Annotated in this window: 41 protein-coding genes and 5 pseudogenes; 24 read left to right on the forward strand and 22 right to left on the reverse strand. The window is 62.2% G+C overall.

Annotation, left to right across the window (positions count from 1 at the left end; genetic code table 11):
• Window positions 1-157 precede the first annotated feature (157 nt).
• On the reverse strand, window positions 158-1,294 hold the full coding sequence (locus IVA98_RS30800) for a PDDEXK nuclease domain-containing protein (RefSeq protein WP_346657750.1): 1,137 nt from the start codon (window positions 1,292-1,294) through the stop codon (window positions 158-160).
• Between the two features lie 30 nt (window positions 1,295-1,324).
• Between IVA98_RS30800 and IVA98_RS37845 the strand changes: the two are divergent.
• The 4 genes and pseudogenes from IVA98_RS37845 to IVA98_RS30815 form a co-directional block, all read left to right on the forward strand.
• Window positions 1,325-1,453: pseudogene (locus tag IVA98_RS37845) on the forward strand (MbtH family NRPS accessory protein); the annotation flags it as partial.
• A 168-nt stretch (window positions 1,454-1,621) separates the two neighbouring features.
• A complete protein-coding gene (locus IVA98_RS30805; protein ID WP_247356152.1) occupies window positions 1,622-2,410 on the forward strand; it encodes a hypothetical protein in 789 nt (262 codons plus the stop codon).
• A 386-nt stretch (window positions 2,411-2,796) separates the two neighbouring features.
• Complete coding sequence (locus IVA98_RS30810) at window positions 2,797-3,576, forward strand: 4'-phosphopantetheinyl transferase family protein (RefSeq protein ID WP_247356153.1); 780 nt, start codon at window positions 2,797-2,799, stop codon at window positions 3,574-3,576.
• Window positions 3,577-3,835: 259 nt separating this feature from the next.
• Complete coding sequence (locus tag IVA98_RS30815; RefSeq protein ID WP_247356168.1) at window positions 3,836-5,344, forward strand: ISL3 family transposase; 1,509 nt, start codon at window positions 3,836-3,838, stop codon at window positions 5,342-5,344.
• Here IVA98_RS30815 and IVA98_RS30820 read toward each other — a convergent pair.
• The 4 genes and pseudogenes from IVA98_RS30820 to IVA98_RS30835 all read right to left on the reverse strand — a co-directional run.
• Window positions 5,312-6,151, reverse strand: a complete 840-nt coding sequence (locus tag IVA98_RS30820; protein ID WP_247356154.1) for a hypothetical protein — start codon at window positions 6,149-6,151, stop codon at window positions 5,312-5,314. The two genes, IVA98_RS30815 and IVA98_RS30820, sit on opposite strands and share 33 nt — an antisense overlap.
• A gap of 558 nt (window positions 6,152-6,709) precedes the next feature.
• A complete protein-coding gene (locus IVA98_RS30825) occupies window positions 6,710-7,102 on the reverse strand; it encodes a hypothetical protein (protein WP_247356155.1) in 393 nt (130 codons plus the stop codon).
• 290 nt (window positions 7,103-7,392) lie between these two features.
• Complete coding sequence (locus IVA98_RS30830; RefSeq protein ID WP_247356156.1) at window positions 7,393-7,626, reverse strand: hypothetical protein; 234 nt, start codon at window positions 7,624-7,626, stop codon at window positions 7,393-7,395.
• Between the two features lie 738 nt (window positions 7,627-8,364).
• Window positions 8,365-9,045: pseudogene (locus tag IVA98_RS30835) on the reverse strand (transposase); the annotation flags it as partial.
• Window positions 9,046-9,259: 214 nt separating this feature from the next.
• Between IVA98_RS30835 and IVA98_RS30840 the strand changes: the two are divergent.
• Complete coding sequence (locus tag IVA98_RS30840) at window positions 9,260-10,972, forward strand: outer membrane beta-barrel protein (RefSeq protein WP_247356158.1); 1,713 nt, start codon at window positions 9,260-9,262, stop codon at window positions 10,970-10,972.
• A gap of 111 nt (window positions 10,973-11,083) precedes the next feature.
• Here the strand turns inward: IVA98_RS30840 and IVA98_RS30845 are convergent.
• The 4 genes and pseudogenes from IVA98_RS30845 to IVA98_RS30865 form a co-directional block, all read right to left on the reverse strand.
• Window positions 11,084-11,447 (reverse strand): annotated as a pseudogene (locus IVA98_RS30845) (integrase core domain-containing protein); the annotation flags it as partial.
• A 272-nt stretch (window positions 11,448-11,719) separates the two neighbouring features.
• Window positions 11,720-14,438 (reverse strand): annotated as a pseudogene (locus tag IVA98_RS30855) (strawberry notch-like NTP hydrolase domain-containing protein); the annotation flags it as partial.
• Between the two features lie 172 nt (window positions 14,439-14,610).
• Entirely contained in the window at window positions 14,611-15,804 is a 1,194-nt protein-coding gene (locus IVA98_RS30860; RefSeq protein ID WP_247356159.1) for a DUF932 domain-containing protein, read from the reverse strand.
• A gap of 638 nt (window positions 15,805-16,442) precedes the next feature.
• Window positions 16,443-16,751 (reverse strand): hypothetical protein, encoded by a 309-nt coding sequence (locus IVA98_RS30865; RefSeq protein WP_247356160.1) that lies wholly within the window; start codon window positions 16,749-16,751, stop codon window positions 16,443-16,445.
• A gap of 182 nt (window positions 16,752-16,933) precedes the next feature.
• Here IVA98_RS30865 and IVA98_RS30870 point away from each other — a divergent pair, with 182 nt between their 5' ends.
• From IVA98_RS30870 to IVA98_RS30905, 8 genes are all read left to right on the forward strand, one after another.
• Window positions 16,934-17,143, forward strand: a complete 210-nt coding sequence (locus IVA98_RS30870; RefSeq protein WP_247356161.1) for a hypothetical protein — start codon at window positions 16,934-16,936, stop codon at window positions 17,141-17,143.
• Window positions 17,144-17,979: 836 nt separating this feature from the next.
• The gene (locus IVA98_RS30875; protein ID WP_247356162.1) at window positions 17,980-18,282 is read left to right on the forward strand and encodes a hypothetical protein; all 303 of its coding nucleotides are present in this window, start codon (window positions 17,980-17,982) and stop codon (window positions 18,280-18,282) included.
• An 897-nt stretch (window positions 18,283-19,179) separates the two neighbouring features.
• Window positions 19,180-19,413, forward strand: coding sequence for a hypothetical protein (locus IVA98_RS30880; protein WP_247299001.1), 234 nt, complete (start codon window positions 19,180-19,182; stop codon window positions 19,411-19,413).
• A gap of 693 nt (window positions 19,414-20,106) precedes the next feature.
• A complete protein-coding gene (locus IVA98_RS30885; protein WP_247299000.1) occupies window positions 20,107-21,837 on the forward strand; it encodes an adenylate/guanylate cyclase domain-containing protein in 1,731 nt (576 codons plus the stop codon).
• A 48-nt stretch (window positions 21,838-21,885) separates the two neighbouring features.
• Entirely contained in the window at window positions 21,886-22,677 is a 792-nt protein-coding gene (locus IVA98_RS37105; RefSeq protein WP_276577995.1) for a phosphatase PAP2 family protein, read from the forward strand.
• A gap of 113 nt (window positions 22,678-22,790) precedes the next feature.
• Window positions 22,791-23,405: a papain-like cysteine protease family protein gene (locus IVA98_RS30895; RefSeq protein WP_247332623.1), complete on the forward strand. Its 615-nt coding sequence runs from the start codon at window positions 22,791-22,793 to the stop codon at window positions 23,403-23,405.
• A 30-nt stretch (window positions 23,406-23,435) separates the two neighbouring features.
• Window positions 23,436-24,065, forward strand: a complete 630-nt coding sequence (locus IVA98_RS30900; RefSeq protein WP_247298996.1) for a hypothetical protein — start codon at window positions 23,436-23,438, stop codon at window positions 24,063-24,065.
• 516 nt (window positions 24,066-24,581) lie between these two features.
• Window positions 24,582-25,172, forward strand: coding sequence for a hypothetical protein (locus tag IVA98_RS30905; protein WP_247356163.1), 591 nt, complete (start codon window positions 24,582-24,584; stop codon window positions 25,170-25,172).
• 1,028 nt (window positions 25,173-26,200) lie between these two features.
• On the opposite strand, the gene IVA98_RS30915 is transcribed toward IVA98_RS30905, so the two are convergent.
• Complete coding sequence (locus tag IVA98_RS30915; protein ID WP_247356164.1) at window positions 26,201-26,644, reverse strand: hypothetical protein; 444 nt, start codon at window positions 26,642-26,644, stop codon at window positions 26,201-26,203.
• Between the two features lie 431 nt (window positions 26,645-27,075).
• Here IVA98_RS30915 and IVA98_RS30920 point away from each other — a divergent pair, with 431 nt between their 5' ends.
• Window positions 27,076-27,747 carry a response regulator gene (locus IVA98_RS30920; protein WP_247298992.1) on the forward strand — a complete coding sequence of 224 codons (672 nt, stop codon included), beginning with the start codon at window positions 27,076-27,078 and terminating at the stop codon, window positions 27,745-27,747.
• Window positions 27,744-29,660 carry a sensor histidine kinase gene (locus IVA98_RS30925; protein WP_247298990.1) on the forward strand — a complete coding sequence of 639 codons (1,917 nt, stop codon included), beginning with the start codon at window positions 27,744-27,746 and terminating at the stop codon, window positions 29,658-29,660. Before IVA98_RS30920 ends, IVA98_RS30925 begins: the two co-directional genes overlap by 4 nt.
• A 135-nt stretch (window positions 29,661-29,795) precedes the next feature.
• Here IVA98_RS30925 and IVA98_RS30930 read toward each other — a convergent pair whose 3' ends face one another.
• A complete protein-coding gene (locus tag IVA98_RS30930) occupies window positions 29,796-30,086 on the reverse strand; it encodes a hypothetical protein (protein ID WP_247298988.1) in 291 nt (96 codons plus the stop codon).
• 234 nt (window positions 30,087-30,320) lie between these two features.
• Between IVA98_RS30930 and IVA98_RS30935 the strand changes: the two genes are divergently transcribed.
• A complete protein-coding gene (locus IVA98_RS30935; RefSeq protein WP_247298986.1) occupies window positions 30,321-30,545 on the forward strand; it encodes a hypothetical protein in 225 nt (74 codons plus the stop codon).
• A gap of 65 nt (window positions 30,546-30,610) precedes the next feature.
• On the opposite strand, the gene IVA98_RS30940 is transcribed toward IVA98_RS30935, so the two are convergent.
• From IVA98_RS30940 to IVA98_RS30955, 4 genes are all read right to left on the reverse strand, one after another.
• Window positions 30,611-31,294 carry a hypothetical protein gene (locus tag IVA98_RS30940; RefSeq protein WP_247298985.1) on the reverse strand — a complete coding sequence of 228 codons (684 nt, stop codon included), beginning with the start codon at window positions 31,292-31,294 and terminating at the stop codon, window positions 30,611-30,613.
• A gap of 84 nt (window positions 31,295-31,378) precedes the next feature.
• Window positions 31,379-32,089: a hypothetical protein gene (locus IVA98_RS30945; protein ID WP_247298983.1), complete on the reverse strand. Its 711-nt coding sequence runs from the start codon at window positions 32,087-32,089 to the stop codon at window positions 31,379-31,381.
• 132 nt (window positions 32,090-32,221) lie between these two features.
• Entirely contained in the window at window positions 32,222-32,470 is a 249-nt protein-coding gene (locus IVA98_RS30950) for a hypothetical protein (RefSeq protein WP_247298982.1), read from the reverse strand.
• Window positions 32,471-32,620: 150 nt separating this feature from the next.
• Window positions 32,621-33,586, reverse strand: coding sequence for an NAD(P)H-dependent flavin oxidoreductase (locus tag IVA98_RS30955; protein ID WP_247356165.1), 966 nt, complete (start codon window positions 33,584-33,586; stop codon window positions 32,621-32,623).
• A 103-nt stretch (window positions 33,587-33,689) separates the two neighbouring features.
• Between IVA98_RS30955 and IVA98_RS30960 the strand changes: the two genes are divergently transcribed.
• The gene (locus tag IVA98_RS30960; RefSeq protein ID WP_247332628.1) at window positions 33,690-35,252 is read left to right on the forward strand and encodes an AMP-binding protein; all 1,563 of its coding nucleotides are present in this window, start codon (window positions 33,690-33,692) and stop codon (window positions 35,250-35,252) included.
• A gap of 65 nt (window positions 35,253-35,317) precedes the next feature.
• Here the strand turns inward: IVA98_RS30960 and IVA98_RS30965 are convergent, their stop codons facing one another.
• The 7 genes from IVA98_RS30965 to IVA98_RS30995 all read right to left on the reverse strand — a co-directional run bounded on the left by IVA98_RS30965 (window position 35,318) and on the right by IVA98_RS30995 (window position 40,853).
• The gene (locus IVA98_RS30965) at window positions 35,318-36,091 is read right to left on the reverse strand and encodes a thioesterase family protein (RefSeq protein ID WP_247298978.1); all 774 of its coding nucleotides are present in this window, start codon (window positions 36,089-36,091) and stop codon (window positions 35,318-35,320) included.
• A 22-nt stretch (window positions 36,092-36,113) separates the two neighbouring features.
• The gene (locus tag IVA98_RS30970; RefSeq protein WP_247298976.1) at window positions 36,114-37,082 is read right to left on the reverse strand and encodes an NAD(P)H-dependent flavin oxidoreductase; all 969 of its coding nucleotides are present in this window, start codon (window positions 37,080-37,082) and stop codon (window positions 36,114-36,116) included.
• A 210-nt stretch (window positions 37,083-37,292) separates the two neighbouring features.
• Entirely contained in the window at window positions 37,293-38,693 is a 1,401-nt protein-coding gene (locus IVA98_RS30975) for an aspartate ammonia-lyase (protein ID WP_247278944.1), read from the reverse strand.
• Between the two features lie 37 nt (window positions 38,694-38,730).
• Window positions 38,731-39,267, reverse strand: a complete 537-nt coding sequence (locus IVA98_RS30980; protein ID WP_247298974.1) for a hypothetical protein — start codon at window positions 39,265-39,267, stop codon at window positions 38,731-38,733.
• A gap of 48 nt (window positions 39,268-39,315) precedes the next feature.
• Window positions 39,316-39,918 (reverse strand): YqaA family protein, encoded by a 603-nt coding sequence (locus IVA98_RS30985; protein WP_247298972.1) that lies wholly within the window; start codon window positions 39,916-39,918, stop codon window positions 39,316-39,318.
• Between the two features lie 46 nt (window positions 39,919-39,964).
• A complete protein-coding gene (hisE, locus tag IVA98_RS30990; protein ID WP_247298970.1) occupies window positions 39,965-40,369 on the reverse strand; it encodes a phosphoribosyl-ATP diphosphatase in 405 nt (134 codons plus the stop codon).
• Window positions 40,370-40,484: 115 nt separating this feature from the next.
• Complete coding sequence (locus IVA98_RS30995; protein WP_247332631.1) at window positions 40,485-40,853, reverse strand: hypothetical protein; 369 nt, start codon at window positions 40,851-40,853, stop codon at window positions 40,485-40,487.
• 227 nt (window positions 40,854-41,080) lie between these two features.
• Between IVA98_RS30995 and IVA98_RS31000 the strand changes: the two are divergent.
• The 7 genes and pseudogenes from IVA98_RS31000 to IVA98_RS31030 all read left to right on the forward strand — a co-directional run bounded on the left by IVA98_RS31000 (window position 41,081) and on the right by IVA98_RS31030 (window position 50,217).
• Window positions 41,081-42,005, forward strand: a pseudogene (locus tag IVA98_RS31000) (ABC transporter substrate-binding protein).
• Window positions 42,006-42,087: 82 nt separating this feature from the next.
• Entirely contained in the window at window positions 42,088-43,884 is a 1,797-nt protein-coding gene (locus IVA98_RS31005) for a glucan ABC transporter ATP-binding protein/ permease (RefSeq protein ID WP_247298965.1), read from the forward strand.
• A 189-nt stretch (window positions 43,885-44,073) separates the two neighbouring features.
• Window positions 44,074-45,567, forward strand: coding sequence for a D-alanyl-D-alanine carboxypeptidase family protein (locus tag IVA98_RS31010; RefSeq protein WP_247356166.1), 1,494 nt, complete (start codon window positions 44,074-44,076; stop codon window positions 45,565-45,567).
• A gap of 190 nt (window positions 45,568-45,757) precedes the next feature.
• Window positions 45,758-47,443, forward strand: coding sequence for a long-chain fatty acid--CoA ligase (locus tag IVA98_RS31015; RefSeq protein ID WP_247298961.1), 1,686 nt, complete (start codon window positions 45,758-45,760; stop codon window positions 47,441-47,443).
• Between the two features lie 14 nt (window positions 47,444-47,457).
• Complete coding sequence (locus tag IVA98_RS31020) at window positions 47,458-48,012, forward strand: DUF924 family protein (RefSeq protein ID WP_247298959.1); 555 nt, start codon at window positions 47,458-47,460, stop codon at window positions 48,010-48,012.
• Between the two features lie 107 nt (window positions 48,013-48,119).
• Window positions 48,120-48,605: a peroxiredoxin gene (locus IVA98_RS31025; RefSeq protein ID WP_247278954.1), complete on the forward strand. Its 486-nt coding sequence runs from the start codon at window positions 48,120-48,122 to the stop codon at window positions 48,603-48,605.
• Window positions 48,606-48,744: 139 nt separating this feature from the next.
• Window positions 48,745-50,217 carry an amidase gene (locus tag IVA98_RS31030; protein ID WP_247356167.1) on the forward strand — a complete coding sequence of 491 codons (1,473 nt, stop codon included), beginning with the start codon at window positions 48,745-48,747 and terminating at the stop codon, window positions 50,215-50,217.
• The last annotated feature ends 130 nt before the right edge of the window (window positions 50,218-50,347 follow it).

Genomic DNA, 50,347 nt, shown 5'->3' on the forward strand with positions numbered 1-50,347 from the left:
CTGAACTGAGTCGCTGCATAAAACCCCCGTTCTGACCGTGTCGCGAGGGGGTCAATTCCTCGTGTCGTCAGGGGGTCAATTTTCCACGTCGCCCGACACCCGCTTCGGCCGGGCGCTTCGCGCGGTCGGTAACGATGACGGAAAAGGTCCTGAATCATCATGTTTCCCCATCACCGGGGTAATTTCCACGCAGGTTTCGAAGTTCCTCCAGAAAAACTGTGCCGACATCGACGGCTTGCTCCGCGGCCGTCGGGTCGACATCCAGACCGTGCGCGGCCTCGTTCATGACTCTCAGTGCGTCCAGAAGCTGCGCGGTGCTGGATGGGGCGAGGCTGCGACGATGCAGTTCGCGCAGCATGTTGCTGAGGCCGGTCGGCGGAGCAAAGCCGTGGTTGCCCATGAAGTCGCGCAGGGCCCTCTCGATCTCCATGCGCATCTTGACGACAGACATGAGCGGAAATTCGCGAGCGAACTCCTCCACAGTCGGCAGGTCTTGCTGAAGCTGGGGCGGCAGAGCCGGCGAAAGCCGGTATTGCGCCACGCCCATCGGCTTGCTCGTGTCGCGTAGGGCATATTCGACAATCACCTTGTTACGGCCCTTGCAGAGGATAATGCCGATCGCCGGCTGATCGTCCTGGTGCCGTAGTTGATCGTCAACCGCCGAGAGGTAAAAGTTCATTTTCCCTGTGAATTCCGGCTTGAAGTCTTCGATCTTCAGTTCAATCACCACGAAGCAGCGCAACCGAAGAGGATAAAAGAGCAGGTCAAGATAGTAGTCTTGGCCGGCGACCTCGAGATGATATTGGCTGCCGACAAAGGCGAAGCCCTTACCGAGTTCGAGGATCAGCGATCGGAGGTGCTCGATCAGTCCACGTTCGAGGTCGCGCTCGAGCATCTCGGGGCCGAGCGACAGAAAGTCGAAAGTGTAGGGGTCTTTCAGGATCTGCTGGGCTAGTTCTGATTGCTCGGCTGGCAGGGTTCGCGAGAAATTTGTGAGCGCGCTGCCCTGGCGGGTGAAGAGGTTGCTATCGATCTGATGGATGAGGACGTTGCGGCTCCATCCGTGTTCGATCGCCTGGCGGGCATACCAAGTGCGTTCCTCAGCCGCCTTGACTGCATCAAGCAGGCGGACGTTATGACCCCAACGCAAAAGTGCAACAACCTGTTGCACAAATTCGCCATCCGGCCACGCCTCCGCAAAGGCGCGCATATATTTCAGGTTTCGGGCCGAGAGCCCGGTCATCTCAGGGAAGGCTCGGCCAAGGTCGTCGGCTAGACGATCGATGAGGTCAATATTCTATTATAAACCCATCCCACTCGGTGGAGGGAGACGGGGAAAATTGCGAGCAAGACCGATTGCCTTCAGCACATTGATTCAGTGTGGACCGATATGCGTCCGCTGAGTCTGCAAAGAGCGATGGCCTCGGCGCACCCTCCTGACGAACGGAGCTGACTGTTCCTGATTGCGGTGTCGCCTGTTCTAGCAACTTGAGGTGCGCGATGATTACCACTCGTGTCTCGCTGGTTTCTGAGCCCCCCGATGCGTCATATTTCCCGCAGAATTGGCAGCGCTTCATAAAGCAATACTGGAATCGTCAGGCGACCGTCATCCACAAACCCCTTGAGCCAGCCTCTTGCTTCGTCGGAAGAAATTTTCATTGCGCTGCAATCGGTAGCGCGGCAGTTTAGGGACGATACAGAAAGGCCGAGCGATCATCCGCCAAACATGCGACCGGTCGAATCGGAGGAACGCCGCAGCGAAGTCAAACTTCTCTTTAACAGCATGCGATTGTTGGGCGCCGAGGCCGATCCCCTGCTTCCAAATCTCAGCGACATTTCTTTGGACCAATATAGCGAGCGTTTATCTCGCGCGGCCGCCCATCGCGACGTGTTGCTTTACGTCACAGGGTTCCAGCGCTACGCGCCCGACGTATGGGAGCGCGCCTGCCGGTTTCTTGCGCCGCTGTATGAAATGGTTGGAATGCCCGCAGGCTATGCCGGCCTCGAACTCTTCATGGGCCGCTATGCGACCACTCCGGGAGGCGTTCACCGCGGCCGCGGTACGAACTTTCATTTTCTGATTTCTGGTCACAAGAAGATGTATGTCTGGCCGCGTTCCCAGTTCTGGATAGCGCCTGTCGCCCATGGCGGTTCATATCGCTCTCCCAGGGGTACTGATTTCCACCCGCTGCAGTGGAGAGAGGATTTGGATGACGCTGTCACTCTGTCGGCGGCACCGGGCGACGTATTCCATTGGGCGATTGATCATTGGCACGTGGGAGAATCGCCGGAATTTAGCGTCTCGCTAAACATCGCTTTGTACCTTCAGGGCAATCCCTGGAAGTTACTTGAAACGGGTTTGTCAGCCGCGGTGGATGCCAGCGAAAGTTGCGTCATATCCCTTTCTTGAAAGTAACGACTCTTGGCGGGGACCAAACTTGGGAATGGCTGCGCAAAACGACGAGCTTTAGTTTCGGCACCGTACCGCCACGTGACGCACCTCGCTCGATCCTCTCCAGCGACGTGCTCGTTCGGGCTGGAGTTCTTCCAGTCCTCCATCAGCTCGCCGGCGATCGGGTCATCTTCAGTACCAACGGACATGTTGCCGATGTACCTCATACACCCGGCATCGTTCGCCTTCTTGAGGTAGTCAATCATCAGCTTCCGGCGCGCACCGATGCAATCCTTTCTTGTTCGTTTGACGGCAATGATGGCAGCCAGGCGCCCTGCGGACTTGCAATCCTACGAGCATGAGAGCTATTAGAAAAGCTGAATAACCGCGCCCAACGAGGTCTTATGACCGCCGTTTGTCCGTTCAATCGTCGCGATGAAATCCAAGTATGGTCGATAACGCTCGCCGTTTCGCCGAGCACCTTGAGCTATTGCGTCTCCCTGCTTTCCGATGACGAGAGAGAAAAAGCCCGAAAATACCGCTATTCCCGCGACTCTCGGCGTTTCATCGCTGGTCGGGCGGCACTTCGCTTTCTGCTCGGCTCGTATTTCAACTGGGCTCCACAGAAGGTTGGATTTTGCCGTTCCGCCGAAGGACGGCTGTCTCTTTCCTTTGGCCCGACCAGCGCGGTGTCGGATTTTAACCTGAGCCATTCCGCAGACGAGATGATCGTCGTGATCAGCAGCTTGCGACGAGTCGGCGTAGATATCGAGCGAGTGGATGCTGGCCGCTGCGCAGAGCAGGAATGGGCTTCGGTTCTTTCGCCAGCTGAGATGTACTGGTGTGCAGATGCTAGCCATGGCGAGCGCGTGCGCAAGTATCTGACGCTTTGGACCCGGAAAGAAGCGCTGCTGAAGGCGGACGGCAGAGGCCTGCAGGTCGATCCCTTATGCCTTGACGTGACCGAGACCGTTCAAACCGCTACGCCTTTTTTTTATTCCTGCCCGTCCCTTTCGCCGTCACAATGGACGCTGTGGGACCTCCCGCTCGGCGGGCGGTTGGTCGGGAGCCTTGCCAGCGAAGGCTGGTCGAGAGTGCCAAAGATTTCCTATTTCTCTCTTCCGGCGGATTTCGTTTTGACGCCGCCAAGTTTCGGCGCACCAATGGGCGTCGGCGCGCATTAGGGATAGTATGTCGCGAGAAAATAATAATCGCCGAGGAGCAACCATTAGTGAGCTATTCGCGCGGCAGGTGGCGCGACATTCCGAGGTTCTTCCGCACATTTGGTGCAGGGTGCAGGATTCACGGATAGTGCGAATAAGGGCATAAGGTCGGAATCGCAGTCCACGCCCGCGATTCGCCTTGCTCCAAGCCTTCCGCTCACTGGTTTCCTCCGAGCTTTCGATTGTCGAGATCCTTCCCCAGACTGACAGGGTGGTGCTCGTGGCTCGGCCGAAGTCAGCGGTCTCGCTCTGTCCCTGTTGCGGCTGCCAGACGGGTCGCGTCCACAGCCATTACGTGCGACGCTTAGCCGATCTGCCCTGGCAGGGTCGGGTCGTCGAAATCCGGCTTCACGCGCGACGGTTTCGATGCGCGAATCTGCAATGCCCGCGTCGGATATTCACCGAGCGGCTACCGGCAACGATGCGGCCGAAAGCAAGACGCACAACCCGCCTCGGCGAGAGCCAACTGGCGATCGGCTTTGCGGTCGGCGGAGAGCCCGGCTCGCGCCTGGCGCGCAAACTGGCCATGCCGGTCAGCGGCGACACCTTGCTCCGAATGATTCACTCGGCCCCGTTGCCGGATTTCGTTGCTCCGACCGTCGTCGGAATCGACGATTGGGCTTGGCGTCGTGGCCAGCGATATGGAACGATCATCTGCGATCTGGAGCGCAATTTCGTGCTTGATCTGCTTCCCGATCGTAACGCTGACAGTGTTGCGCGCTGGCTGAAGCGCTGGCCGGGGATCAAGGTCGTCGCCCGCGATCGTGCGGGACTCTATGCTGATGGCGCACGCTGCGGCGCGCCCGACGCGGTGCAGGTGGCGGACCGATGGCACCTGTTCAACAGCTTGGGTGAGGCCCTGCGCCACGCGGTCGGCCGCCATCGTCACAACGTAGCCGCCGCCGTGCAAATCATGGCGTCCGTGCAACGAGCGAAGACCAGCACTTCCGTGCCGCCGCCCGGCCTTGCACAGTTGCGGGCGGATCGAAAGGCTGCGCGACGCGAATGCTGGGATGAAATCTGCCGCCTGCGCGAGCAGGGTTGCCCGACATCCAGGATCGCCCAACTGCTCGGCGTCGACAGGCGCACTGTTCAGCGCTGGCTGGCCGCTGGCGGCGAACCGGAGCATTCGCGTCCTCACAGACCTTCACATCTTCTCGCGCCCTTCGAGACATGGCTCGAAGCGCGGTGGGCCTCCGGCTGCCACGTGGGCCAGCAGCTTTGGCGGGAGCTTCAGCAACAGGGTTATACTGGAAGTCGTGTGACCGTCGCGCGATGGGCCGCGGACAGGCGTGCACATGCAGACGCGGGAGGAACAGCACAACCACATCTGACCTGGAAAGCTCCCACGCGTCGTCGCTGTGCTTGGTATTTGAGCCAGGATCCGGATCAGATCGACGCTGAAGCCAGGCTGTTCCTCGGCCATCTGTTTGCGCAAGCTCCGGAACTGGCCACGGCGGCTGATCTGGCGAAGCGGTTTGTGTCCCTTCTCAGTGGTAGCGACATCGCCGGGCTCGATGAATGGATCGCACAAGCAGGCAACAGCGAGCTCAAGAGCTTCGCCAACGGCATCGCGCGCGACATCGATGCAGTCCGAGCGGCAATAACTACCTCCTGGACGACCAGTCCGGTCGAAGGCCAGATCAGCAGGATCAAAGCCATCAAACGACAAATGTATGGCCGGGCAAGCTACCCGTTATTGCGTCGACGCGTCCTCCTGGCTGCTTGAGAACGATCGGGCAACCAATCCAACCATCGATCGCTCATACTGCACCAAATGTGCGGAAGAACCCTTGATTTTCGCTGCAGTCTCACCCTGATCGCCGCCGCGCAAGGCAGGCTGGCGCCAGAACCGAGTGCTGTAATTGTTCAGCCCGCGGGTATGCGAATCGACCGTCGCCTGAAATGTTTGTGGGATCTTATCGCCGTCACCACCTTCTCTAAAATAGTCCCTAACCGAATAGAGCGCTCCTCTCATCAAGTGCTGCCATATTTCATACAGCTTGGTCTGCCGATCCTGCTGCTGCTTGGCAGCGCTCGGCTTTCGCTTGGGGATGGGGATCGTATAATCGGGACGTAGATCTACGTCGTGAGCGAACGTTATACTGCCGAACGTCCACTCGTCATCAACGGTCCGGCGCCATCGATAACTCACTCTGACGCTCAGGTGTTTGCCGAAGCGGTGAGGCGGCACGATCTGGTCGTCGACGTAGAAGAGCTCCCCTTCCTTTTGTTCCGTTTCCATTCGGCGCTTCATAGCGTCAACCGCGGAGGATAGGTCACTGCCGGCGCGTCGGAGGGCGTCTGCTGTTTTTGCGCGCTTTCCTGGCGCCTTGGCCTGGCGGTGTTCCGTCAACGCCTGTTCGAAGTAATGGAGCTTTCTTGCAATGTAGGACCCGCAATTCGTGAGAGGGAGACGGTGCAGATGACCCAATTGTTCTCTGCCGACCGCTTGGTCGATCAGCCTGTCCAGTTCGTTGGTGTCAATCGTCGCAAGGGCATCTTGTTGATCGCGGGGGATATTGATCTCTCCCATACCGGCTGTCCTCGTTTTACCTGTTGAGACTCGAATGATCGTGACGACCTCGGTGCCGCAAAGGCAGGCGGGAAGTCCGCTGCTGCAAGATTCGCGATTCCTCGCTAGAAGATATCAGGCCAGGCCATATAAGTCGCAGGGGCTCACGTCTACGGCCGTCGAGTGTCAATAGCCGTGCGTTTCCCTGCGGGCCGCGCTTTCGGCTGCGCCGGAACCACGACGTTGTCGTGTTTCCGCCTTTCGGCTTCAATCGCTAACGCGGCAAGGCGGCGGACTGTCCGACTCAGTCCAGCACGCCGGTAACGGCGATCCGTGCAGCGCGTGCATAGAAGGCCAAGTCGATATCGCTCTTGATCAGCCGTCGAGTCGCGCCTTCGTTCCAGCGACCTCAACAGCACCATCTGTCTTTAGGTGAATATCCAGCGCGATGGCGCGATGATCGCTGAAATGGTCATCCAAAGTTTGAGCATCAGCGCGACGCCGCATCCAAGACCGAGCACCACGTGGCATAGTTTTGGCGAAGCAGCTGCAGGCGACCCGCAGGTACGAATGCTAGCGCTACCGGATGATGACAAATCTCGAATGCTCGGTCATCTTCAGCCGACTGCGCTTGGTGGGGTCTGGTTGTGCCCCCTGCTGCGGCTTGACAGGCGCTAGCGCTTTCGAGAAATGATTTCCCCAAATTCCGTGGACGCCAGTGCCAATGATAAGGTCCGAACTCGTTGAGCGTATCGCCGGCCGCCGGATCGGCGCGTTCGGGACGAGAGCATTCGGCGGCCGGAGACCTTGTTGATCGGCGCCAGCCGCAGCGTTGTTAAAGGAAACTTCGTCGGCTTCGCCGATGAGGAGTTGGGTAAGATGACGCTGGCCCACGCTCGTTTTTGGCATTCTCATCAGCGAGGTCCCACTTGTTGTTGCCGTTCTGACCATCAATGCCTTCGGATGGGACATGGAAGGACGATCTGCTCATGTTTGGCTCTAGCAGGATCGAAGCCCAGTGGCTCGATAGCTCGAGCACGTCGGCGAGCCTCGCCATGTACCCTTCTCCTCAATCAACAATGTCGATTGGGTGTGGTAAAAATGAGCCGCACAGAGGTCCCGCAAGGCCCTCAGTCCGGCCAGTTACGCGGGGATCGAACCCGCGCGAGTGATGCATCGTCGCGTCGAGACAGAAATCTGCCTACAATTGAATACCGTCCGAGTTCAGCGTAAGAACGTCTTTCTACAAAAGAAATTGGCGGTTAGTTGAGAAATGTCACGCCCAGCCGTCGCTCGTCACGCCAGATGACGGAACAATAAATATCACGTCCAACGCTCGGAATGCGCAGACCGAAAGCGGCTGGCATAAAAGGCGCATCCAAGGTCTGAACGATTGCGGAGGAAGCCGTGAGATGGCGCACCTTACAGCGCATCGGAGAACCATCAATAACGATCTCGGCTATGCGAATACCCCTGTTTCGGCGCTCTTTCGTCACGTCTCTCATCTCTCCCGCTCTAGGGCGCGGGAGATGTGATTGGCGATTTCGGTCTCAATTTGGCTGGATCATGATTTCATTGTCAGGCCGCGAGCTTTTTCTCCATCGCCAACCAACGCCTCAAGTGAAAATCCTGCGCTACCACGGCCTTGCGCTCGCTAGACTTGCCGTCGCCCACCCGTTCGCCGCCGCAATCTGGCGCGTGGTCAGGCCGTCCAGGCTCCCCTCCAGTACCGCCAAGTGCTCCCCTGCGCAGCAGCAACGCGAGTCGCGTCCATGTCGGCGATCGTTGTGTCAATCGGCCTTTTAATTGCGGATTGATGCCAATTCTCTTTTTGAAGCCATTCGGCAAGACGATAGCGCTCGACCCGTTGGAGCGGGTTGGGGTTGCGGAGACGGGGCGAGCGCGACTGGTAGATCGATAGCCGGCTCGTAGTCGTGGACCGATTAGCCATTACCTACTCTCCTCAGCTGCGCGCCGCTGGGGTCATGGTCCTTTCCGAAGGTCGCAAGCGCCTCATGATGATGTCCGGATCGGGTGCCTCATCGTTTGCAATGGCGTGCGGGCGAGCCGCCACCAGCCGATTGACCGAGGTCACCACGACCACCATCCCAGCGGGACATCGCCGGGCCCGGCGAACCGGGTCAGGAACTTGCAAAATAATGTCAGGCCGGCGCGTGGCCTCAGTGGAACGGCGTGCCATAGACCCAAATGCCGTGGAGGATCACAGCGATCTAGCGCGCAATGGCGACCTTTGCCTTTTTCATACCGACCCGCTTCGCGATTCCCCAGGCCTTGAGGGAACACCATTTCTTGGTCCGATAGAGAAGGACGGTCGCTGCCTAAAACAGGGTAGATTTGGAGAAGTCAATCGCCCCATCGAGATATCTTGCCACTAATGTCAGTTTCACCAGATTGGTTGCGCAGAGGTGTGAGGCCGAGATAGGCACTGACTGTCGAGGCCGATCGCAGGGGCGGGTCATCGATCGTATGGCGGAAGGTGACGGCAGTCACCAGGCCAACACCAGGAACCGTCATTAGGCGAGGCGTCGTCTCGTCAGACTTCCCAAATCGGCGGACCTCCTCGTCGAATCTTATCTGCTGCTGGCAGATATGCTCATGAATTGACAGGAGTGGCTCGATCATGTTGAGGAGTCGATGATCTTCGCCCGATAGCTCCCCGAGCTGGTTAAGAACTGTTGGCCAATCGCGCGAGGGAATAGCAACCCACATTTCTTCATCAGACTGCGGTCCTGGTTCTCGATATCCGGCGCATGGACACAAGGCGGAATTGCGCGACAAGTATCGCTCGAACATTGTGGCTCTCCTCGCTCTGGATTTTGACTTCTCGATACCACCCAACCCGCACCCAGTTCGGCAAGACCCCGAGCATCATTCCGATCGCTCTTGTTCATGCGACCGACTCGTGTCCGGTCCTGGACACGCCGCGTGTTACAAAACTAACCGATCTTGTTGCGAAGACAACATCGCGATCGAAAACCGCAGCGAATGCGCATTGCGTCCGCTGGCTCAGATCCTGCAAACCACAACCGCCGTGGAAGCGAGCCAACAACGTCAGCCATTGAGTTGCCGTTGCAAGTTTTGGCGCGCGTTTTGTGTTCGTGAGGTGAAATGCGACCCCAACTTCTTTTTTGCTGCGTCACAACAGCTGCGCTCGTTGCAGGCGGTGCCGTCAATTCGGCCAATCTTAAGCCGGCAGTAAAGGCCCCACCCGCCGTCTGGAGGTGGACCGGAGGATATATCGGTGGGCACGTCGGCGGGGGCTACGGGCAAACATCATTCAGCGATTCCTATGGCAAGTCGCTCTATGGGGACGTTGTCCAAACCCCTGTGTTCCTGGCGGGAGGTCAGATCGGCTACAACTGGCAGAGCGAACGCTGGGTTTTCGGCGTTGAACTGGATGCTAGTCGCGCTGCCTCAGACGGTACAAACACCTGTCTTGCCGCCTCCAGCTCTGTCATCAGCGCAAACTGCAGCGCCGGTCCAAGTGTGTTTGCTACGGGAACGGGTCGCCTTGGGTATGCGTTCGGCCCGCATGGCCAAACACTTGTTTATCTCAAGGGGGGCTTGGCCTGGCAGCGCAATAGCGGCGTTGTCGCCAACAACAACGAATTCGCTAGCCGCACTAACCCATCTGGCCTGGCGCCACAGAATTCCACCCGTTTCGACGATGGTCGTGTCGGTGGCACCATCGGCGTAGGCGTCGAGCAAGCACTCACGAATGCATGGTCCTTGAGCCTTGAGTACGATTATCTGAAGTTCAACGGATCAAGTGTTGCGACTCCTCCGACCCTGCAATATCCGCCGCCGGCAACCGTCCCCGCCAACACCACCGGCCTGTCCAGCAGCTATCACATCGGAAAACTTGGACTGAACTACCATTTTGACGCACTCCCACAGACGCCAGGATGGCGAGATACGCCGCCATACGCAACGAAGCCGACCGTCAGCGCCTCGCCCAGTGGCCTTGCTGACGGGTGGTCGCTGGAAGGCGGCACACGGCTGTGGTTGAGCCGGGGGAGGTTTCAATGGGACCTCGGGAGTACTGATCTTATATCAAGGCTCACCTATCATGGGCTGGACGGGATTTCCGGTGAGTTGTTCGAGCGGCTGGACAGCCCTTGGGGAATCTTTCTGAAGGGCAATATCGGAGTTGGGCGCTTCAACAACGGAAAAATGAACGATGAAGATTGGGGCGTGGACCCGCTCCCTTATCGCAACACAATATCGGGCCAGGGCAACGGAAGGTTCACGTACTACACCGCCGATGCCGGTTACGATTTCCTGCATGGCAGCACCTCCAAGGTTGGTGGGTTTATGGGCTGGAGCTATTACGGCCAGAAGTCTGACACGATAGGCTGCGTTCAGATCGCCTCGCCCTACGCTCCATGTCTGGCGCCAGGCGATAAAAGGATTGTGGGCAGCCAAGACACTGATTGGAATGCGCTGCGCATCGGGCTTAGCGCTGAGACCATGTTGCTCGATCGCTGGCGCATGAGTGCCGATGTTGCTTACCTGCCGTGGACGGATTTCCAGGGGCGCGACAACCATCTGCTGCGCCCGTTCACGACCTTCTTCGATCAACGCGGGAGTGGTGGCGGTGGTGTGCAGGTCGAGGCAGTTTTATCCTACTTCATCACCAAGAACTTCAGCGTCGGCGTCGGTGGTCGTTATTGGGCCATGTGGACTCCTAACCAGCGAAAGCAACTCACAACCATAGCCGAGGAAGCCGGCCGCTCTCCTGTTACTCACGGCCCCTTTCCCGGGGACTATCGCATGGAGCGGTGGGGCACGTTCTTCCAGGCCTCCTACAAATTTGACTGAACTGTTCGCTCCAGCTCCGTCCGCTCGACGTTGATCTAGAATCAAACGTCGAGCGTGCGAAGATCTGGTAATTGCTATGGCTGCCTACAACGGCATCCTGGATCATCCCGTTCAGCATGGAATCTGCGCGCGCAACTTACGATTGCGCCATTTTGGTTGGACCGAGGTGTTTAGTCCCGGCATTTGCTGGAGCGGGTCGAGCTTGAATCGTCCTGGCTGGGAAGTCCATTTGCAGATGTATTCGTAGGGTGTGAGGACCTTCAGGGTCTTCAGCCGTCGATCGTGGTTGTCGGCGGTGATGAAGTCGGCAAGATGAGTTTCGAGCTGAACGTGTCGATCGTAATGGTAGCGTTGGACGGCCGCGTCCCTTGATCGTGCGGTTCATGCGCTCGACCTGGGCATTGGTCCAGGGATGCTTGACCTTGGTCAGGCGATCTTCGATCGCGTTTTCCTGGAATCGCATATCGAACTTATGCGTCACATAGCTTGCCGTCTGTGGCATTCGAACTCGTCGGCGGCCTGGTCGCGCATCAGCTCGAAGGCGCCTCGTCGCTCGATCAGCGTCTGCCCTTCTGCCGTCAGTCGCTCCAGCTCGACGGATTTGATCTCGCTGCCGTCCTGCTCGCGCTGCGACCGCTGCTGCGCCAGCTCGTTGTCGTCGAGTTCGCGCTCGATCCGGTCGATGGCACGGTGGAAGACGTTCACCGTCGACCAGAGCAGGTCCTCGAGGTCGGGTTCAAGGCGGGTGACGCTGAATGCGCTGGCGTAGGCATCATAGATCCGCCGCTGCTCGTCGGTGAGCTGGTGCTCGACCAGTTCATACTCGACACCGTCATAGGAGAGAGAGCGGGCGGTGTAGAGGCCGAGCGCGCGCAAGTCGCGGGCCAGAACCTCCATTGCCGCGACGCCGCCCTCCTCGATTGCTTCGACGAACTCGGCGCGGGTGGCGAACGGAAAATCCTCCCCACCCCAGAGCCCGAGCCGTTGCGCATAGGCGAGATTGTGGACAGTGGTGGCGCCGGTCGCCGAAACATAGACGACGCGGGCGTTGGGCAGCGCGTGCTGCAAGCGCAAACCTGCACGGCCCTGCTGCGAGGGCGCGACATCGCCCCGCTCGCCCTTGCCCCCGGCGTTCTGCATGGCATGGCTCTCGTCGAAAATAATGACGCCGTCGAAGTCGGAGCCCAACCATTGAACGATCTGCCGGACGCGCGAAAGCTTCTCGCCGCGGTCGTCGGACCGCAGCGTAGCGTAGGTTAAAAATAGGATACCCTCGGAGAGAACGATCGGACGTCCCTGAGGAAAGCGCGAGAGCGGTGTGACGAGCAGACGCTCCATGCCCAGCGCCGACCAGTCGCGCTGGGCGTCCTCGAGCAGCTTGTCGGACTTGGAGATCCAGACCGCGTCATCGCGCTCGTGCTCCGTGGTGTGGACGGTCGCCGCGTGGTCGGCGTCGGCCATTCTCAGGGGCTCGGGCAGCCAGCCGGTCTCCGCCAGGAGGCGTTCGGCCTCCTTGGCCATGTCGCCCTTCTTCAGATGATCGATGAGCTGGGCGGCCCGCTCGCCGGCGCCTTCCCGCACCGCCTCCAGGATGCGGCGCTTCGGCACCCGGCCGAGATAGTTCTCGACGGTCGGGCGCCACCCGGCTTCCACCATGTCGAGGTCGACGGCTTTGGCGATGCGATCGGCCTCAGTGATGCGCTGCTCGACGGTGTGCGGCGTGACCCCGCCGCCGTAGCGGTCACCCTTCTCGTACAGCGCGTTGACACCGAACGAGGCGCAGTGCGCAAAAAGCGGCGCCTGCTCGTCGCCGGAGAGGCCGGTGAGCCAATCCCATAGGCCCGCCTTGTCCTTCGGCATCCGCTCCTCCCAGCTCTTGTGGCGTGCGTCGATCGCCTTAGCCGCCGGCGTATCCTTCAGCCCCTGCGCCTGCATCGGGAAGCTGGCGCTGCGCACGGAGACCTCCATCGCCGCCCCATGGGAGAAATAGCGGGAGAAGACGTCGAGGCAGAATTTGTGCAGCACCGCCTGGAAGGCCACCGAAGGTGTGGTCGCCAGTTTGTCGCGCAGCGCCAGCGTCCGCTCCGCCGTGGTTCGGTCAGTAGACGGTCCGGGAGCGGCTTGACCGCATCATCGTCCTCATCCTCGGGCTCTGCAGCTTGGCCCGCGACGGTGATGACGGCGCGTTGGGCGACCGGCACCGAGGGCTCCGCGCCATCTGGATCAACCGAGGTGGTGGGTTCGCCGTCGCCACTCTGCCCCGGCTCGGCCACGGGCACTTCGTCCTCCGGCCGCACATAGCCGCGATCGACCGACAGCCTGCCTTCGGCATCGATGCCGACGAACACGCCCGCGCGGGCGATGTCGGCCGACTGATAGGTGACGGGTCGATCCTCGAAGGCGGCGAGAGCCGTCTCGATCTCGCCGAGTCGCTGGTCAACCTCGTCGGGCAGTTCGTCCACACCGTCATGCTCGGCTTCGAGCCTGGCATATTCAGCGTTGAGCGCATCGATGGTCGCCTGCTCTTCAGCCGTGAGATTAGCGGAGACGCCGTCCAGTTGGCGCAGGCCACGGGTATGGCCGTAGGGGAAATCGGTCGCGCCGACCTCGATCCACTTCCAACCTTCGGCGGCGATCGTTTCCGCCTCTGCCTTCAACTTCTCAGCGACAAGTCGGTCGAGCAGAGCGACGTCCTCGAGCCAGCCGCCGTCGTCGGACTGGAAGAGATCGCGCAGCACCGCGCCTCCGGCCGCCTCGTAGACGTCGAGGCCGACAAACACGGCCCGCCGGTCGGAGACGCGCACCGTCTTCTCCGTCAGCATGCGGCGGATCTGATAGGGCTCCTTCTGCCACGACCCGGAGATCGACTGCCAAACCTGCTCCTGGCGCGCATGATCGGCAGTGACGGTGAAGGCCACGAGCTGCTCGAGCGACATCCCGTCATCGGCATAGACGTCGAGCAGCGCGGGCGAGACCGACGCGAGGTGCAGGCGCTGCTTCACGACATTGATCGACGTGAAGAAAGCAGCGGCGATGTCCTCCTCGGTCCTGCCCTTCTCGCGCATAGCCTGAAAGGCGCGGAACTGGTCAAGGGGGTGCAACGGCGCGCGCTGGATGTTCTCGGCGAGTGAGTCGTCCTCGGCGAGAATGTTGCTCGCAGATCGCGCACGACGCAAGGCACCGGCGCGGACTTGGCCAACCGCTTCTGTTTCACCAGCAGCTCCAGTGCCCGATAGCGGCGGCCGCCGGCCGGGATCTCGAACATTCCGGTCTCGGCGCCTTCGGCGTCGAGGACCGGCCGGACGTTGAGGCTTTGGAGCAAGGTACGCCGGGCGATGTCCTCGGCCAGCTCCTCAATGGAGACGCCGGCCTTTACACGGCGGACGTTGGACTGGCTGAGCACCAGCTTATTGAAGGGGATGTCGCGCGAGGACGACAGGGTGATCTTCTGAACGACAGTCGCCATGGGTGATACCCCGCGACGGGCGACCCAAAGACTTTCTCTGGGCCTCCAACCCGTCACAAAGCGCAAGCGCCGCCCTCTTCCTCTGAGGGCAGCGCCGCAAACTGGCGATCGGAAATGAAGGAAAGCCACGGAAACGGAGCCACGCCGTTCCGTACATCCGGCTTTCCAGTTGTCACGCTACGCGGTCGAGCAGCTTCTTTGCGCGCGTTTCCAGATCGAGACGTGCGTCCTGATGGGTCTTGCCCCGCGCAACCGCCGTGATGCCTTGCACGAAATCGAAGACACTCTCGGGCTTGCGCCCTTCCTCGGTCAGCACCGTCTCGACGATCTTCGCTGTCTCGGCCTTCGAGAAACCGCGCTTGCGCAGGAACTGGCTACGGTCCTCGTCGGTTCGGGCGACGATCATTTCTCGCGCCGCCCTGATACCATTGATGAAGGGCATCGCTGAGGAATTGGCAAATCTGGTCAGCGCCGGCACCGCCTCGTGCGCGAAGCGTGAGGCTGCGTACTTGGAGTGGCGGATGGTGATCTCCTCGAAATCCTCGACGCCCCAAAGATTCCGGTTCTGGCAGACGGCGCGGAGATAAAAGCTCGCCATGCCGAGCGTCTTGGCGCCGACCTCGGAATTCCAGCAATAGAAGCCGCGGAAGTAGAGGTCCGGCGAGCCATCACGCAGCCGGCCGGCCTCGATCGGGTTAAGATCGTCCACCAGGAACAGGAAGACGTCGCGGTCGGACGCATAGAGTGTCGTCGTATCCTGGTTGATGTCGACATGCGGGTTATAGACGCCGGTCGACCAGTCGAGCACGCCCGGCACCTTCCAGCGCGTGTCGCCCGTGCCATTGCCGGCGATGCGCTGAACGGCCGCCACGAGTTCGTGATCGAATATGCGGCCGTATTCTGGGCTGGTGACGGCCCGGAGTTCAACGCGGTCATCGTCCGTTTCGAGCGTCTTGATCTGTTCGGCGCGATTAGCGGTCAAGCCATATTGCAGGTTGATGCCTGCGAGGGCTGCAGGGAGTTGCCGCAGGTAAGCGGCCGGAGCGCCAACCTGGCTTGCAAGCTGACCAAAGCTCCAGTGAGTCGGCGCGACCGGCTTGTCCGAACCGGGCAGCATCAGGGCCAAACGTTCGGCGGCGGCGCGGCTTGCTTCCACATGGATGAGCGCGCTGTCGACCACGCGCGTCCTGCTGCGGTCCGTGCGATCGCGCACGGTGCGGGCAAGTTCGTCGAGCGACAGATAATGCTCATCTGCCGGCCGGGAAAACCACTCCGAGGAAACCCGACCGACGCGCTCGCCGCGGGTTACGTCCACCTTGTAGCCACCACTTGTATGGCGGGTGGCATCAAAAATCTGCATGTTCATGGGAGCAACCTCCATGACGGGCGCCGGAAGACTCTCCTCTGGTCCTCAACCCGTCATGGCCAACTCCGCCCTACTCTGCCTCTCCTGCACCCCGAAGCCACCGCATCGGGGAAGGCTCTGCCCGCGTCGCCCCTTCCGTCAGGGATGAAAGCCCGGAGGGTGAAAACCCGGCTTGAGCCGGGGTTTCAGCGCCAGCCGACAGCCCGATCCCGCAGGGAGGCGGCAAACCACTGAGTGGTCGATTAGCAAGATCTGTCGATCAATCGCGCTTGTGAAGCCGCCTGATCCTGTGTGCTGACGCACTTCGACATGCAAACCTCAACGACAAATCATCAGAGCGATTGTCCGTCCCCATGGGCAGCAGCAACAGATTGGAACGCTTCGTGGATGTCGCGAGACCGTCTCGGAAAGAAAGCCCTCATTTCTCCGTCGTCCAGCGGGAATTTTTTCAAATTGAGGTGCCATGTATTTCGTGCATTTCAAAGAAACGGACAGGTCGTCTCCTGTCATCCAGGGATGTGATCACGGCGTATTTCACGGCGTCCTTGCAGCGCATTCCGAAGATTGCCTCTTCGAGTTCCAGAGGAGAGACGCGTAGCCCCGCGCTGCCCGATCAAACGCCATTCCTGGCCGCAACGTCAACTTGCCGCCTCGTCCACCTGACGAGGGGCGTCCTTGTCGCCATCGAGCATCGCCAGAACCTTGCTGGGGTCGACCAGCTGCTTACCGCCGTATTTCACTCTATGGAGATCGTTGTGCACGTCGGATGGCACCGAGTAACCGATGCAGACATCGAGATGCTGGTCGCCATACTGGCTCCAAATCAGCGGGCAGTTTGCAAGTAGCGCTTCCGCGCCTGTCCTATTTTTGCGCTCCAGTGCGCAGGAATTGGCGGCGGCATCAGAGAGCCTTTTGTTTAGCACCGTAGAGATATAAAACCAAAGCATCCGGGCAACTGGGCTAAACGCAGATGGCGTGGAAACCAGTCAGCAGCATCCCGCCGGCTACCACGAAAGCAGCGCCTTCCTGGTAAGCCCGCGTCGAGACCAAGGTCGCAGGTGTGGAAATGCCCATCTCGTCGGGTTTTCTCCGATTGTCGCTGAGATCATTCGAAGCATATGCAGGGACCATGATTGACAATGATCACAACAAGCGGCGCCGGCTTGTAGAGTTCAAGGACGGTTGCCGCTACGGCAAATTCGGAAAAACCAAGGCTTATGAACTGATCGCCCTCGAGATGATCAGGGCCTACAAGATGGGAGGCAAGACCATGATCGACCTCGACAGCGTGGACGAATATCACGCTTCGTTGCCGAGGGTCGAAACGAGAGCAAATTAAGTCGCCGATCTGCGTAGGGACACGCCGGGCGCACGGTCGCGCAGGCGATAGAGGTGATCAGATCAATGCTGGATTGAGCACGGTTGTTCGGGCCAATAGCCCGCGCCCATCCAGAAGCCGGTATCTTGCTCTTGTCGCCCTTGCCAGGTTGGCGCCGTACCACGTCATCGCCAGCCGGCTTTTCCTCGGTCTCGTGGACGAGTCGGATTCCACTACATCGCCGTCGAACGCGCAGGGTCGAACGCGATCGAGCGGAAGCGGCGCGCTGTTGCCGCCGCCGGTGTCAATATCGTAGCCCACGATCCGCAACGTCCTCTTTAATTGTGTTGTCGGATATTGGCGCGCGCGATCGCATATTGGACGTTCAGGGGATCGCGGATCAGCACTTTCGGCGTCGGTCTGACCGCAGCGCAACATAGCTCCCCCCCCCCCCGAAATTGTCCCAGCCCTCGGGTTTCGAAGTCGGAGCCGGGTTCGATTCCGATCGGGACATCGTGGAGAAAGGAAAGGCATGGCCTGGCAGGGCCCCTGGTGAAATATTTTTGGCGGCTAGAGTTTGTCGGTATTTCTGGCGGTATCGACCACGGTCAAAGAAAAATAACTACGTAAAATCATATAGTTGTTTGACTATGCTGTTGTCGGCCAGGGGCACCAGCCTTCGCTGCTTCGCAGCTACGGCTAGGCGAGCCTGGCACCGGTCTATCCATGCGAAGCAGCGAAGGCTGTCCCGCCGAAGCCTTGGCGAAGGCGGACTGGCTCAACGTAGCGCGATCTAGCCCTTCTCCCATCCCCACTGTATAAGCCGGTAGCTTCTTCTGTAACTCGAAGGAGCTCACATGAACGATCTGCACGCGTGGCTTTCCCAGCAGCACCACGGTTTGCGGACCTTCCAAATCTTCCAGCAGAAGCTCGAGACGCTCGGCCGGGACGATCCCGCCCAGCGCGGCCTGTGCAGCCTGCTCAGCGGTGTCGTCGGCAGCTATGTCGAGGCCTTTGACGAGGCCCCGCTGCCGGTCGAAATTGCCGACACCGCTTATCGTCGCCTGCTGACGCTGGTCGACAGCCTCGATCTCCACGGAGATGGCGCAAGGCGGCTCGCCGACATCAACCGCGTCGCGGCCTGCGAATTGTGGCGGTGATCGGCAGGACGAGCGTGCACGCTTCCATTGTCAAACAGGGCGAGGCGCGCCTGTACAGCCTCGCGACGCATGACGCCCGAGTCTTGAGCTTCTCTTGACGCCCCGTCCTTGGAAAGGGCGCAGGGAAGACCGAGTGCCGGCTGGCACCCGCGGTCCGCTGTGCGCAAATTGCGCGAAGACAAATGCACAGCGGCATACAGGGCAGCCTGGACATCCCGGCCTTCCCTGCGCAGTGGTTTGACGGCTTATGGCGCGCTCTCCCCGGGGAGCGATGCACTCTTGCCCCCGTCGCCTTGCGAGATAGCTGATGCGCTCGCCCGGTCGGGCCGCAACATCACCGCAAGCCTTGACGCACAGACCCCGGGCGCCAGGACCACACGCTTTTGCCGTACGCGAACCGCACCTGTCGTGCGCGCGCTGCTCAACCGCTCACGGGCCAAGCCCGCCCTGCGATTGCCTGCGCGCCGATGCGCTCCACGCCCACCGCCACCCCGCCCGCGTATCGTGACGATCGCGAAACGCCCCTTATCCATGGACCGGGATGGCAGATCACATACGGCATTTCCGAATTTCTGTCAATCAGAATTTAAGCGACCGAGCTCCCGATTTCGCTGCACCCGGGCGCGGCGGCGATCGCATGTCCTTCGCGGCGGCCGCAACGCGCGCCTTGTCTTCCAGACGACGCTTCTAATGGTGTCCTCGGGATGCAGCTAAACGGCACCTGCGCTTTGAAGTCGCTGCCGCGCTCTCCGTCCGGGTCCTGAGCGCCAGCCCAGGGCGGGTCGAAGCATGCGCGGCTGGGAAGCCACTCCTCAATCCGCCCTGCATGGCGTTCGACTTCGCTTCGCCATTACCTATATCGTGCGGCAACGATTGCTGAAGCAATGAGCAGCTTCGATGGCAAAGAGACGCATGACGGAAGCGGACACCGACGACCTTCCCCGCTACTTCGTCTGGGTGCGAGGCCTGGAAGGCCCCGAGCCGCAGAAATGGATGACGATGGAGTTCGGCGTCGGCGAATGGAAGCGGACGCTCGTTCTGGCTTATCTGGAACTGCCGGAAGACGAGCGGCCCCTATCCTTGTCGGTGCTGGCCCGGCGCTATCCGCCGCCGCGGGTTGATCCTTCGTGAGCCGGGCTACGGTGTGTCCTCATAAGCGTCGGCTCCGCAAACCAGAGCGGAAGTCACTCCGCTTGAGCGTGATCGGCGGCCTGTGATCATGAACACGCCCGAATGTTATATCGTGATGGTCACTTGCGGCTCGTCTCGGGCGATTGTCGTTTTGATAGTTCGGAGCTTGTTAGGCGGCGCACCGGCGCGTGCTTGCGTGCGGCAGACAGCCGCCGAGGCGAAGCCCCCGCTCGACCTGCCGATCTGGCCGGCATGGAGCCGACGTTTATCCTGAGCGCTGAATTGGACCCCACCAGCTTCGCCTGGCTCGCGCTGCGCCGCCACTTCCTTTCCGTGGCATCACACTCCAGAAGGCAAGCCGTCCATTTTCAACCGCAAACGGTTGTAACGGTGCCACTTTACGCTTCAGCCATCGCGTTTGATTTCGGTAGCGTCCCGACGAAATTGCGTCTAGGCTATTTGTCGATTGGTTCCAAACGACGAGGCTCTGTTCGGCGAAATTGTTGAATCCGCGGACGAGCGCGACATTCCTCGCGAGGATCAATGAAATCAGTGCCTTCGTGCGTTGCTCCATGTTCGCCGAACACTGCCAATGACGGCGGTACGACGACGTTGAGCAGTTGCGCACAGCAGGACTCTGATCCCTCAATAAGCGCTGTCCCCGAGTTCGAAAGACCTTTCCGAGCCGTTCTTGTGGCTGACGTGGTCAGCTACACTCGGCTTATGGAAGCTGCAGAGGTCGAGACGCATAGTCGTTATCGGGCTCTTCGTGTGGGCGTAATAGACCCTGCCTTGGTTGGTCGCAGAGGCGAGATTGTCAAGAACACTGGTGACGGCTTCGTCGCGGTGTTCGAAAGCCCGCTAGATGCCCTCCGCTGCGCCTCTGAGCTGCAGCGGGAAGTCACTGGGTTTGAGGCTCAACAACCTCCCGAGCGCCGCATCGCTTTTCGCATCGGTGTCCATTGGGAGCCGGTTATCTTTGATCTGAACGATGTTTATGGACATGGCGTCAATATCGCAGCACGCCTGCAATCCGTCGCTCCCGCTGGCGGCGTTGTGGTCTCCTCGGTCCTCCTACGGATGGCCCCCGACCTGAGCGAGTTCAAGTTCGACGATTTGGGTGAACTCCATCTCAAGAACCTGTCGCGGCCTGTTCATGCCTTTCTCCTCCTCATGCCGGGAGTAGAGCGCAGCACAGTGCTTGGCGCTTCTAGCAAGCCCTCGGGGCGCGCCAAATTACCTTCCATAGCCGTTCTTCCGTTCACGAATATCTCCTCGGAGGTCGACGACAGCTATTTTGCCGAAGGCTTCGTCGAAGATATTATTGTTAGCCTGAGTAATATTCAGGAGCTCCTGGTCGTATCACGTGGGTCGACAATGCCGTTCCGTCGGCGAGCAATCGATCCCATTGAGGTGAGTGAAAAGCTTGGCGTTCGCTATTTCGTCAGCGGTCGCGTTCGCCGCTCGGGGAAGCGGATCCGGTTCTCGGTCGAATTGGTCGATGTCACCTCCGGATCCGTAGTGTGGGCGGAAAATTATGACACGGATCTTGCTGAGGTCTTCGGTATACAGGACGAAATCGCCACGAGCGTCGTCGAGAGAATCGCCGCTTACGTCCGCCGGGCAGAAGTCAAACGTGCTCTGCGAAAGCCCCCCAAGAGCCTGAACGCATATGACTATCTCCTCCGCGCGCTTGACCTGCTCTACAAATTTGATTTCGCAAGCTTTTCGCGAGCCAGGGAACTACTCGAGAAGGCCATAGAGGAAGACCCTGAGTACGCGGCGCCATACGCGTTCTCTGCGAAATGGCACAATTTCAACATCGCAGAAGGCTGGTCGTCAGATTTTGATGCGGATTCGGCTGCGGTGATCCGGCTGTCCAATTGCGCCATCGAAAGAGACCCGCACAACGCTCTCGCGCTCTCGATCCAGGGGCACGGGAAGAGTATGTTCTTTCGCGACTACGACAGCGGATTGGATCTGTGTGAGCGTGCTCTCGCTATATCGCCCAGCAACTCGTGGGCATGGGTGTTCAGTAGTGGGACACCCGGCTTCATCGGCGATGCTCCAACCGGAATTGCCCGGGCGGAACGCGCTATCCGGCTATCGCCGCTTGGCCAACAGGCCTTTTTCAATTTCTGCCTGCTCGGCCAAAATCATTATCTGAACGCAGCTTTTGATGATGCCATTCGCTGGTCGAAAAAGTCTTTGAATCTCAGTCCACGTTTTGGAAACGCCGCACGAGTCTTGGCCGCCAGCCTGGTCGCTGTTGGTCGCGCGGATGAGGCGCGGCAAGTGTCGCTGCACCACAAGCGGATCCTGCCCGCCTTTAGAGTATCGGACTACGCACGCCGTTGTCCGTTCAAGGAGCCTCAGGCGTCTTTGTATGTAGAGCGTTTAAGAGCAGCTGGGTTGCCGGATTGAAGGGGCAGGAGCCCAGCTCAGGTTGTTAGCCCCTCGATGGAGAGCACCATGACTGATGTCGAAGGCGGCGGAGGTGGAGGCGGCGGAGGCGGCAACGGTTCAGTGAGCGGCGGCTACGTTGGCGGCGGGGTCCCTCCACGTCCCTTCCCGATCTTCGAGGGCCTATGTCCCATCCAGCCTGACCGCTTGAATTACGAAGCGACATTCCCCGAATCCGCTTGGCGGCCTGACTTTTTTGCTCAGATAGCATTGGCCGAGTTCGGCAAAACTAATTGGCAAAGCATAGATGTCAGGGGTCCGCCGACCAATCACGCAGTCATTTTTGCGGAGATCGAGGAGCTTCTTGGGCCGGCGATGGATGATCGCGACGATTTGGCAAATGAAATCATTGACCAGGATGTCAGACTTGTCGGCTATTTTGCGCAGGTCCTCATGCTCTCGCCGTCCGCGCATCCAAATACGATCAAGATCATTGAGATGGCTGACCATGTCGGGCTGATGGTCGCCGTCTACTATAAGCTCAAGTTCAATCGTGGGCGGCCGCAACAGGTGTGTCCAGCGCTTTTTCCAATGATTGCCTCTCCCTGGCACGCCTCCTATCCAAGCGGACATTCGCTTGAGGGCCACCTGATGGCGTTGTCGCTGGGAGAGATTATGCCCGGCGCTAAGAGCGCACTGATGGCACTGGCCGCGCGCATCGGAAGGAATCGCGAGGTCGCCGGCGTCCACTATCCAAGCGACACCGCAGCCGGGAAGGAAATTGCTGAATCCGTGTTTCCGTACCTCAAGGAATGCACCACTTTTAGCGCGGTCCTCGATGCGGCAAAAAGAGAGCACTGAGCGTAGTACAAGGTCGCGCAGCCGAATTTGCATCGTTGACTGTGCGACGAAGCACCACGCGACGAACAGAATTTGAAATTTGACTTATCGATTTCAGCCTCGAGGGGATTGCCATGGGCGAGTTGGAGGAAGTTTCCGTAATTGATAGGACGCGGATTCCGCTGGACCTGGGCTTTGAGGAGCCGGAGCTGGAGACGACAACCGAGGCGCTGCATCCCAATTTTACGATGCAGCAACAGTGTCACAACTACTGGTGCTGGGCAGCCGTCGCTTCCAGCGTCTCGGGTTTTTACGACGAGGCGAGTCCTTTCACGCAGTGCCTCATCGCCAATCTCGTGCTTGACCGGCAAGATTGCTGCGATTTCGCTTGCGGCGTTCCGAACTTGCAATTCGATGTGCCGCACACGCTTGGGTCACCACTCAACCAAGTCTGTTGCCTCGGTAAATTGGCCCTCGACCACCGCGCTACACGAATGGAGGTGCTGCAGGAGATCAACGCAGGCCGGCCACTTTGTGTTCGTACTGTCTGGTCTCGTGGAGCGGGAGGAGGAGGAGGAGGAGCGCATTTCCTCGCGATAGTTGGATATCTGCCGGACACTGACAGTTTGATCCTTGAGGATCCCTTTTACGGCCCGACACCCGAGATCAATTATGACCGATTTTGCACACTGTATCAGGACGCGCGCGGTGTTTGGACGGATTCCTACTTCACGAAGGCTCCCGATTAGCAAATCGCCTCTACGGAAGGAGAGAACGAGATGCCAATTCATCCCAGCGATCCTCCGGCGGCTGCCGTCGAAGCCGTAAGGCGAGCAGTGGCCAACCGCGCCGGCAAATCGAAATTTCCGCGGTCCAACCTTTCCGTTGCAAACCCCAACGCGGTCTCCATTTCCATGCCGCATCGGATCGCCCATCTGCCGCTTGGCAATATCCATCGCGCAGCCAACCTCAGAACGGCCGCGGTACTAGGTAACTGGAGATTTCTTGTTCATGAGACGAAGCGGCGCATCGTCGCCGACAATGATGGACGAGAGGAGCCCGTGCCAATTGCCGCTGCCACAATGGTCACGTCGGCAGCGGGGACGTACGAACTGGGTGAGCTGAACGAAGGGTCGTTCGTGGCAGCGACGGAGGAAGGGATTCGCCGTGCCGAGAAACTCCCCGAGGTTCAGAAGGGACGCTTCGAGGCTCTATTGCTCATCGTGCCGGCGGTTTACGTAGTAGCGCTCTGGCTGCAAGATCGCGATGGCGATGCGGACCTACTGCTGACGATGCCGCCCTCGAACCCGGCGTTGGTGCCGTACCGGCCAATGACGTCGCCCGCATTCCTCGACATCTTGCACAAGCTTGCTCAGAAGGTCCCTTCCGATGACGTTACGAGAGGGTGACCGCGGTCGGTCCCCTCTTTTCGGGTGCCATGATCGAAATACCGAGAGTGCCGGCGCAACGGGCCCGTTGCCTCAAATATGCTAGCCTTCATTGGACGACTCCAGGAGTCGACGCGATGAAGTGGGCAGCTTCCCCCGATATCGTGGAGGAGGTCACGAGAACGAACCAATTGATCCTCTCTCTCTCGCCAGTGTTGAAGAGCCCAGCGTATTCGGGGCTGTATCCGTAAGCTCGCAGGTCCCGATTGCAACCATGGTGAAGGTGTACAAAGGCGATACGTATATCTTTGCCGTCGCGATGCAGAACTCTCCGTCGACAGCGCGGATTGCGGTCAATGACGTTCACCAGACCACCGCTCGCGTCGTCGGCGAGGATCGTAGAAGGCATCGCCTGGGCGAGAGCCGACTACATGCTTCTGCGCTCTGCGGATAATTACTTGTTGCCCGGCGCCCTTTCGAGATCGGTCGATCTAATGGACGATCATCCTTCTGTCGCGTTCATCTTCGGAGGCGCGATTGTTTTTGACCACAACCCGCGTTCTGTCCGGACTTGATTTCATTGCACTTAGCGGCGCAAGAAACATTGTGCTGTCATCAACTGTGGTGGTTCGCACCAGCCTACAGAACAGATTGGGCGGCTATTTGGCCGACTTACCCTACGCCTCTGGTATGGAAATGTGGTTACGGCCCGCCGCACACGGCGACGTCGGGGTCATCGCCGCTGACCAAGCCGTCTATCGTGCGCACGCGGGCAATATGTCAAGTGAGCCTTCGCGGGAGCAAGATCTGCTGCAACGCAAGCCCGCGATTGAACATTTCCTGAATAATAGCGCGGCGAGGCTCACAAACGCTGATCATCTTCGCGCCCGGTTGCACCACGTATTGGCACTTGAGGCGGTCGGCCGCGCCAGCGCTGCCTTCAGCGAAAGAGCGATGGAAAGCTCGGCAGACCTTTCAAGACTTGTGGTGAGTTTTGATCCGAATGTTCAACGAACCCGTCGTTGGTGGTGGCTCGCCTGCAAGCGGGTTCTCGGGTTGCGAGGATGGCAGCGGGTCCGGCCTGCAGTTGAATGGCTCATATCTGTCTCGCGGAACGCGCGCCGCTGAGAGGCTGCCAGAGCGACTGGGGCGTTACCCGCTTCTGGCCAATCAAAGATGTGACGCGCCATCTGGTGAAGGCCCGCTCGTTGGACATAGCGGGCTAGATTGCTCACCCTGAGTTCCCTGCGCCCGTGAAAGGCAGCCCTTCGCCATTGAGACCGGATGACGGGTGCGCTTTATCTTGGAACGAAATTTAATTGATTTAATTGGGTTAATGTGATTTAATTCCGCCATTGGGAGACAACGCCATGCCAGACCAGGACGATGACCGACGCGACTTCCTAAAGACCTGCGGAAAGTTCGCCGCCGTGACGCCTCCGGCCATGACGCTCCTGCTGTCGACGTCCCTCACGTCGGATGCCATTGCAAGGTCTGGCGCCGGACCGGCCGGCCCTCGTGGCAACAATGGCTATGGCAACGGCGCCCGACGGCAGCCCCAACGGCAAGGACGATAGCAATTTTTGAGCCGGCGCACACTCGCCGGAAGGAGACACAATGCAGTCCAGGCGCCGCGACGTTGATTGGCACTTCGCCTCTTTCATCGTTTCGCTAATCTGGCTTGCGATCGTTGCTGCCGGGCTTCTCGCTGTGCTTTTCCGAGGGCACTCCTGAATTCCGGACCTCCGCAGCCTAAACGATCTTGCAGCGGCGAGTTTAGCTGTTGTGTGCGGTTTGGTAATCCCTCATGCTGCGCTAAGGCGGCGGAGGAGTCGCCGTGTAAAACGCTGATCCTCGTTGTCGGGTCGAACCCACCCAGAAGTAGTGAACGAAGCACTTACCGGTGCTGGGACCGCCGCTGCAATCATCTGACTGGCCCACCTGAAACATGCCCACGCATGGTAACGATCTCTGTTTTTAGGGGTAGTGCGGAAATTGGCGGCGCCCAGCCAAACCGACGCGAATGACCCTAAGCTGACTCACGCTGCGCAAGGCTAGGAGCCAGGGATGGCCCTGACGGCAGTGCAGGATGTTTCTGCTTTCCGTGGAGCCATCTGAACTGAAACGTTCGCCCCAACCCGGAGCCGACTTTTGCTTCAGCGCCAACCCGCTGCTATCGCCACGCTGCTGCAATATGCCGAGGTCTCACCCGACCGCCAGCCAACAAGGCGTCCGGCTTCCTTGCATTCCTCGTAGCTCCTGTAGTTGCCGATGTTGCGGCACGTTGCCGAGTACACGCCGCCCGAAACGTTGCAGCCAACCCAGGGCTTGTCGCCCGATTTGAAGCTCGATTGGCAGCCGCCGACGCAGTTGTTGGTGGTAGCGGCGAGCTTAGCAAGCTTGGCGGCATCCGAATTCGGCGCGGCTGTTGCCGAGGCAGGAGAGATGGAGGCGGACCTGCTGCTGCGGGCGACCACACGATGCGCAGGCTTAGACCGCATTATCTGCTTGGGCGCTTCGACGGTGACGATTGGAAGATGAATGTCGGCTCCGGGCGGCGTCGGTTGCGACATGGCCGTGCCGCCAAAGGCGCACAGCATCAGCGTGATTGACGAGACGGCGAAAGCGGGCCGCGCAACCCTGTGCAGCGACAACCTCATCACTACGTCCTCCTCGAAGCGGGACGGTCAATTCCGTCCCCGCGTGACGATACCATCTTCGCATTGAAGCTGAAGCATTATATTTGCACAACCGACCTTCATTCGGATGTCCGGTTGTGGCCCAACTCGGACGTCTGGTGAGCTGCCGGAATGGGCCGGTGCCAGAGGCAGAGCGGACCGCATCCGCGGCCTGAGCGCAGCGCGGATGATGAGCACGCGCTCTGGCTTAGACGCAATCCCAAAACCGCCTATCTGCGCCTGACGCGCGACCGAGTTATTGCCGCCCCCATGATTATGGGTGTCACGCCGTCCGTGCTGCGGTTAGACTTGCCTCGCGCCGCGGGGGACACGCGGGTCGCGGGACGATAAACATGAGCGAACAGGGCGAGACGGGTGAGGCCATCACCATCCTCCTCGTCGAGGACGACGCGCCGACCTGCTGGCGGCTCCACGACGCGCTGGTCAAGGCCGGCTACGAGGTGCGCAGTGCCGGCACGCTCGGAGAAGCTCGCTCCGCGTTCGGGATGGCGGCGCCTCGGGTGCTGCTGACCGACCTCAGGCTTCCCGACGGCCACGGCATCGAGCTGATTCGCGAAACCCGGCAGCGCTTTCCCGACAGCGAGATCATGGTGATCTCCGCGCTCGGCGACGAGGAAAGCGTGATCTCGGCGATCACCGTCGGTGCCACCGGCTATCTGCTTAAGGATGCCTTTCCGACCGACATCGCCACCACCGTGCGCGATCTGGTCGCCGGCCATTCGCCGATCTCGGCCTCGATCGCCCGTTTCATCGTCCGGCGTACGCAGAGTTCGGCGGAGCCCTCGCCCGGCCCCCTGCTCAACACGGCTAAGCTGACCCCGCGGGAGATCGACATCCTCTGGGGCATTGCCAAAGGCTTCAGCTACGCCGAGATCGCGAGCCATCTCGGCCTGTCCAGGCAGACCGTGCCGGGCCACATCAAGAACATCTATCGCAAGCTCGAGGTGCACACCCGCAGCGAGGCGGTGTTCGAAGCCGTGCAGCAGGGCTTGATTAAGCTGTGAGCGAGATCGCGGCGAAGACGCTCACGCGGCCGCGGCGCCGGCTGATTGCGTCGCGCCTCGTGCCCTATCTGCTGCTCCAGGCCCTGATCGTCATCGTCACCATCCTTGGGCTCCGGCTGCTGCAACCCAGCGATCCCGAAGACTTCGCCGTGAACGATTTCTCGGCGCGCGAGGATGGCACGATGCGGGCGGTGACGCTGCCGCATTTCACCGCATCGCGCTATTCGCTGGCCGACCCACCGCTCTACACCGCCACCTTCACATTCCGGCGGAGCGATGTGGGATCAGGATGGTCGGTGTATCTGCCGCGGTTCAGCAACGCGGTGGAGGTCGCCGTCAACGGCGTCGTGGTGCTGGATTCCCGGCGTGACGCCAATGCCAACCGGCCGGACCGCAACACGCCGCAGATCGCGGCGATTCCGTCCGCGCTGCTGCGCGAGGGCGCCAACGACATCACGGTGCGGCTGTTCGTATGGGGGCCGCTGAAGGGCTTTCTCGACACCGTCTATGTCGGACCGGACGCCGCCTTGCGTCCAGCCTACGAGACGCGCGCGTTGCTGTTCGTCACGCTGCCGGTCGTGTTCTCCGCCTGGCAATCGATTCTCGCGGTCATCCTTGCGATCATGTGGTTGATGCGGCGCCACGAGCCGGTTTACGGCGTGCTGGCGGTGGCGATGGTGCTCGGCGTGGTGCAGGCATTCGTGCCCCCACCGGTGCCGCCGGCCACCACGTCGCGGCTCGCCGCCGTGCTATTGGCATCCGCACCGATGGAGAGCGCGCTGATCGTCGTGTTCGGCATGCTGTTCTTCGGCTGGCGCTGGCCGCGCTACGGCACGCTGCTGTTCGTGCCGGGCCTCATCGTGTTCGTGGTCGGGCTGATCGGGGGCCCGCCGCTGCCGCGCATACTCTTTCTGGTGCTCGGCATTCCCACGGTCGGGCTTTGCCTGTTCCTGATGGCGTGCGTGACCGCAGCCGCAGTGGTCCGGCGCCAGGACGCGGCAAGCTTCACGATTGGCTGCGCCGTGACCATCGTGCTGGTCTGCTGGGTCCAGGACATGCTCACGGTGCTCGAGATCGTGAGCAACGATCGCATCTTCGTCTCGCGCCTGTCCTACTCGGCGATGCTGGTTGCGATCGGCGCCGGGCTGACCTGGCGCTTTGCCCGCGCGCTGAACCAGGTCGACAGCTTTGCCGGCCAGCTCGTCGCACGGGTGGGCGAGGCCGAGGAGCGGCTGAAGGCGAGCTTTGCCCGCGAGGAGGCGCGCGCCCGCGCCGCCGCGCTCGCCAACGAGCGCACGCGGCTGATGCGGGACCTGCATGATGGCCTCGGCGGCCAGCTCGTCAGCATCGTCGCGCTCTCCGAGCGCGGCCACGAGGGCGCGACCATCACGGAGGCCGCTCGCGCAGCACTGAAAGATCTGCGTCTCGTCATCGATTCCATGGACGACATCGGCGGCGACCTGATGCTCGCGCTCGGCTCCTGGCGCGAGCGCGCGACGGCGCAATTGCGCCCGCACGACATCGCGCTCGACTGGCGCGTGGCAACGCCGCAGGGGCTGCCGCTGCATCCCGAACTGCGGCCATGGCACGTCATCCAGATCGTGCGCATCCTCGACGAGGCCGTGACCAACGCCGTCAAGCACGCAGAGGCGCGCCACATCGCGGTCAGCATCGAGACGCTCGACGACGGTCACGGGCCGTATGGCGTGATCAGCGTGACGGACGACGGCAAGGGTTTTGCGCGGGCCGACAATTGTGCGAGCGGCGGCCAGACCGCGCGGGGCTTGCGCAACATGCGGAGCCGCGCCGCACGCTGCGGCGCGGTGCTCGATCTGAGCTCGGACGCCTCAGGCACATGCGTGCGGCTGCAATTGCCGCAGCGCTTTCCGGACAGCGACGCGGCTGCGGGCTGAAAGGCCCCCTCACCGAACGTGTGGGGCGCACGGAGAGAGGGGACGGGCCGGGTGATTGGCTCTGCAGAGGACGGGGGTGTTCGTCCGCAGGGCTGTCGGCCCGAAGCAATGCAATCAAATCAACCGAATTGACGATCAGCGCACCCCAACGCGATTGACCGGGCCGCCGCGGTTCATCGGCGTTCCTGCGCGCACGCCGACACCGGGCGCGCCGACGCCGGGTGTCGCGGCCGCGGCCCGCGCAACCGGAGCTCCCGGCGCAACCACCACTGCCGCAGTCGGCCGCACCACGCAGCCCTTGGGCACGCCGACCGTCTTGCAATAGACCACGGCCTGTGCCGGGCTCGTGCCCAGCGACACCATCGCCGCACCCGCCAGCGCCATGATCGTCAGCCCGGCGCTCAGCGCTCCCGCTCTTTTCGACATCTTGCTCTCCCGCTCCCGTTCGGCGTCCCGGCGCAATCACCGGGTTTCGCAACCGACGTGCAGCTCAATGGCAAAAGAGCGCGCGTGGATACATGCCATGAAGATGGGGGTGCGGCGGCCGGAAGGGCGTACCCGGTGCCATGAACATGGCATGGACCTGCGCCCGGCTGTCGCGAGATCGTCCGGCCCGCTTGATCCCAGGCGGGACCAACGACAATCCCAAAGAGGTGCTTTATGAAGATTTCGGTTCTTGCCGCGCTGCTGCTCGCCGCCACCGCCGTGTCCGCCGCTGCGCAATCCGGTCCGACGCCGCAGGAGCAAATGGCCTGCCGCGGCGATGCCAGCAAATTCTGCGCCGAACATATCGGCAAGCCGCCGCAGATGAATGCCTGCCTGCGCCAGAACAAGACCAAGCTCTCCGACTCCTGCCGCAAGGTCGTGGAATCTCACGGCGGCTGAGCCGGCCCTCAAGTCCGGGAGCGCTCCAGCAGAGCGAACCCGGACCCGGTTTCGCGGATCATGTTTTAGTCGTCATCAGGCCCGAACAGCCTGATCTGCGGGAAGCCGCTGCGCGAACGGCCGGCATAGTCGCGCGCATCGGAATCTTCGCGGATATTGCGCGCGACGTCGTCCCAATCGGTGCGGTCGCGCAGGCCGCGCGGCTCGCGGGACTCGTAATAGTGGCGGCGCTCGGCCCAGCGTTCACGCCGCTCCATTCGGCGCCGTTCGGAGGCGGCGCGCTTCACGTCGGAATCCCGGGCCTTGGCATAGGCATTGTCCGGCGAGGCGGCCGGCTCTGTCGACGCCTGCTGCTCCGCAGGCTTGGGCGCGGCTGGTGCCGGCTTGGACTGTTCCTTGGGCGGCTCGACCGCGGCCGCTTGCGAAGGTCGCGGTGCCGGCGGTGCAGCGTTCGCTTGAGTGGTTTGCGTGTCGGGCTTGGCGGGTTCGGGCTTTGCTTCGGCCGGCGCGGCAATGATCGCGCCAAAAGCTTGCGAACCGGTGAGATAATTCACGCGCTCGGACGGTGCGTTGGTTGCTGCCGGCGCGCTGCCAGCTTCGGCGCGCTGCGCCATCTTGCTGGTATCCGGCCCCTGCTTGGGCGCGACCGGATTCATGATGTTGCCGGCGACGATGCCGCCGCCAAGGCCTATGGCGATGGCCGCGACTATGGTTCCGGCACCGACGAAATAGGCTGTCGAGGCGCGCATTGATCCACTCCCTCTTTGGGGCGAGCAACGCACGTTGATTGCCAGATGTTCCTGATCCGGAAGCAGTTCCCAAAGGAACTGACGTCAGATCTGCTGCGCGACCTTCTCCAGCCCGATGATGCGGGCGAGCTTGCGCACTTCCTCTTTCTGATCGTCACGCAGCTGGAACAGCAGCGGCATCGCGGCCGACTTCAACTGCTGGACCTCGTCGCAATTCGGATCGATCGGCACGCCCGGCGCATTCGGATTGGAGAGCTTGTTCGCCGAGATCTTGCGGACGACATTGCGGAGCGCCGTCTCGACCGAGGGCCAATAATATTCCTGCGACGAGGACAATTTCAGGCGATCCCTGATGCCCGCGATCTGTGCGTCGGACAGCAGCGAATAGGATTTCTGCGGCTGCGGCTTGGCCACGACTTTCGGCTTGGCGGGGACTTCGACGGCGGGAATCTCCGCTGCGGCGGGCGCCTGGCGCGCACTTGCCTTCGGCATCGGAAAATCGGAAGGCGTAGCGGCGGCAAAGGCCTGGCGCAGCGGCTCGGTCAGCACCGGAGCCTGGGCGAGCTTATCGGCGGCGACCTGCACCGGCTCGATCGCGGCCGAGGCCAGCGCCAGCGTTGGAACCAGACGGTCGGCCTTGGCGGCGCGGTTGGCCGCGAGCGGCTTGGCCGGAGGCGTCTGCGAGATCATCTCGGCGCTGACGCTAGGCACGCTGTCGCGCCCGAGAATGGCGGTGGTGGCAGCCCCGAGGACCAGGAAACAGGTCAGGACGACGATGGTGATGGCTTTGGACAAACGTCCCTCCGCGCCCGGCTTCAAGTCCACGTGATCAGTGCCCGGAAACTGGGCGATAATTAAGGCTCAACCGTGCCATTGCGGCGGCAATCGCGCGGACTACGGCGACATCGCCAGGGAAGCTCAAGAGAATCAGGCAGCTCGCGCCAGATCGTAGGCGTCCTGGATGTCGGCCACGATCTCGGAGGCCTCCCAGACCGCGCGCGGCTCAACCGATTGCAGCGTCACGGTCCAGTTGCCGCCCCGGCGGGTGCGGGGGACGCTGACGATGTCGAAGCGGACGTTGCGGCACAACGGGTGGCGAGCCAGCGCGTGGGCCACGCGAACGCGGATTTCGTCCAGCGTCGCGGCTGTCTTGCCGTTGAGATAGTTGAAGTCCATCGCCTGTCCCTTTCGGTCCTGATTGGCGGCCGTGAGCGGATTCTTGGCGGGCGATGGTTAATCTGCCGTTAAGTGAGCGGGACGGAAGAGCGCGGGATTAACCGTGATCGGGAGCCGGCGCCTCTCTATTTCTCCGGATTTGTACGGGGACTACCGCCCGCCGGCCTCCCGATATTCCGCGCGCGTCTGCGCAACGAGATCGCCCACCGCCACCACGTCGGTCACGCCCGACGTCGAGTGCCCACCACTCCAGATGTCGCGCCAGCGTTTTGGCCGGTTCTCGCGCGCGGCGACGTCGATGTCCTTGGCGATGTCGATCGCGCCGTGCGCCGGCAGGTCGTCGGGATCGAGACCTGCGGCCACGATCGACGGCCTCAGCATGCTGGTCTGCAGTCCCGTGAATGCGGTGGTGAGCAGGACGTCGTCGGCGCTGCTCTCGACCAGCATCCGCTTGTGGCGGTCATCCGCCATGCTCTCGCGCGTCGCGATGAACTTCGTGCCCATGTAGGCGAGATCGCAGCCGAGCACTTCGGCGGCATGCAGCGCGCGGCCGTCGCTGACGCCGCCCGCAAGCACGATGATGCCGTCGTAGAATGCGCGCACCGCGCGGACAAAGGCGAACGGGTTGAGCCAGCCGGTCTGCCCGCCGGCGCCTGCCGTGAGCAGCACCAGCCCGTCCACACCGGCTTCCGCTGCACGCTCGGCGTGGCGGATCGCGGCGACATCCGCCAACACCAATGCGCCGGCGTCATGCAGCGGCTTTGCGACCTGTGCGGGCGAGCCGACCGAGGTGATCACGATCTCCGGCCTGTGCCGCAGCAGTACGGCGATATCCTGCTCCAGCCGCGCGTTGGAACGGTGCACGATCAGATTCGGGCAAAGCGGCGCCGCCTTGCGCCCGGTTTGCTCTTCGTGCTGCCGTAACCTGGTTTCGATCGCGGTGAGCCATTCGTCGAGCTGTTCCGGGCTACGGCAATTCGCGCTGGGAAAGCTGCCGATCACGCCGTTGCGGCAGGCCGCGACCATCAGCTCGACCCCCGACACCAGGAACATCGGCGCCGCGATCAGCGGCAGAGCGAGACGATCGCGGAAACGTTGCAGTCGATCCGACGGCATGCATGCCTCCCTGCGCGGGCTTTGTCGTTCCATCCCGCATTCGCTGTGCTAGCGTCATCAGCAACATTGGCACGTCACAAAGCAACGAGGAAACAGGAAACATATGTCCGATCCGCTCCACGCATCGTCCCCGGCTTGTGCGCAGACCCTACGGGCACTGTCGCGCTATCCCGACCGCACCGCCTTCGCCTGGCCTGAGGGATCGCTGAGCTATCAGGGCACCATCGACCTGATCGGACGCATGCAGGCCGTGTTCATGCGGCTTGGATTGCAGCCCGGCGCGCGCGTCGCCTTCCTCACCGCCAACCGCGCCGACAGCTGGTGCGCGGGCGTTGCTGCGCAATTGGCGCAGCTCTGCATCACCTGGCTGCATCCTCTGGGATCGCTGGACGACCAGCTGTTTCAGCTCGAGGATTCCGAGGCCGAGATGCTGGTGGTCGATGCGGCCGCCTTCCGCAATCGCGGCGGCGAACTCGCCGCGAAGGCCGGCCGGCTCAAAGCGGTCTTCACCATGGGACCCGCGGACTACGGCGTCGACCTCTTGCAGGCGATCGAGATCGAGGGCCACGCCAGCGCGCTGTGCCTCGCCCGGCCCGACGATCTCGCCACGCTGAACTACACCGGCGGCACGACCGGTAAATCCAAGGGTGCGCTGCGCTATCACCGCGAGAACGCCGGAGCTGCCGGCGCGATCCTCGCCGACTTCGAGATCCCCGACGCCGCGCGCTATCTCACGGTCGCGCCGATCAGCCATGTCGCGGGCACGAAGGTGCTGCCGACCTTGATGCGCGGTGGCACCGTGCACATGCTCAAGAGTTTCGATCCCGAGGCCGTGCTGGCGACGATTGCGCGCGAGCGCATCAACTTCACGCTGCTCGTGCCGACCATGATCTATGTGCTGCTCGATCATCCCGCGCTCGGCAGGACCGATCTGTCTTCGCTCGAGCTGGTGCTTTATGGCGCCTCCGCGATGTCGCCGAGCCGGCTGGTCGAGGGCATCGAGCGCATCGGGCCGGTGTTCTCGCAGCTTTACGGGCAGACCGAATGCTATCCCGTCTCGGTGCTGCGCAAGGCGGATCACGATCCCAAGACACCGGAGCTGTTCCTGTCCTGTGGCTTCCCGATCGCGGCCTGCGAGGTCAAGATCCTCGACGACAACGACCAGGAGGTGAAGACGGGCGAGCCGGGCGAGATCTGCGTGCGCGCGCCGCACGTGATGGCGGAGTACTGGAAGCGGCCGGACATCACCGCCGAGACGCTGAAGAACGGCTGGGTCCACACCGGCGACATCGCGCGCATGGACGAGCGCGGCTACATGTTCATCCTCGACCGCAAGAAGGACATGATCGTCTCCGGCGGCTTCAACATCTTCCCGCGCGAGGTCGAAGACGTGCTGTCGCAGCATGCCGACGTCGCCATGGTTGCGGTCGTCGGCATTCCCGACGAGAAATGGGGCGAGGCCGTCACCGCCATCGTCGTGCCGCGCGAGGGTGCAAGGCCCGATCCGGACGAGCTGATCAACCTGGTGAAGACGCGCAAGGGCTCGGCGCACGCGCCCAAGCAGATCCAGTTCGTCAAGCAGCTGCCGATGACCGGCGTCGGCAAGGTCGACAAGAAGGTGCTGCGCGCCGGCTTCTGGAGCGGGCGCGACCGGTTGGTGGGGTGAGATGCGACGCACCGGCCCCGCCTTCGCGGAGCATGACAGCGGAGCTGAGGCGCGGGCTTGCCCCCTCACCGCTTGTCGATCACCAGGCTCTGCACCGCCCGGCCGAAATAGCCTTGCCGGTCCGCCAGCCGCGACATTGCCAACCCCGCGCCTCCTGGGCCGATCCAGGACTCGCCATCGAGCAGGATCCACTCGCCCACCGGCTGCCGCGACAAGCTCACGGTGAGATCGGCGTTGATGTAGGTCCAGGCGCGGAAGTCGAGCGTCGAGGCGGTGCCGTTGGAGAAGTCGGCGGCGACCACGGCTCGCATCGCCTGTGAGACTTCCTCGCCCGCGATCAGGGGATGATCGACACGAAACCAGATCGCGCCGGCGCCGGCCTGGCCGAACCGGCCGCGTGCCGCACGCATGGAGACCGCTCGCACGAACGGGCTGGTGGCGGCATGACCGTCCTCGACTAGGGAGTCCTCCGGCGATGGCAACGTGACCGGCAGCTCCTTGACGTCATCGGGCAGGCTCAGGGTCTGTCGCCTGATCTTGAGCACGGTGGCGCCGACAACCTGCACGCCGTCGGCGAGCAGCTTGATCCCGCAGAGCTGGATCTTGCGGCCCTCGCGCAAAACTTCGGTCGCAATCGTGAGCGGCGCGACCGGCACCGGACGCATCAGATCGATCGTGACGCGCGCGATGTCCATCGGAACAGGCGTCGGAATGCGCTCGGCCGCCCACGTCACCAGCGATGCCGGCGCCGAGCCGTGCTGCATGCGACGGTCCCAGGGTCCGGCGGCGTCCGGGCTGGTGACGACGCTGTTGCCGTCGACGCGGTAGATGGGAGGCATGCTGCACTCGAGCTCGGCGCGATTACAACGGCGGATCGATCGCTTCGTCGTATTCCTTCTTGAAGCGCGCGATCATTTCGGCGGCGGGCACGATGCCCTCGACGCTGCCGATGCCCTGGCCCGAGCCCCAGATCTCCTTCCAGGCCTTCGGCTTGGCGCGTTCGCCGGAGGCGTCGGTGCCGAAGTTCATCTTGGAGGGATCGGAGGTCGGCAGGCTGTCCGGATCCATTCCGGCGGCGAGGATCGAGGGTTTCAGATAATTGCCGTGCACCCCGGTGAACAGGTTGGAATAGACGATGTCGTCGGCGCTCGAGCCGGCGATCATCTCCTTGTACTTGTCGACGGCGTTGGCTTCCTTGGTCGCAATAAAGGCCGAGCCGATATAGGCGAAATCTGCACCGAGGATGCGCGCGGCGCGGATCGCCTTGCCGTTGCCGATCGCGCCCGACAGCGCGATCGGCCCGTCGAACCACTTTCGCGTCTCGGCGACGAAAGCCAGCGGCGAGATGGTGCCGGCATGGCCGCCGGCGCCGGCCGCGACCAGGATGAGGCCGTCGGCGCCCTTCTCGATCGCCTTGTGCGCGAATTTCTGGTTGATCACGTCGTGGAAGACGATGCCGCCCCAGCCGTGCACGGCCTGGTTCAGCTCCTCGCGCGCGCCGAGCGAGGAGATAATCATCGGCACCTTGTACTTGGCGCAGAGCTGCATGTCGTGATCGAGCCGGTTGTTCGACTTGTGCACGATCTGGTTAACTGCGAACGGCGCCGACGGCTTGTCGGGATGCGCGCGGTCATAGGCCGCGAGTTCCTCGGTGATCCGCGCCAGCCATTCATCGAGCAATTCCGGCGGCCGCGCGTTCAGCGCCGGAAACGAGCCGACCACACCCGCCTTGCACTGCGCGATCACGAGATCGGGCACCGAGATGATGAACAGCGGCGAACCGATCACCGGGATCGACAGGCGCCCCTTGAACAAGGCAGGCATGGACATTGCGGAACGGTCCTCTCTTGGCGGTCACACGGTTGGGATTATACCAACAAGGCAATCTTTCCACTGTCAAGTATTGCGTTTTGGCGCCGTGGCGAATGCCATTACCGCAATTCCAAGGCGCGGAATTCGCGCCTAAGTCAGTGCGAGCGCCGCGGAGCTTCGTCGCAAAGGCTCCTCAAAATGCAGGCGAGAGCTGCGGATGGCCGACAGCTACGAAATCAAATCCGGATTGATCAGCCGCTCGAACGAGAACATCTCGTCCCATTTCTCCTGCGTCAGCAGCCTGCGCTCGATCACCACGATCTGGTGCAGCGACTTGCCGCTCTTGTAGCCCTCGCGTGCGATCTCGGCGCATTGCTTGTAGCCGAGCAGGGGCTTCAGCACCGTGACGATACCGAGCGAGTTCAGCACCATGTTGCGGGTGTGCTCCTCGTTGGCAGTGATGCCGACGACGCAATTTTCGCGCAGGCTGTTGACCGCGCGCTCCATGGTGCGGATCGAGAAGAACAGCGCAAACGAGATCACCGGCTCCATCACGTTGAGCTGGAGCTGGCCGGCGCTTGCGGCCAGCGTCACGGTGGTGTCGAGACCGATGACCAGGAAGCTGGTCTGGTTGACCACCTCGGGGATGACGGGATTGACCTTGCCAGGCATGATCGAAGAGCCCGGCTGAAGCTGCGGCAGGTTGATCTCGTTGAAGCCCGCGCGCGGACCGGAGGCGAGCAGGCGGATGTCGTTGCAGATCTTCGTCAGCTTGCTGGCGGTGCGCTTGAGGACGCCCGAGAGCTGCACATAGGCGCCGGTGTCGGAGGTCGCCTCGACGAGATCGCCGGCGAGAACAAACTCGACGCCGGTCAGCGCGCTCAGGTGCCGGACCGCGAGCTTGGGATAGCCGACGGCGGCGGTGACGGAGGTGCCGATCGCAGTGGCGCCGAGATTGATCTCGCGCAGCAGCGCACGGGCCTCGGAGATGCGATCGACCTCCTCGCCGATCGTGGTGCCCCATCCCCGGAATTCGGCCCCCAGCGACATCGGCACCGCGTCCTGAAGATGCGTGCGGCCCATTTTCAGCACACGGTCGAATTCGCGGCCCTTGGCGAAGAAAGCTTCCTGGAGCTGGCGCAACGCCGTCATGTAGCTCTCGAGCCGCAGGATCAGCGCCAGGCGAAAGGCGGTCGGATAGGTGTCGTTGGTGGACTGGCCGTAATTGACGTGATCGTTGGGGCTGACGTGCTGGTAATCGCCCTTCGCAAAGCCAAGTGATTCCAGCGCGAGGTTGGCGATCACCTCATTGGCGTTCATGTTGGTCGATGTGCCAGCACCGCCCTGGATGAAGTCGGTGACGAACTGGTCCATCATGTCGCCGGCAATCACGCGGTCGCAGCCCAGGATGATCGCGTCCGCAACCTTGGCGTCGATCGCGCCGAGATCGCGATTGGCCATGGCGGCCGCCTTCTTCACGTAACCAAGCGCCTTCACGAAGTAAGGCTCCTGGTTCATCGGAATGCCGGTGATGTGGAAGTTCTCCTTCCCGCGGATGGTCTGGACGCCGTAATAAATGTCGTCGGCGATGTCACGCTGCCCGAGGAAGTCCTGCTCCGTGCGGCTCATAGGCGCTCCTTGTTGCATGCGCGCAACGTCGATCACGTCAGTTCTGGCATAGCGCGCTGGTCACGAAAGTATCGGTGCGGCAATCGTCCGGCTTGCGTTGCCGGCCCGGAATCAGGACCTTGGCCGAGCATTTCTCGGCGGAATCGGCGTTCAGGCTCTTGCCTTTCTTATAGCCCTTGCTCTGGCAGAGCTGGTCGGCAGCCTGCTTGCAGTCGGGCGCGCCGTTCGCGGAGGCCGGACAGGCCACGCGCCCCGAGACCATGGTGGACGGTTTCGTCAGTCGCGACAAATCGTTCATGGTCTCGCCCGGGCTTTTGATCGGCGGCAGGATCGAGGGCAGCTTGTCGAACAGCTTGCCCATTTCGTTGATCAGCCCGGGATTTTCCTCGCGCGCCGGCGGCGCCGAAGGAGCGGGCGTCGACGGCGGCGGCGCGGCCTGCGTCCCCTGCTCCTGGAGGCCGAGCGCGGGCGCAGCTTGCGTCCACGCCGGCGTGGCGGCACCAAGCAGGAGCCAAGGCACGACGAATATCAGCGTCCCCAGCCGCAGGACCGGATTGCCGGATCGACCCATCATGACGGCAACCGTAGCCGAAGCCGGCCCGGTGGCAAAGCCGCCGCACCCTTAGATCAACTTGATAGCGACGACGAAGCCGAGCACCAGCACGATCGCGCCGATCGCGACCCACAATCCGAGATGCTTCTCGATCCTGATCCGGATCCAATCGCCGTAGCGGTTGAGCAGGATCGCGACGACGAAGAAGCGCCCGCCCCGCGCGACGATCGAGCACAAGATGAACAGGACGATGTTGTAGCCGGCAAAGCCCGAGGTGATGGTGACGAGCTTGTAGGGGATCGGCGTCAGCCCCTTGAGCAGGATGATGATCGCACCCCATTCCGCATAGGAGGCGCGGAAGGCATCGACCTTGCCGCCGAGGCCATAGACCTGGATCAGCCATTGGCCGACCGAGTCGAACAGCAGCGCGCCGATGGCGTAGCCGACGATGCCGCCGAGCACCGAGGTCGCGGTGCAGATCGCCGCATAGACCCAGGCGCGCTGCGGGCGCGCCAGCGACATCGGGATCAGCATCACATCGGGCGGGACCGGAAAAAACGAGCTTTCGGCGAAGGACACGGCTCCCATGATCCAGAGCGCGTAGGGCTTGTGGGCGGCGTCGATGCACCAGTCGTAGATACGTTTCAGCATGGCGCCGCGATGAAGCACCATGGGACGGATTTGTCCATCGCGAGTTTTGTGACGTTTTCGCCGCGCTTTAATGGCGCTTGCGTGCGGCACGGCCCTCGAGCGCGACAATTGGCCGCCTTGAGGCAATGCGCGGTGACGCAACTTTGGGCAATTTCACCGCTGATTTCGGCAGCTTCTCGGCAATGCCGAGCATGTCTTCACGCCGCGTCATCTCCCGCCAGACGTCCTCGGGACGCACCCCGGCCGACGCCCACAGCACGGTAAGATTGTAGAGCAGATCGGCGCTCTCCCGGATCACGGCCTCGCTATCGCCATTGACCGCGTCGATCACGACCTCGATGGCCTCTTCGGCCAGTTTCTTCGCCATTTTGGAAGGGCCGCGCTGAAACAGCCGGGCCGTGCGCGATGTTGCCGGATCAAGATCTCTGGCCGCGAGCACAGCCAGATATAGCCGCTCAAGCGAATCACTCATGTACTCAAACTACTCTAAAGCAATGGCGAGCGCGTTAACGCCCGGCAATAAAAGCAACGACAGGCCGGCACAGCAAGCGCGACGGCCTGTCAGGGTTACGCACGGCGTCCGGCGGCTAGTAGCAGTTGGTGTAATAGCCTTGGCCGCAGAACTCGGACGGAGCCGTCCCGCCATAGCGCTGATATTGGTAGTTGGGGCCCGGACCATAATAGGGACCGTAAGCAGGGCGGCCGTAATAGACTGGCCCGCCGTAATAGCCATAACCCGGACCGTAGTCATAGGCATAGGCATCACGGGTGGCGGCAATGGCGAGACCTGTGCCGATGGCGGCCAAAGCTGCAGCTGCGGCCGCGCCGCCTCCGCCGCCATGCCAGTGGCGGCCGCCGGCGTATGAAGCGGTCGGAGCAATCGCGGTCAGCGCCAGCGCCGTCGCGGTGGCAAGAACGGCCTTTCGGCCCGCAAACGTGGAGAATCGCTCAATCATATCTTGGGCCCTCCTTTGGGACCTGGAATGGACGCCTGCGGACAGGCTCATGCCTCTCAAACCCGCATAACCTAAGTTGGGTTCCCCAACCCCAACACAAGCTGAATGGGGTTGCGTACGATGCCGCAATCGCCGCTCATCCGCCGTTCATGTTGGCGCGGAAAGACTGATCGCCAGCCGGCGCTGCGAGCGTCACGAACCATAACAATGCCGGACCAGCGCAACTGATGTCGGAATTCAAGACGATTGCTCTTCGTTGCCTGCTGGCTCTTTCGATTTCGCTTGCGACGCTGATTGCACGCGATGTGAGCGTGGCCGAGACCGCAGTCCCATCCGTTGCAATTCACTTCACCTTCGATCGTCCATTGGACGCGAGCATGGCGCCGTTCTTCCTGGCCGCAAAGGACGGCAGGTTCGGCGCCGAGCATCTCAGCGTGTCCTTCAACACCGCAGCCGGGTCGTCGGAAGCCCTCGCGCGCCTCGCCAAAGGCGACAGCGAGCTCGCGCTCGTCGACATCAACGAGCTGATCCGCTTTCGCGACAAGGACCATGCGGCCCCGATCAAGGCCGTGTTCGTGCTGTTCAACCGCGCGCCCTATGCGATCGTCGCGCGCAAGAGCCGCGGCATCCACCTCCTGTCCGATCTCGACGGCAAGACCGTCGGCGTCGCCGACAGCGACCTGTCGATGCGGCTGTGGCCGGCACTGGCGCAGCAGAACGGCATCAATGCATCGCGGGTCAAATTCCACAAGATCAGCGCGGCGGTGCGCGAGCCGATCCTCTCCGCGGGCCAGGTCGATGCGGTCGCCGGCTTCAGTTACCTGTCGGCCGTGAACCTGCGCGACCGCGGCGTGCCCGCAGCCGATCTCGTCGTGCTGCGCTATGCAGATTACGGCTGCGAAGCCTACGGCTTTGCCGTGGTGGTCAATCCCGCCTTCGCCGCAGCAGCTGGAGCGCCTGCGCACCGCCCTCGCCGACAACATCCTGACCGACGAGGTCAGGCGCAACGGCCTCGGCGGCGTCGACCCGGCGCGCCTCGAGCGCTCGATCGGCCAGGTCGCGCAGGACTTCAAATTCCGCAATCGACCGGCGGCGGCCGAGATCTTCGACGACCAATTCCTGCCGCCGCTGGCCGGCCGGGTGATCAACTGAGCAAAACTGAAAGCTTCCGCTGTATCTCGCGGGCATCCCTGCTTAGAATACGAAGTCCGTCTTCGCCGAGTTCCTCGCCCGCATGTCCATCCTCCGTCTCTACACCCGCGTTCTCGAGTTGCTCGGCAAGGAAGCGCGGCTGGGCTGGCTGCTCGCGATTGCCAATCTGCTGCTGGCGGGCTCGCAATTCGCCGAGCCCGTGCTGTTCGGCCGGATCATCGACGTGCTCTCGGGCAAGTCGGTGGCCGGCTCGAACTCGGCCTGGCCGTTCCTGGCCGCCTGGGTCGTGTTCGGGCTGTTCACCATCGCATGCAGCGCGCTCGTGGCCTTGCAGGCCGATCGGCTCTCGCACCGCCAGCGCCAGGCGGTGCTGACCGATTATTTCGAGCACATCCTGCAACTGCCGCTGACCTTCCACTCCGGCACCCATTCGGGCCGGCTGATGAAGGTGATGCTCAACGGCACTGACGCGCTGTGGCGGCTATGGCTCGGCTTCTTCCGCGAGCATTTTGCTGCGATCCTCTCGGTCGTGGTGCTGCTGCCGCTGTCGCTCTACCTGAACTGGCGGCTCGCGATCCTGCTGTTCGTGCTCTGCATTGTCTTCACCGCGCTGACGACCTTCGTGGTGCGCAAGACCTTCGGGATGCAGATGGAGGTCGAGGAACACTACAGCGAGCTGTCTGCGCGCGCCTCCGATGCGCTCGGCAACGTCGCGCTGGTGCAGAGCTTTGTCCGCGTCGAATCCGAGGTCAAAGGGCTGCGCTCCGTCGCCGACGAGCTGCTGGCCGCGCAGATGCCGGTGCTGTCATGGTGGGCGCTCGTCACCGTCATCACGCGCGCCTCGACCACCATCACGGTGCTCACGATCTTCACCATAGGTATCGCGCTGCACGACCGGGGGCTGACCTCCGTCGGCGAGATCGTGATGTTCGTGAGTTTCGCGACGATGCTGATCCAGAGGCTCGAACAGGTCGTGAGCTTCATCAACAGCGTGTTCATGGAGGCGCCACGACTGCGAGAATTCTTCAATGTGCTCGATGCCGTACCCGCCGTGCACGACCGCCCCGACGCGATCGATGCCGGCAGGCTCTCCGGCCTCGTCGAGTTCAACGACGTCACCTTCTCCTACGACGGCAAGCGCCCGGCGGTCGAGGACCTCTCGTTCACGGCGCTGCCCGGCCAGACCATCGCGCTGGTCGGTCCGACCGGCGCCGGCAAGTCGACCGCGATCGCGCTCTTGCACCGTGCCTTCGACCCGCAATCCGGCTTCATCCGGATCGACGGCATGGATGTACGCGGGATCACGCTGACATCGCTGCGGCGGAACATCGGCGTGGTGTTCCAGGAGGCGCTGCTGTTCAATCGCTCGATTGCGGAGAATCTGCTGGTCGGCAAGCCGGATGCGACCGAAGACGAGATGCGCAAGGCGGCCGAGCGCGCGCAGGCGCTCGACTTCATCGAGCGCAGCGGCGGCTTCGAGACCAATGCCGGCGAACGCGGCCGCATGCTCTCCGGCGGCGAGCGGCAGCGGCTGTCGATCGCCCGCGCGCTGCTGAAAGATCCGCCGATCCTGATCCTGGACGAGGCGACCAGCGCGCTCGACGCCGTTACCGAGGCCAAGGTGAATACCGCTCTCGACGAAGTGATGAAGGGCAGGACCACCTTCGTGATCGCCCACCGCCTCTCAACCATCCGCAACGCCACGCGGATCCTGGTGTTCGAGGCCGGCCGGGTGATCGAAAGCGGAACTTTCGATGAACTCGTGGCCAAAGGCGGCCATTTCGCCGAGCTCGCCAGGGCCCAGTTCATGGTTCAGGAAAACGCACGGGCCAGCGTGACGGCGGCGGAGACTGCCGCGACTGCGGTCAAATCCCCGTAGCAAGTCCCCATAGGACCGTCGAAATTCGGCCTACTTCATTGCGGAATACCGCACCGGTCCCCCTATTCTCGAGGCATCAGCCGGTATAGGTTTGCGACGCCGCAAGCGGCGGCGCTGGATTTCAAAACCGAACATCAGATCACGAGAACCGCCCGGAACCGGCGGGTCTCCAAGGACCGGAATCGGATAGTGCACCCCCTTCGCCCGCTGCTTCGCAAGTCGCTGTTCAACCTGTTCGCTGCGAGCCTCGCATGCGCCGCATTGCTCGCCCCGCGCGCGGCGAGTGCCGAAGCGCTGCTGCTGATCGAGGCCGACAGCGGCAAGGTGCTGCAGGCCGATAATGCGACCATTCCATGGTACCCCGCGTCCGTCACCAAGATCATGACCGCCTATGTGACGCTGAAGGCGGTCAAGGACGGCAGGCTCACGCTCGACACGCTGCTCACGGTGTCGCCGACGGCAGCATCGCAGTCGCCATCGAAGATGGGCTTCCGCCCGGGAACGCAGCTCACCGTCGACAACGCGCTGAAGATGATGATGGTCAAGTCGGCGAATGACATGGCCGTGGTGCTTGCCGAAGGCGTCGGCGGATCGATCGACGGCTTCTCCGCGATGATGAACGACACCGCGAAGAAGCTCGGCATGACGCAGACGAGCTACGTCAATCCGAACGGCCTGCCCGCCGACGGCCAGATCACCTCCGCGCGCGATCTCGGAATCCTGGCGCGCGCGTTCCTGCGCGACCTGCCGGAATACGAGTACTTCGTGCACATCCCGGCGATCCGCTTCGGCAAGCGCATCACCGGCAATTTCAACAAGCTGATCGGCCGCTATCCCGGCGCCGACGGTTTCAAGACCGGCTTCATCTGCGCCTCCGGCTACAATCTCGTGGCATCGGCCACGCGCAACGGTCGCCGGCTGATCGCGGTGGTGCTGGGCGCCAATTCCGGCACCGCGCGCGCGGTGAAGGCGGCGCAGTTGCTCGAGCGCGGCTTCGCTCAAGACAATCTCACCTGGCTGCGACCCTCGCTCGGCACCGTCGACAATCTCGTGCCGGTCGACGCCTCGCCGCCGAACCTGCGCGACGAGATGTGCGGGCCCAACCGCAAGCGGCCGGCCAGCGACGACGACGATGCGTTGATCGCGGCCAATGGCGGGGCGACCGGATCGGCATCGGCCACCGGCGGCGAAGCCCAGGTCACCTTCTTCACGGCCGGCCTTCAGCCGCCCCTGATCAAGGCCTCCGAGTTGATAGCCTCTGCTCCGGCGGCCACGGAGCCCGTGCTGGTCTATACCGGCCCGACTCGCACCGGCACGGCGCTGATCGCCGCCGTCGCGGCCGATGCCGACCAACAGACGGTGGCGAAGCCGCGTGGCAAGAAGTCGCGCGTCGCCAAGAAGCCTGACGCCGCCGACAAGCCGAAGGACGGGAATAAGGACGCGGGCAAGGAATCCAAGACGGCGGCGGCGAAGCCGGCTGCCAAGCCTGACGCCAAGAGCGATACCAAAAGCGACACCAAGGCCGCAGCCAAGCCGGCCGGGACCAAGCATGCCGCGGCCAAGCACGATGCGGCGGCGAAACCCGCCGAGAAACCGGCGCCAAGCGGCGATCAGGCTCCGAAGCCCGCCAAGCCCAAGGCCGCCACCAAGCCTGCCGCCACCAAGCCGGCCAACAACAGTTAACGGCCCCTCGGGGCTGGACCGCGCCCGCACTTCGCACCTGCGGCAGCGCGCTCAGTGATGATTCCGATAGCTACTCCCCGACCTTTGCAATAAGCCTCGACGGCTTGCCACCCGTTCCGGCAGGCTCGATACTGACGGCAATGAGGCAAGCCCGAGACACAACGGGCTCAGTTAGATGAGGGGAGTTTCCATGGAGCGCATCTGGCTCAAGCAATATCCGCCCGGCGTGCCCGCCGACATCGAGCCGACGCAATACGCATCGCTGGTCGACCTGCTGGAGGAGAGCTTCACCAGGTTCGCCGACCGCAAGGCGTTCATTTGCATGGACAAGTCGATCACCTATCGCGACCTCGACCAGATGTCGGTCGCGCTCGCCGCCTATTTGCAGGGCCGCGGGCTGCAGCGCGGCGCGCGGGTCGCCCTCATGATGCCGAACGTACTGCAATATCCGGTCGCGACCGCCGCCGTGCTGCGCGCCGGTTTCGCGGTGGTCAACGTCAATCCGCTCTATACTCCGCGCGAGCTCGAGCATCAGCTCAAGGATTCCGGCGCCGAGGCCATTATCGTGCTGGAGAATTTCGCCCACACGGTCGAGCAGGTGATCGCGAAGACACAGGTCAAGCACGTCATCGTCGCCAGCATGGGCGACCTGCTCGGTTTCAAGGGCGTGATCGTCAATCTCGTGGTCCGCCGCCTCAAGAAAATGGTACCGGCCTGGTCGCTGCCGGGCGCAGTGTCCTTCAACGACGCGCTCTCCGCCGGCCGCGGCATGACCTTCAGCAAGCCAAAACTCTCGCCGGGCGACGTCGCCTTCCTGCAATATACCGGCGGCACCACCGGCGTCTCCAAGGGCGCCACCCTGCTCCACCGCAACATCGTCGCCAACGTCTTGCAGAACGACGCCTGGCTCCAGCCGGCACTCGCCGCGCCGCCGCATGTCGATCAGCTCATGATCGTCTGTGCACTGCCGCTCTATCACATCTTCGCGTTGACGGCCTGCTACCTGCTCGCGGTGCGCGCCGGTGGCTGCAATCTGTTGATCCCCAATCCGCGCGACATCGCCGGTTTCGTCAAGGAGCTGGCGAAATACCAGGTCAACAGCTTCCCGGCCGTGAACACGCTCTACAACGGCCTGATGCATCATCCCGACTTCAAGAAGCTCGACTTCTCCAAGCTGAAGATCTCCAACGGCGGCGGCATGGCGGTGCAGCGCCCCGTCGCGGAGCAGTGGAAGGCGATCACCGGCTGCTTCATCGCCGAAGGCTACGGCCTGTCGGAGACCTCGCCGACGCTGACCTGCAACCCGGCGACGGCAACGGAGTTCTCGGGCACGATCGGCATCCCCGTGCCTTCGACCTGGATCTCGATCCGCGACGACGATGGCAACGAGGTCCCGCTCGGCCAGCCCGGCGAAATCTGCGCCAAGGGTCCGCAGGTGATGTCGGGCTATTGGAACAAGCCGGAGGAGACTGCCAAGGTGATGACCGCTGACGGATTTTTCCGCACCGGCGACATCGGCGTGATGGACGAGAAAGGCTACACCAAGATCGTCGATCGCAAGAAGGACATGATCCTGGTCTCCGGCTTCAACGTCTATCCCAACGAGATCGAGGAAGTCATCGCGACCCATCCGGGCGTGCTCGAATGCGCCGTGATCGGCATCCCCGATTCCAAATCGGGCGAAGCTGTGAAGGCCTTCGTGGTCAAGAAAGACCCCAACCTCACGGCCGAGGACGTGATCAAGTTCTGTCACGAGCAGCTCACCGGCTACAAGGTGCCCAAGCACATCGAATTCCGCACCGACTTGCCGAAGACCAATGTCGGCAAGATCCTGCGCCGGCAGCTCCGCGACGAGAAGAAGGCGGAGGCGGCGTAAGGCCGCTTTCATTCATGCTGGAGGTCGGCGACATCACGCCATCCGACGTTCTCGCCTTCTGGCGCGAGGCCGGCCGCGAGCGCTGGTATGAGCGCAACGACGCTTTCGACGCAGAGGTCAGGCGCCGCTTTCTCGGCCTGTGGCAGAAGGCGGCCGCCGGTGAGCTCGCATCATGGGAGACGAGCGACGAGGGCGCGCTCGCGCTGGTCATCGTGCTCGACCAGTTCCCCCGCAACATGTTCCGCGGCACGCCGCAAGCCTTTGCCAGCGATGCGCTGGCGCGCGATGTTGCCCGCCGCGCCATCGAAAGGGGCACAGATCGCAAGGTCGATCCCATCCTGCTCGAATTCCTCTATCTGCCCTTCATGCATTCCGAGCACCTGAGTGACCAGCTGCATTGCGTTGCGCTGTTTCAAAACACCGACAATGCCGAGAACCTGAAATACGCTCGCGAGCACGCCGACATCATCCAGCGTTTCGGCCGCTTCCCCCACCGCAATCGCCTTCTCGGCCGTGACACGACTGAGGAAGAGCAGGCCTTCCTCGACGGCGGCGGTTTTGCAGGCTGATGACATCACGGTGAACGACCGCGGCCTCGCCGCTTCCGCCGCCGGCAATATTGTGCAGGCCCGCGCCTCGGTCTAAAAGGCGGGACCGATATTCAGGGAGACTGACGATGACCATCCAAGTTGGCGACAAGCTGCCCGAGGCGAAATTCCGTGTGATGACGGCGGAAGGTCCGCAGGTGAAGACCACCGACGATATCTTCAAGGGCAAGAAGGTGGCGCTGTTCGCGGTGCCCGGCGCCTATACCGGCACCTGCCACAAGATGCATCTGCCGAGCATCTTCCTCAACGCCTACGCCATCAAGGACAAGGGCGTCGACACCATCGCCATCGTTTCCGTCAACGACGCCTTCGTCATGAACGCCTGGAAGCGCGACACCGACCAGCGCGACGAGGCCATCTTCCTCGCCGACGGCAATGCCGATTTCACCAAGGCGATCGGCATGGAGCTGGACGCCTCGGCTAACGGCCTTGGCATCCGCTCCAAGCGCTATTCGATGCTGGTCGAGGACGGCGTGGTGAAGAAGCTGAATCTCGAGGCTATGCCCGGCAAGGTCGAGGTCTCCGGCGGCGATACGCTGCTCGGCCAGCTGTAAGGCAGCCAACCCTTTCAGCCTATCTGATGCTGTCATGCCCCGCCACGGCGGGCATGACAGCGTCAACCGCGATCAAACAGCCGTTGCGGCATTGGGCCAAACTGCGCATCATCCTCCGAAATATGCACAGGAGCATGCCTTGGCCAAATCGCAATGGAGTTTCAAGACAGCAGTCGAGCTGTCGAGCGCGTTGACCACCAAAAAGGTCTCCGCGGTCGAGCTCACCCGGGACGCGATCGACCGCATCGAACGTCACGACGGCAAGATCAACGCGATCTGCGTGCGCGATTTTGATCGCGCGCTTGTTGCGGCGCGCGAGGCGGACGCCGCATTGGCGCGCGGCGAACGAAAACCCCTGCTGGGCCTGCCCGTCACGGTGAAAGAATCCTTCAACGTCGCCGGCCTGCCCACGACATGGGGCTGGACGCCGCAGAAGGATTTCAAGCCGGCGGAAGATGCACTGTCGATCACCCGGGTGAAAAACGCCGGCGGCATCATCCTCGGCAAGACCAACGTTCCCGTCGGCTTGGGGGATTGGCAGAGCTACAACGACATCTATGGCGTCACCAACAATCCCTTCGATCTCGGCCGCACGCCCGGCGGCTCATCGGGCGGCTCGTCTGCGGCGCTGGCGGCCGGCTATGGACCGCTCTCGCTCGGCTCCGACATCGGCGGCTCGCTGCGGGTGCCCGCCTTCCATTGCGGGGTCTATGCGCACAAGCCGACCTACAATCTCTGCCCGACGCGCGGCCATACGCCGCCGCCATTTCCCGCCATCCCGATGGAGCGCGACATGGCGGTGATCGGTCCGATGGCGCGGAGTGCGGCCGATCTGCCTCTGCTCCTGGAAGTGATGGCAGGGCCGGATCCGCTGGACCTCGGCATCGGATACAGGCTTGCGTTGCCGGAGACGCGACATCACACGCTGAAGGATTTCCGTGTGCTCGTGATTGACACTCACCCGTTGCTGCCGGCGAATGCCGACATTCGCGGCGCGATCGACAAGCTGGCGGGCCAATTGGCGAGCATGGGCGCCAGCGTCGCACGCGAGAGTCCGCTGTTTCCCGATTTTACGGAAGCCTCGCGCCTCTACATGCGCATGCTGATGAGCTTTCTCGGCGCGTTCTTTTCGCCGGACATTCTCGCCGGCGCACGTGCCGGAGCGGCGCAGCTCTCGCCAGAGGACAAGAGCCTTGCCGCCGAGCGGCTGCGCGGCATGACCTGCACGCATCAAGCCTGGGTGTTCGACGAGGGCGCCCGCGCCGGGCTGCGCGCGCAATGGCGGCAATTGTTCAGGACATTCGATGCGGTGATCTGTCCGATCATGCCGACACCGGCCTACCCGCATGATCATTCGCCGCAGCAGGAGACGCGCCGGATCAATATCGACGGCAAGGACTTTGCCTATCCGGACCAGCTTGCCTGGCCCGGCATCGCCACACTGACCGGCTTGCCCGCAACGGCCATTCCGCTCGGCCTGTCGAAGGACGGCCTGCCGGTGGGCGTGCAGATCATCGGGCCCTTCCTCGAGGATCGCACGCCGCTGAAGCTCGCCGAGCTGATCGAGCGCGAGTTCGGCGGGTTCGTGCCGCCGCCATTGTTCAATGACTAGTCGCTCTTGTCATTGCGAGGAGCTCTTGCGACGAAGATTCCATGGGGGTGGATAGCGACCAAGTCTGAGGCCAGACTGAGGTTGCATCCATTCAACCTGGAGACGACGATGTTGCTCGATCATCCTATCG

The organism is Bradyrhizobium sp. 160 (genome assembly GCF_023073735.1).
Taxonomy (GTDB): domain Bacteria; phylum Pseudomonadota; class Alphaproteobacteria; order Rhizobiales; family Xanthobacteraceae; genus Bradyrhizobium.

What these genes read in the sequence shown, in the direction of transcription:
- IVA98_RS30810 (WP_247356153.1), top strand. Translation starts at nt 2,797, where the DNA reads ATGACCGCCGTTTGTCCGTTCAATCGTCGCGATGAAATCCAAGTATGG.
- IVA98_RS30820 (WP_247356154.1), bottom strand. Translation starts at nt 6,151, where the DNA reads ATGGGAGAGATCAATATCCCCCGCGATCAACAAGATGCCCTTGCGACG.
- IVA98_RS30825 (WP_247356155.1), bottom strand. Translation starts at nt 7,102, where the DNA reads ATGTCCCATCCGAAGGCATTGATGGTCAGAACGGCAACAACAAGTGGG.
- IVA98_RS30840 (WP_247356158.1), top strand. Translation starts at nt 9,260, where the DNA reads ATGCGACCCCAACTTCTTTTTTGCTGCGTCACAACAGCTGCGCTCGTT.
- IVA98_RS30860 (WP_247356159.1), bottom strand. Translation starts at nt 15,804, where the DNA reads ATGAACATGCAGATTTTTGATGCCACCCGCCATACAAGTGGTGGCTAC.
- IVA98_RS30865 (WP_247356160.1), bottom strand. Translation starts at nt 16,751, where the DNA reads ATGCTTTGGTTTTATATCTCTACGGTGCTAAACAAAAGGCTCTCTGAT.
- IVA98_RS30870 (WP_247356161.1), top strand. Translation starts at nt 16,934, where the DNA reads ATGATTGACAATGATCACAACAAGCGGCGCCGGCTTGTAGAGTTCAAG.
- IVA98_RS30875 (WP_247356162.1), top strand. Translation starts at nt 17,980, where the DNA reads ATGAACGATCTGCACGCGTGGCTTTCCCAGCAGCACCACGGTTTGCGG.
- IVA98_RS30880 (WP_247299001.1), top strand. Translation starts at nt 19,180, where the DNA reads ATGGCAAAGAGACGCATGACGGAAGCGGACACCGACGACCTTCCCCGC.
- IVA98_RS37105 (WP_276577995.1), top strand. Translation starts at nt 21,886, where the DNA reads ATGACTGATGTCGAAGGCGGCGGAGGTGGAGGCGGCGGAGGCGGCAAC.
- IVA98_RS30895 (WP_247332623.1), top strand. Translation starts at nt 22,791, where the DNA reads ATGGGCGAGTTGGAGGAAGTTTCCGTAATTGATAGGACGCGGATTCCG.
- IVA98_RS30900 (WP_247298996.1), top strand. Translation starts at nt 23,436, where the DNA reads ATGCCAATTCATCCCAGCGATCCTCCGGCGGCTGCCGTCGAAGCCGTA.
- IVA98_RS30915 (WP_247356164.1), bottom strand. Translation starts at nt 26,644, where the DNA reads ATGCTGTGCGCCTTTGGCGGCACGGCCATGTCGCAACCGACGCCGCCC.
- IVA98_RS30920 (WP_247298992.1), top strand. Translation starts at nt 27,076, where the DNA reads ATGAGCGAACAGGGCGAGACGGGTGAGGCCATCACCATCCTCCTCGTC.
- IVA98_RS30930 (WP_247298988.1), bottom strand. Translation starts at nt 30,086, where the DNA reads ATGTCGAAAAGAGCGGGAGCGCTGAGCGCCGGGCTGACGATCATGGCG.
- IVA98_RS30935 (WP_247298986.1), top strand. Translation starts at nt 30,321, where the DNA reads ATGAAGATTTCGGTTCTTGCCGCGCTGCTGCTCGCCGCCACCGCCGTG.
- IVA98_RS30940 (WP_247298985.1), bottom strand. Translation starts at nt 31,294, where the DNA reads ATGCGCGCCTCGACAGCCTATTTCGTCGGTGCCGGAACCATAGTCGCG.
- IVA98_RS30950 (WP_247298982.1), bottom strand. Translation starts at nt 32,470, where the DNA reads ATGGACTTCAACTATCTCAACGGCAAGACAGCCGCGACGCTGGACGAA.
- IVA98_RS30955 (WP_247356165.1), bottom strand. Translation starts at nt 33,586, where the DNA reads ATGCCGTCGGATCGACTGCAACGTTTCCGCGATCGTCTCGCTCTGCCG.
- IVA98_RS30960 (WP_247332628.1), top strand. Translation starts at nt 33,690, where the DNA reads ATGTCCGATCCGCTCCACGCATCGTCCCCGGCTTGTGCGCAGACCCTA.
- IVA98_RS30965 (WP_247298978.1), bottom strand. Translation starts at nt 36,091, where the DNA reads ATGCCTCCCATCTACCGCGTCGACGGCAACAGCGTCGTCACCAGCCCG.
- IVA98_RS30970 (WP_247298976.1), bottom strand. Translation starts at nt 37,082, where the DNA reads ATGTCCATGCCTGCCTTGTTCAAGGGGCGCCTGTCGATCCCGGTGATC.
- IVA98_RS30975 (WP_247278944.1), bottom strand. Translation starts at nt 38,693, where the DNA reads ATGAGCCGCACGGAGCAGGACTTCCTCGGGCAGCGTGACATCGCCGAC.
- IVA98_RS30980 (WP_247298974.1), bottom strand. Translation starts at nt 39,267, where the DNA reads ATGATGGGTCGATCCGGCAATCCGGTCCTGCGGCTGGGGACGCTGATA.
- IVA98_RS30985 (WP_247298972.1), bottom strand. Translation starts at nt 39,918, where the DNA reads ATGGTGCTTCATCGCGGCGCCATGCTGAAACGTATCTACGACTGGTGC.
- hisE (WP_247298970.1), bottom strand. Translation starts at nt 40,369, where the DNA reads ATGAGTGATTCGCTTGAGCGGCTATATCTGGCTGTGCTCGCGGCCAGA.
- IVA98_RS30995 (WP_247332631.1), bottom strand. Translation starts at nt 40,853, where the DNA reads ATGATTGAGCGATTCTCCACGTTTGCGGGCCGAAAGGCCGTTCTTGCC.
- IVA98_RS31005 (WP_247298965.1), top strand. Translation starts at nt 42,088, where the DNA reads ATGTCCATCCTCCGTCTCTACACCCGCGTTCTCGAGTTGCTCGGCAAG.
- IVA98_RS31015 (WP_247298961.1), top strand. Translation starts at nt 45,758, where the DNA reads ATGGAGCGCATCTGGCTCAAGCAATATCCGCCCGGCGTGCCCGCCGAC.
- IVA98_RS31020 (WP_247298959.1), top strand. Translation starts at nt 47,458, where the DNA reads ATGCTGGAGGTCGGCGACATCACGCCATCCGACGTTCTCGCCTTCTGG.
- IVA98_RS31025 (WP_247278954.1), top strand. Translation starts at nt 48,120, where the DNA reads ATGACCATCCAAGTTGGCGACAAGCTGCCCGAGGCGAAATTCCGTGTG.